The sequence below is a fragment of the Streptomyces sp. NPDC048269 genome (assembly GCF_040652395.1).
Classification (GTDB): domain Bacteria; phylum Actinomycetota; class Actinomycetes; order Streptomycetales; family Streptomycetaceae; genus Streptomyces.
Window position 1 is genome coordinate 1 of sequence record NZ_JBEZLW010000017.1, and the last position, 57671, is coordinate 57671.

At 72.7% G+C, this 57671-nt stretch carries 50 protein-coding genes, 1 rRNA gene and 2 pseudogenes (1 of these 53 running past the window's edge); 40 read left to right on the forward strand and 13 right to left on the reverse strand.

Annotation, left to right across the window (positions count from 1 at the left end; genetic code table 11):
• The 3 genes and pseudogenes from rrf to AB0D48_RS20035 form a co-directional block, all read left to right on the forward strand.
• Nucleotides 1-105 (forward strand): 5S ribosomal RNA (gene rrf / locus AB0D48_RS20025); the annotation flags it as partial.
• 223 nt (nt 106-328) lie between these two features.
• Nucleotides 329-1132 (forward strand): annotated as a pseudogene (locus AB0D48_RS20030) (hypothetical protein); the annotation flags it as partial.
• Between the two features lie 687 nt (nt 1133-1819).
• Nucleotides 1820-2683, forward strand: coding sequence for a tetratricopeptide repeat protein (locus tag AB0D48_RS20035; RefSeq protein WP_362398576.1), 864 nt, complete (start codon nt 1820-1822; stop codon nt 2681-2683).
• An 80-nt stretch (nt 2684-2763) separates the two neighbouring features.
• Here AB0D48_RS20035 and AB0D48_RS20040 read toward each other — a convergent pair whose 3' ends face one another.
• Nucleotides 2764-4035 carry a DUF1015 domain-containing protein gene (locus tag AB0D48_RS20040; protein WP_362398246.1) on the reverse strand — a complete coding sequence of 424 codons (1272 nt, stop codon included), beginning with the start codon at nt 4033-4035 and terminating at the stop codon, nt 2764-2766.
• A gap of 113 nt (nt 4036-4148) precedes the next feature.
• Between AB0D48_RS20040 and AB0D48_RS20045 the strand changes: the two genes are divergently transcribed.
• The 4 genes from AB0D48_RS20045 (at nt 4149) to AB0D48_RS20060 (ending at nt 8174) form a co-directional block, all read left to right on the forward strand.
• Nucleotides 4149-5186, forward strand: coding sequence for an HAD-IIA family hydrolase (locus AB0D48_RS20045; protein ID WP_362398249.1), 1038 nt, complete (start codon nt 4149-4151; stop codon nt 5184-5186).
• 71 nt (nt 5187-5257) lie between these two features.
• On the forward strand, nt 5258-6304 hold the full coding sequence (locus tag AB0D48_RS20050) for an iron chelate uptake ABC transporter family permease subunit (protein WP_362398252.1): 1047 nt from the start codon (nt 5258-5260) through the stop codon (nt 6302-6304).
• A complete protein-coding gene (locus AB0D48_RS20055) occupies nt 6301-7347 on the forward strand; it encodes an iron chelate uptake ABC transporter family permease subunit (protein ID WP_362398255.1) in 1047 nt (348 codons plus the stop codon). Before AB0D48_RS20050 ends, AB0D48_RS20055 begins: the two co-directional genes overlap by 4 nt.
• Entirely contained in the window at nt 7344-8174 is an 831-nt protein-coding gene (locus AB0D48_RS20060; RefSeq protein ID WP_362398258.1) for an ABC transporter ATP-binding protein, read from the forward strand. The genes AB0D48_RS20055 and AB0D48_RS20060 overlap by 4 nt, the downstream gene beginning before the upstream one ends.
• 274 nt (nt 8175-8448) lie before the next feature.
• Here the strand turns inward: AB0D48_RS20060 and AB0D48_RS20065 are convergent, their stop codons facing one another.
• Complete coding sequence (locus AB0D48_RS20065) at nt 8449-8796, reverse strand: alkyl sulfatase C-terminal domain-containing protein (protein ID WP_362398579.1); 348 nt, start codon at nt 8794-8796, stop codon at nt 8449-8451.
• A 64-nt stretch (nt 8797-8860) separates the two neighbouring features.
• Here AB0D48_RS20065 and AB0D48_RS20070 point away from each other — a divergent pair, with 64 nt between their 5' ends.
• The 5 genes from AB0D48_RS20070 to AB0D48_RS20090 all read left to right on the forward strand — a co-directional run bounded on the left by AB0D48_RS20070 (nt 8861) and on the right by AB0D48_RS20090 (nt 13996).
• Entirely contained in the window at nt 8861-9112 is a 252-nt protein-coding gene (locus AB0D48_RS20070) for a hypothetical protein (protein ID WP_362398261.1), read from the forward strand.
• Nucleotides 9113-9119: 7 nt separating this feature from the next.
• Nucleotides 9120-9935, forward strand: coding sequence for a TlyA family RNA methyltransferase (locus AB0D48_RS20075; protein ID WP_362398263.1), 816 nt, complete (start codon nt 9120-9122; stop codon nt 9933-9935).
• Between the two features lie 74 nt (nt 9936-10009).
• Nucleotides 10010-10903: an NAD kinase gene (locus AB0D48_RS20080; protein WP_362398268.1), complete on the forward strand. Its 894-nt coding sequence runs from the start codon at nt 10010-10012 to the stop codon at nt 10901-10903.
• Between the two features lie 107 nt (nt 10904-11010).
• Entirely contained in the window at nt 11011-12741 is a 1731-nt protein-coding gene (recN, locus tag AB0D48_RS20085) for a DNA repair protein RecN (protein ID WP_362398582.1), read from the forward strand.
• A 145-nt stretch (nt 12742-12886) separates the two neighbouring features.
• Complete coding sequence (locus AB0D48_RS20090) at nt 12887-13996, forward strand: glycosyltransferase family 4 protein (RefSeq protein WP_362398271.1); 1110 nt, start codon at nt 12887-12889, stop codon at nt 13994-13996.
• Between the two features lie 240 nt (nt 13997-14236).
• Here the strand turns inward: AB0D48_RS20090 and AB0D48_RS20095 are convergent, their stop codons facing one another.
• Entirely contained in the window at nt 14237-15859 is a 1623-nt protein-coding gene (locus AB0D48_RS20095; RefSeq protein ID WP_362398274.1) for a PucR family transcriptional regulator, read from the reverse strand.
• A gap of 181 nt (nt 15860-16040) precedes the next feature.
• On the opposite strand from AB0D48_RS20095, the gene AB0D48_RS20100 reads away from it, so the two are divergent.
• Nucleotides 16041-17579 carry an APC family permease gene (locus tag AB0D48_RS20100; RefSeq protein WP_362398277.1) on the forward strand — a complete coding sequence of 513 codons (1539 nt, stop codon included), beginning with the start codon at nt 16041-16043 and terminating at the stop codon, nt 17577-17579.
• Between the two features lie 11 nt (nt 17580-17590).
• Nucleotides 17591-19216 (forward strand): NAD(P)/FAD-dependent oxidoreductase, encoded by a 1626-nt coding sequence (locus AB0D48_RS20105; RefSeq protein WP_362398279.1) that lies wholly within the window; start codon nt 17591-17593, stop codon nt 19214-19216.
• A gap of 22 nt (nt 19217-19238) precedes the next feature.
• Here the strand turns inward: AB0D48_RS20105 and AB0D48_RS20110 are convergent, their stop codons facing one another.
• Together AB0D48_RS20110 and AB0D48_RS20115 are read right to left on the reverse strand one after the other, a co-directional pair.
• Complete coding sequence (locus AB0D48_RS20110; protein WP_362398282.1) at nt 19239-20621, reverse strand: FAD-binding oxidoreductase; 1383 nt, start codon at nt 20619-20621, stop codon at nt 19239-19241.
• A 95-nt stretch (nt 20622-20716) separates the two neighbouring features.
• Nucleotides 20717-22522: a glycoside hydrolase family 15 protein gene (locus AB0D48_RS20115; RefSeq protein WP_362398285.1), complete on the reverse strand. Its 1806-nt coding sequence runs from the start codon at nt 22520-22522 to the stop codon at nt 20717-20719.
• 476 nt (nt 22523-22998) lie between these two features.
• On the opposite strand from AB0D48_RS20115, the gene AB0D48_RS20120 reads away from it, so the two are divergent.
• The 14 genes from AB0D48_RS20120 (at nt 22999) to AB0D48_RS20185 (ending at nt 38837) form a co-directional block, all read left to right on the forward strand.
• Entirely contained in the window at nt 22999-24651 is a 1653-nt protein-coding gene (locus AB0D48_RS20120; protein ID WP_362398288.1) for a CTP synthase, read from the forward strand.
• Between the two features lie 82 nt (nt 24652-24733).
• On the forward strand, nt 24734-25366 hold the full coding sequence (locus AB0D48_RS20125; protein WP_362398585.1) for an NUDIX hydrolase: 633 nt from the start codon (nt 24734-24736) through the stop codon (nt 25364-25366).
• A 525-nt stretch (nt 25367-25891) separates the two neighbouring features.
• Complete coding sequence (locus AB0D48_RS20130) at nt 25892-27862, forward strand: tetratricopeptide repeat protein (RefSeq protein WP_362398291.1); 1971 nt, start codon at nt 25892-25894, stop codon at nt 27860-27862.
• A 153-nt stretch (nt 27863-28015) separates the two neighbouring features.
• Nucleotides 28016-29131 (forward strand): alanine dehydrogenase, encoded by a 1116-nt coding sequence (gene ald, locus AB0D48_RS20135; RefSeq protein ID WP_362398294.1) that lies wholly within the window; start codon nt 28016-28018, stop codon nt 29129-29131.
• A 449-nt stretch (nt 29132-29580) separates the two neighbouring features.
• Entirely contained in the window at nt 29581-30618 is a 1038-nt protein-coding gene (locus AB0D48_RS20140) for a ParA family protein (protein ID WP_362398297.1), read from the forward strand.
• Nucleotides 30603-31121, forward strand: coding sequence for a hypothetical protein (locus AB0D48_RS20145; protein ID WP_362398300.1), 519 nt, complete (start codon nt 30603-30605; stop codon nt 31119-31121). Before AB0D48_RS20140 ends, AB0D48_RS20145 begins: the two co-directional genes overlap by 16 nt.
• Nucleotides 31122-31296: 175 nt before the next feature.
• Nucleotides 31297-32532: a segregation/condensation protein A gene (locus AB0D48_RS20150; protein ID WP_362398303.1), complete on the forward strand. Its 1236-nt coding sequence runs from the start codon at nt 31297-31299 to the stop codon at nt 32530-32532.
• A complete protein-coding gene (gene scpB, locus AB0D48_RS20155) occupies nt 32529-33173 on the forward strand; it encodes an SMC-Scp complex subunit ScpB (protein ID WP_362398306.1) in 645 nt (214 codons plus the stop codon). The genes AB0D48_RS20150 and scpB overlap by 4 nt, the downstream gene beginning before the upstream one ends.
• Nucleotides 33173-34510: a pseudouridine synthase gene (locus tag AB0D48_RS20160; protein WP_362398309.1), complete on the forward strand. Its 1338-nt coding sequence runs from the start codon at nt 33173-33175 to the stop codon at nt 34508-34510. Before scpB ends, AB0D48_RS20160 begins: the two co-directional genes overlap by 1 nt.
• 136 nt (nt 34511-34646) lie before the next feature.
• Complete coding sequence (gene pnuC / locus AB0D48_RS20165; RefSeq protein WP_362398312.1) at nt 34647-35243, forward strand: nicotinamide riboside transporter PnuC; 597 nt, start codon at nt 34647-34649, stop codon at nt 35241-35243.
• Entirely contained in the window at nt 35240-36319 is a 1080-nt protein-coding gene (locus tag AB0D48_RS20170; RefSeq protein ID WP_362398314.1) for an AAA family ATPase, read from the forward strand. The genes pnuC and AB0D48_RS20170 overlap by 4 nt, the downstream gene beginning before the upstream one ends.
• Complete coding sequence (locus AB0D48_RS20175; RefSeq protein WP_362398317.1) at nt 36316-37059, forward strand: NUDIX domain-containing protein; 744 nt, start codon at nt 36316-36318, stop codon at nt 37057-37059. The genes AB0D48_RS20170 and AB0D48_RS20175 overlap by 4 nt, the downstream gene beginning before the upstream one ends.
• Entirely contained in the window at nt 37056-38075 is a 1020-nt protein-coding gene (locus AB0D48_RS20180; RefSeq protein WP_362398320.1) for an ADP-ribosylglycohydrolase family protein, read from the forward strand. Before AB0D48_RS20175 ends, AB0D48_RS20180 begins: the two co-directional genes overlap by 4 nt.
• A 3-nt stretch (nt 38076-38078) precedes the next feature.
• The gene (locus AB0D48_RS20185; RefSeq protein ID WP_362398323.1) at nt 38079-38837 is read left to right on the forward strand and encodes a nucleotidyltransferase domain-containing protein; all 759 of its coding nucleotides are present in this window, start codon (nt 38079-38081) and stop codon (nt 38835-38837) included.
• Here AB0D48_RS20185 and AB0D48_RS20190 read toward each other — a convergent pair.
• The 3 genes from AB0D48_RS20190 to AB0D48_RS20200 form a co-directional block, all read right to left on the reverse strand.
• Entirely contained in the window at nt 38826-39506 is a 681-nt protein-coding gene (locus tag AB0D48_RS20190; RefSeq protein WP_362398326.1) for a nucleotidyltransferase domain-containing protein, read from the reverse strand. The genes AB0D48_RS20185 and AB0D48_RS20190 overlap by 12 nt on opposite strands.
• 28 nt (nt 39507-39534) lie before the next feature.
• A complete protein-coding gene (locus AB0D48_RS20195; protein ID WP_362398329.1) occupies nt 39535-40023 on the reverse strand; it encodes a Rieske (2Fe-2S) protein in 489 nt (162 codons plus the stop codon).
• 85 nt (nt 40024-40108) lie between these two features.
• Complete coding sequence (locus AB0D48_RS20200) at nt 40109-40450, reverse strand: DUF952 domain-containing protein (RefSeq protein ID WP_362398332.1); 342 nt, start codon at nt 40448-40450, stop codon at nt 40109-40111.
• 138 nt (nt 40451-40588) lie between these two features.
• Between AB0D48_RS20200 and AB0D48_RS20205 the strand changes: the two genes are divergently transcribed.
• The 5 genes from AB0D48_RS20205 to der all read left to right on the forward strand — a co-directional run bounded on the left by AB0D48_RS20205 (nt 40589) and on the right by der (nt 45046).
• On the forward strand, nt 40589-40750 hold the full coding sequence (locus tag AB0D48_RS20205; protein ID WP_362398335.1) for a hypothetical protein: 162 nt from the start codon (nt 40589-40591) through the stop codon (nt 40748-40750).
• Between the two features lie 127 nt (nt 40751-40877).
• The gene (locus AB0D48_RS20210; RefSeq protein ID WP_362398338.1) at nt 40878-41966 is read left to right on the forward strand and encodes a prephenate dehydrogenase; all 1089 of its coding nucleotides are present in this window, start codon (nt 40878-40880) and stop codon (nt 41964-41966) included.
• Nucleotides 41967-42158: 192 nt separating this feature from the next.
• On the forward strand, nt 42159-42866 hold the full coding sequence (cmk, locus tag AB0D48_RS20215; RefSeq protein ID WP_362398341.1) for a (d)CMP kinase: 708 nt from the start codon (nt 42159-42161) through the stop codon (nt 42864-42866).
• Nucleotides 42863-43510, forward strand: a complete 648-nt coding sequence (locus AB0D48_RS20220; RefSeq protein WP_362398343.1) for a lysophospholipid acyltransferase family protein — start codon at nt 42863-42865, stop codon at nt 43508-43510. Before cmk ends, AB0D48_RS20220 begins: the two co-directional genes overlap by 4 nt.
• 75 nt (nt 43511-43585) lie before the next feature.
• On the forward strand, nt 43586-45046 hold the full coding sequence (der, locus tag AB0D48_RS20225) for a ribosome biogenesis GTPase Der (protein ID WP_362398346.1): 1461 nt from the start codon (nt 43586-43588) through the stop codon (nt 45044-45046).
• A 24-nt stretch (nt 45047-45070) separates the two neighbouring features.
• Here the strand turns inward: der and AB0D48_RS20230 are convergent, their stop codons facing one another.
• Together AB0D48_RS20230 and AB0D48_RS20235 are read right to left on the reverse strand one after the other, a co-directional pair.
• Complete coding sequence (locus tag AB0D48_RS20230; protein WP_362398349.1) at nt 45071-45493, reverse strand: hypothetical protein; 423 nt, start codon at nt 45491-45493, stop codon at nt 45071-45073.
• A 169-nt stretch (nt 45494-45662) separates the two neighbouring features.
• A complete protein-coding gene (locus tag AB0D48_RS20235; protein WP_362398353.1) occupies nt 45663-46475 on the reverse strand; it encodes a hypothetical protein in 813 nt (270 codons plus the stop codon).
• 297 nt (nt 46476-46772) lie between these two features.
• Here AB0D48_RS20235 and AB0D48_RS20240 point away from each other — a divergent pair, with 297 nt between their 5' ends.
• Nucleotides 46773-47534, forward strand: coding sequence for a transglycosylase family protein (locus AB0D48_RS20240; protein WP_362398356.1), 762 nt, complete (start codon nt 46773-46775; stop codon nt 47532-47534).
• 74 nt (nt 47535-47608) lie between these two features.
• Nucleotides 47609-48562 (forward strand): annotated as a pseudogene (locus AB0D48_RS20245) (YafY family protein); the annotation flags it as partial.
• A gap of 349 nt (nt 48563-48911) precedes the next feature.
• On the opposite strand, the gene AB0D48_RS20250 reads toward AB0D48_RS20245, so the two are convergent.
• Both AB0D48_RS20250 and AB0D48_RS20255 read right to left on the reverse strand, forming a co-directional pair.
• Nucleotides 48912-49979, reverse strand: a complete 1068-nt coding sequence (locus AB0D48_RS20250) for a phosphatase PAP2 family protein (protein WP_362398359.1) — start codon at nt 49977-49979, stop codon at nt 48912-48914.
• 226 nt (nt 49980-50205) lie between these two features.
• Nucleotides 50206-51315, reverse strand: a complete 1110-nt coding sequence (locus tag AB0D48_RS20255; protein WP_362398362.1) for a glycosyltransferase family 39 protein — start codon at nt 51313-51315, stop codon at nt 50206-50208.
• 284 nt (nt 51316-51599) lie between these two features.
• Here AB0D48_RS20255 and AB0D48_RS20260 point away from each other — a divergent pair, with 284 nt between their 5' ends.
• Together AB0D48_RS20260 and AB0D48_RS20265 are read left to right on the forward strand one after the other, a co-directional pair.
• The gene (locus AB0D48_RS20260) at nt 51600-53270 is read left to right on the forward strand and encodes an MFS transporter (RefSeq protein ID WP_362398365.1); all 1671 of its coding nucleotides are present in this window, start codon (nt 51600-51602) and stop codon (nt 53268-53270) included.
• Between the two features lie 183 nt (nt 53271-53453).
• Nucleotides 53454-54626, forward strand: coding sequence for an acyl-CoA dehydrogenase family protein (locus tag AB0D48_RS20265; protein ID WP_362398368.1), 1173 nt, complete (start codon nt 53454-53456; stop codon nt 54624-54626).
• A 9-nt stretch (nt 54627-54635) separates the two neighbouring features.
• Here AB0D48_RS20265 and sepF read toward each other — a convergent pair whose 3' ends face one another.
• On the reverse strand, nt 54636-55088 hold the full coding sequence (gene sepF, locus AB0D48_RS20270) for a cell division protein SepF (RefSeq protein WP_362398372.1): 453 nt from the start codon (nt 55086-55088) through the stop codon (nt 54636-54638).
• Nucleotides 55089-55371: 283 nt separating this feature from the next.
• On the opposite strand from sepF, the gene AB0D48_RS20275 reads away from it, so the two are divergent.
• The 3 genes from AB0D48_RS20275 to AB0D48_RS20285 form a co-directional block, all read left to right on the forward strand.
• Nucleotides 55372-56694 (forward strand): DUF5685 family protein, encoded by a 1323-nt coding sequence (locus AB0D48_RS20275; RefSeq protein ID WP_362398588.1) that lies wholly within the window; start codon nt 55372-55374, stop codon nt 56692-56694.
• Nucleotides 56695-56889: 195 nt separating this feature from the next.
• A complete protein-coding gene (locus tag AB0D48_RS20280) occupies nt 56890-57174 on the forward strand; it encodes a hypothetical protein (protein WP_362398375.1) in 285 nt (94 codons plus the stop codon).
• A gap of 243 nt (nt 57175-57417) precedes the next feature.
• Nucleotides 57418-57671: the 5' portion of a S1 family peptidase gene (locus AB0D48_RS20285; protein WP_362398378.1), read on the forward strand. 631 nt of this gene lie beyond the right edge of the window; the window shows 254 of its 885 coding nt (coding positions 1-254); it begins with the start codon at nt 57418-57420; its stop codon lies off the right edge, out of view.

Genomic DNA, 57671 nt, shown 5'->3' on the forward strand with positions numbered 1-57671 from the left:
AGCGTTAGGGAAACGCCCGGTTACATTCCGAACCCGGAAGCTAAGCCTTTCAGCGCCGATGGTACTGCAGGGGGGACCCTGTGGGAGAGTAGGACACCGCCGAACAATCTTTCAAAGGACCCTTGGTCCAGCGTTCAACGCTGGACCAAGGGTCCTTTTTGTTTTTGTACATCTTTACGCCGAAGCGCGGCCATGGGTTGGTTGCGCGAGAATGACTAGCGGTACCCCGAAGACAGGAGTCACACCCATGTCCAACTCTCCCGACGATCGTCCGGAGCGCGAGCCTCGGCGCAACGACGGTGGTGACAGGGGCGGCTACCGCGGGGGCCGTGACGACCGTGGCGGCGACCGTCCCCCGTTCCGTCGCGATGACCGTGGTGGCCGACCGGCCGGCGGTGGCGGTGGTGGTTTCCGTCGTGACGACCGTGGTGGCGACCGTCCGTCGTACCCGCGTCGTGACGACCGTGGTGACCGTCCCTCCGGTGGTGGCGGCGGTTTCCGTCGTGACGACCGTGGTGGCGACCGCCCGTCCTACCCCCGTCGTGATGACGACCGCGGTGGGTTCCGCGGTGGCCGCGATGACCGTGGCGGCGACCGTCCGTCCTTCCCGCGTCGTGACGACCGTGGTGGCGACCGTCCCCCGTTCCGCCGTGATGACCGTGGCGAGCGTCCCTCGGGTGGTGGCGGCGGTTTCCGTCGCGATGACCGTGGTGGCGACCGTCCGTCGTACCCGCGTCGTGACGACCGTGGCGAGCGCCCCTCGGGTGGTGGCGGCGGTTTCCGTCGTGATGACCGTGGTGGCGACCGTCCGTCCTTCCCGCGTCGTGATGACCGTGGTGGCGACCGTCCGTCGTACCCGCGTCGTGATGACCGTGGCGAGCGCCCCTCGGGTAGTGGCGGCGGTTTCCGTCGTGATGACCGTGGTGGGGACCGTCCGTCCTTCCCGCGTCGTGATGACCGTGGTGGCGACCGTCCGTCGTACCCGCGTCGCGATGACCGTGGCGAGCGCCCCTCGGGTGGTGGCGGCGGTTTCCGTCGCGATGACCGTGGTGGGGACCGTCCGTCCTTCCCGCGTCGTGATGACCGTGGTGGCGACCGTCCGTCGTACCCGCGTCGTGATGACGACCGTGGTGGGTTCCGCGGTGGCCGTGACGACCGTGGCGGCGACCGTCCGTCCTACCCCCGTCGTGATGACCGTGGTGGCGACCGTCCCCCGTTCCGCCGTGATGACCGTGGCGAGCGTCCCTCGGGTGGTGGCGGCGGTTTCCGTCGCGATGACCGCGGTGGGGACCGTCCGTCGTACCCGCGTCGTGATGACCGTGGTGGCGACCGTCCGTCGTACCCGCGTCGTGATGACGACCGTGGTGGGTTCCGCGGTGGCCGTGACGACCGTGGCGGCGACCGTCCGTCCTACCCCCGTCGTGATGACCGTGGTGGCGACCGTCCCCCGTTCCGCCGTGATGACCGTGGCGAGCGTCCCTCGGGTGGTGGCGGCGGTTTCCGTCGCGACGACCGCGGTGGGGACCGTCCGTCGTACCCGCGTCGTGATGACCGTGGTGACCGTCCCTCGGGTGGTGGCGGCGGTTTCCGTCGCGACGACCGTGGCGGGGACCGTCCGTCCTTCCCGCGTCGTGACGACCGCGGCGGCGACCGTGGCGGGTTCCGTGGTGGCCGTGACGATCGCGGTGGTGACCGTGGTGGCTACCGTGGCCGCGATGACCGTGGTGGCGACCGCGACTTCCGTGCGGACCGTGACCGCGACCCGGTCAAGCGGCTTCCGATCGACGAGGACGTCACCGGCCTCGAGATCGACGCCGATGTGCGCCAGGAGCTGCTGAGCCTGCCCAAGGGCCTGGCCGAGGAAGTCTCCAAGAACCTGGTCATGGTCGCGCGGCTGATCGACGAGGACCCCGAGCAGGCGTACGCGTACTCGCGCATCGCCCTGCGACTGGCCTCCCGCGTCGCCGCCGTCCGCGAGGCCGCCGGCTTCGCCGCGTACGCCACGCAGAAGTACAGCGAGGCGCTTGCGGAGTTCCGTGCCGCCAAGCGCATGACCGGCTCCGTCGAGCTGTGGCCCGTCATGGCCGACTGCGAGCGCGGCCTCGGCCGTCCGGAGCGGGCGCTGGCGATGGCCGGTGAGCCCGAGGTGCAGAAGCTGGACAAGGCCGGCCAGGTCGAGATGCGGCTGGTCGCCGCCGGTGCCCGGCGGGACCAGGGGCAGCTCGAAGCCGCCATCGTGACCCTGCAGAGCCCGGAGCTGGCCTCCAGCTCCGTCCAGCCCTGGACCGCGCGCCTGCGGTACGCCTACGCCGACGCCCTGCTGGCGGCCGGTCGTGAGGACGAGGCGCGCGAGTGGTTCGGCAAGACCCTCGAAGCGGACAAGGACGGGGCCACCGACGCCTCCGACCGCCTCGCCGAGCTCGACGGAGTCGAGTTCGTCGACGCCGCGATCGACACCGCCGACGACATCGTGGACGACGTGGACGACGAGGACGACGAGGACGCTGCCGAGGTCGCCGCGGCCGAGCGCGCCTCCGACGTCGCCGAGTACTACGACGAGGACGACGACGAGTACGAGCCGCTGGAGCAGTCCGAGGCCGACGTCGACGTCACCGACGAGATCGTCGTCGAGGACGACGAGGACGAGGACGACGAGCGGGACGCGGGCCGCGACAAGGCCTGACGCCTGGTGAAGTGAGGAAGGGCGGTACCCCGGTCGGGGTACCGCCCTTCCTCATGTCCGGGAACGGGACGGGGCGTGTGTCAGGCCAGGCCGCGCAGCACCAGGCCGGTGGCCGGTTTCGGACCGAACGAGGTGGACTTCCGGGGCATCGTGACGCCCTGGCGGGCCAGGTCCCGTACGACTTCCTCCCGTACGGGATGCAGCAGAACCGCGGTGCCCCCGTGGCGCTCGGCCATCTCCACGGTGGCGGCGGCGTCGTGGATGTACGTGATCTGGTCGGGTGCGTCCGGGACGTGCCACACGGCGTCGAGCAGGGTGGAGTGCAGGACCGTGGCGTCCAGCCGGCGCCAGGCCTCGGGGCGGTCGTGCCGGACCGTGCTCTCCAGGAGTGCCAGGTCGGGGTCGGTGACCAGGTGGAACGTGCCGTCGCCGGTCAGGAGGAAGGCGTTGCCCCGCTCCGCGGCGTCCGCGAGTGCCTCCAGAGCCAGCGGGAGCGGCCCCTCGACCCGGCGGACCCGGAAACGGCCCTCCAGGGCGGCGAGGGCGTCCGCAACCGGAAGCCGGCGCAGCATCCGGTGGATGGCGCGGACCTGGAGCGGGTAGCGGGCGGTGTCCACGAGGAGGACCAACCCGAAGTCCCAAGCGGTGGGGGAGCCGTGTTCCTCCTGGAGGCGCAGGTACGTCGCCCAGCGGTGGTGGCCGTCGGCGATGAGGGCCTGACGATGGCTGAGATCAGCCGTCACGGCCGCGAGCTCGGCCGGGTCGGTGATGGCCCAGAGGCGGTGCTGGAAGCCGTCCTCGGTGGTCGTCGACAGGAGGGGCGCGCGCTGGGCGGTCCGCTCGACGACGGCCGCCGCGCCCGCGCCGGGGTCGTCGCCCCGGTAGGTGAGGAGGAGGGGTTCGAGATTGGCGGAGGTGGCCCGCATCAGGCCGGCCCGGTCGGTGACCACGTCCGGCATGACGTCCTCGTGGGGCAGGACGATGCCGGCGTCGGCGGCGGACAGGGCGAGGGCGCCGATGATGCCGCGCTGGAGCATGCCGGCCCGGCGCTGCTCGTAGACGTAGAGGGAGGGCTCCGGGTCGGCACTGAGGATGCCCTCGGCGAGCCAGTCCTGCAGGGTGCGCGCGGCCTGTTCGTTGCGTGCGGCGGGGGTGCCGGCCTGGGGAAGGATCAGGCGGACGATGTTGTGCGGGTCCGCGGATTCGAGGTGGTCGACTCCGTCGGGGCGTACGACCACGTCGTACGGCGGCGAGGTGACGGCGGCGAGGCTGCCGACACGCTCGGGGACGTAGCGCAGGCCATGGAACGGGATCAGGCGCAGTCCATGGTCCGCGGTGCCAGATGTGGTCATTGGTGCATGGTAAGACCCGTCTCGCGATGCGGGATGATCGGGGGAGTACGGAATCGGACATGATCGATCTCCCCCAGCTACCGCTGGGAGGGGCCCCAGGAGGAGCGACCAGGATGACCCGGCAGACCAGGATCAGTCCCGCGGCCAGTGAGCAGAGTCTGCACCAGGCGTACGACACTGCCCTGCTGGACCTCGACGGTGTCGTCTACGCGGGCGGGCATGCCATCGCGCACGCCGTGGACGCCCTCGCCGCGGCCCGGGCCGACGGGATGCACCTCGCGTACGTCACGAACAACGCGCTCCGGACTCCGGACGCCGTCGCGGAGCACCTGGGCGAGCTGGGCATCCCGACCGAGGCGGCCGAGGTGATCACCTCGGCGCAGGCGGTGGCCCGGCTGATCGCGGAGCAGGTGGAGCCGGGATCGAAGGTGCTGGTGATCGGCGGGGAAGGGCTGAGGGTCGCGCTGCGCGAGCGTGGTCTGGTGCCGGTGGAGTCGGCCGACGAGGAGGGGCTCGCGGCGGTCGTGCAGGGCTACGGGGGTCCGGACCTGGCCTGGGGGCGGTTCGCGGAGGCTGCGTACGCGATCAACCGCGGGGTGCCGTGGTACGCCTCCAACACCGACCTGACGATCCCGGGGGCGCGCGGGATCGCGCCGGGCAACGGGGCCGCGGTGGAGGTCGTACGGATCGCGACGGGCGCGGAACCCCAGGTGGCGGGCAAGCCGTTGCCCCCGATGCACCGGGAGACGGTGCTGCGGACCGGGGCGGAGCGGCCGCTGGTGGTGGGGGACCGGCTGGACACCGACATCGAGGGCGCCTTCAACGGGGAGGTGGACTCGCTGCTGGTGCTGACCGGGGTGACGGACGCGAGGCAGCTGGTGCGGGCCGAGCCCCGGCACCGGCCGACGTACGTGGACCGGGACCTGCGGGGGCTGTTGAGGGGGCAGCCCGAGGTGGAGCCGGCCGAGGGGGGATTCCGCTGCGGCGGATGGACCGCGGCCGCGTTGAACGCCGGTGTGCTGGAGCTGAGCGGGGAGGACGGGGACCCGATCGACGGGCTGCGGGCGCTCTGCGCGGCGGCCTGGACGGCGGCCGGGGACGGGGTCTGCACGCTCGACGCGGAGAAGGCGCTGGCCAGGCTCGGCCTGTAGGGGGCTGTCGGGCGGCGGTCGGGGCCGTTCGGATGATCCACGAATGCGGAGGGTAGGCTAACCTAACTTCCGTGTTGGTCGAGAGTCCCCCCGAACAGAGCGCGGCGCCGGTCGCCGCCGTCCGCCCACGCCACGGCGCCCGCGCCGCCGGGCTGCTGGGCGCCCTGGCGGTGCTGGCGCTGATCGCCGTGCTGAGCATCGCCGTGGGCGCCAAGCAGATGTCCCTCGACGCGGTCTGGCACGGCCTGTTCGACTACACGGGGACGCCCTCCGACGTGGTGGTACGGGACCTGCGGGTGCCCCGCACGCTCCTCGGGCTGATGGTCGGACTCGGGCTCGGCCTCTCCGGGGCGGTCATGCAGGCACTGACCCGCAACCCGCTGGCCGAGCCCGGCATCCTCGGCGTCAACGCAGGGGCCGCGGCCGCCGTCGTCTCCGCGATCAGCTTCCTCGGCGCGAACTCCCTGAGCGAGTTCGTGTGGTGGGCCTTCCTCGGGGCCGCCGTCGTCTCGGTCGTCGTCTACGTGCTCGGCGGCAGCCGCAGCGCCACCCCGGTACGCCTCGCGCTCGCGGGTACGGCGGCCAGCGCGGCCCTGGTCGGCTACATCAACGCCGTACAGCTCATGGACAGCAAGGCGCTGGACAAGTTGCGGTTCTGGACGGTGGGTTCGCTGGCCTCGGCCAACATGGACACGGTCCGGCAGGTCGCGCCCTTCCTGCTGGCCGGTGCGGTGCTCGCGCTGTTGCTGGGCCGCCCGCTCAACGCGATGGCCATGGGTGACGACACCGCGCGGGCGCTCGGCGCCCACCTGACGCGGACCCGGATCGCCGCGATGCTCGCCATCACGCTGCTGTGCGGCGCCGGGACCGCCGCCTGCGGCCCCATCGTCTTCATCGGGCTGATGATCCCGCACCTCGTACGGGCCTTCACCGGGCCGGACATGCGCTGGGTGCTCGTGTACTCCGCCGTCCTGTCACCGGTGCTGCTGCTCGGCGCCGACGTCCTCGGGCGGGTCGTGACCCGGCCCGCCGAGCTCCAGGTCGGCATCGTCACCGCGCTCATCGGCGGCCCCGTCTTCATCTACCTGGTTCGCCGCAAGAGGATGGCCCAGCTGTGACCGTGACCGCCAAAGCCCGTCGGCTGAACCTTCCCGGCGGGATCTCGCTGCGGGTCGAGCGGCGTGCCCTGGCCGTGGGGGCCCTGCTCGCCGTCGTGGCGTTCGCCCTGGCCGTCCTGCTCATCGGCACCGGGGACTTCCGGATCGCGCCGTGGGACGTCGTACAGACCCTGCTGGGAAACGGCACCCCCGCCAACGACTTCATCGTCAACGACCTGCGTCTGCCGCGGGTGCTGGTCGCCCTGCTGGTCGGTGCGGCCCTCGGGATGTCCGGGGCCGTCTTCCAGTCCGTCTCCCGCAATCCGCTCGGCTCCCCGGACCTGCTCGGCTTCGCGTACGGCTCGGCGGTGGGCGCGCTCGTCGTCATCATCCTGTTCAAGGGCGGCGCCACCGAAGTGGCCGTCGGCGCGCTGCTCGGCGGCCTGCTGGCGGGGCTCGCCGTCTACCTGCTGGCGTACAAGCAGGGGATCCAGGGCTACCGGCTGGTGCTGGTCGGCATCGGCGCCTCCGCCATGCTCATCGCCCTGATCCAGTACCTGATCACGAAGGCGCGGATGGTCGAGGCCACCCGCGCGATGGTCTGGCTGACCGGCTCGCTGGCGGGCCGGGACTGGGCGCAGGTGTGGCCGCTGCTCGCGGTCTGCGCGGTGCTCTTCCCGCTGGTCCTCGGGCAGGGCCGGGCCGTGCGGATGATGGAGATGGGCGACGACGCCGCGTACGCCCTCGGAGTACGGGTGGAACGCACGCGGCTGCTGCTGATGCTCGCGGCCATCGTGCTCACCACCGCGGCGAGCGCCGCGGCCGGGCCGATCAGCTTCGTCGCGCTGGCCGCCCCCCAGCTGGCCCGGCGGCTGACCCGCTCGCCCGGGGGGAACCTGCTGACCGCCGCGCTCATGGGCTCGGTCCTGCTGCTGGGGTCCGACTGGGCCTCGCAGCGGGCCTTCGGCGCCGATCAGCTGCCGGTGGGTGTGGTGACCGGGCTCGTCGGCGGTGTCTATCTGCTCTGGCTGCTCGTCACCGAGCGCAAGGCAGGACGTATATGAACCTCAGGAGTGACCAAGTGCAGCGGCTCACCGCGGAGAACGTGACCCTCGGCTACGACCGGCGGGTCATCGCCGAGAACCTGTCGGTGGAGATCCCCGACAACTCCTTCACCGTGATCGTCGGACCCAACGCCTGCGGCAAGTCCACGCTGCTGCGCGCCCTGGCGCGGATGCTGAAGCCGTCCACCGGGCGCGTGCTGCTGGACGGGCAGGCCATCGGGTCGATGCCGGCGAAGAAGGTCGCCAAGACCCTGGGGCTGCTCCCGCAGTCCTCGATCGCGCCGGACGGCATCACGGTGGCCGACCTGGTCTCGCGCGGCCGGTACCCGCACCAGGGGCTGCTGCGGCAGTGGTCGGCGGAGGACGAGCGGATCGTCGGCGAGTCGATGGCCTCGACCGGTGTCGCGGAACTCGCGGACCGGGCGGTGGACGAGCTGTCGGGCGGGCAGCGCCAGCGGGTGTGGATCGCGATGGCGCTGGCGCAGCAGACCCCGCTGCTGCTGCTCGACGAGCCGACCACGTATCTGGACATCCAGCATCAGATCGACGTGCTGGACCTGTGCGCGGAGCTGCACGAGACGCAGGGGCGGACGCTGGTGGCCGTGCTGCACGATCTGAACCACGCGGCGCGTTACGCCACGCATCTGATCGCGATGCGGGGTGGGGAGGTCGTGGCGGAGGGGCCGCCGGGGGTGGTGGTCACGGCCGAGCTCGTGGAGAAGGTGTTCGGGCTGCGCTGCCAGGTGATCTCCGATCCGGAGACGGGGACGCCGTTGGTGGTTCCGGCCGCGCGGCGGTCCCGGGCCGGGGCGCGGGCCGCCGTCTAGGGGTTGCTGCGGCGCGCTCGGGCTCCGCGGCCCGGGTTCCGGCGGGGCGGGTGTCGGTGCGGCTCGGCGGGCGCGCGGCTCAAGGATTCGGGGCTCCGGGCCGGGCCCCGCGCCTCGGACGCCGGCGGGGCTGGATTTGCTGCGGCTCAAGGATTTGGAGCTCCGCCCCGGGTCCCGCGCCTCAAGTGCCGGGGGCTGGGAAGGCCTCAAACGCTGGGGGCTGAAGGGACGCCTCGCACTCCGGTGGGGCTGTGTGTGGGCGGGGACGGTGGGGTCAGAGCAGGCTCTTCAGGCGGAGGAGGTCGCGGAGGCCGGCTTCCAGTTTTACCCGGCCGGAGGCCCAGGCCTTGGCGAACTTGAGGTCGCCCGCCACCAGGGCGATCAGGTCGTCGGAGGTCATCGCGAGGCGGATCTGGGCCTTTCCGGCGGGCGGGCCGGGCGTGAGCGCGTCCACCTGGATGCGGCCGTCGGCCAGGCGGCCGGTGAAGGTCCGGTCCAGGTCCGTGATGTGGCAGCTCAGGGAGCGGTCGAGCGCGGCCGCGCCGCGCACGCCGCCTTCGGCCCGCGCCAGGTTGCCGGAGAGTTGGTCGAGTGCTTCGCGGCACTCCTCGATCGTAGCCATCGTGACCATGACCGTACCGCAGAGCCGTACGTGGTCGAAGGGCTCTTCGGGGTAGCGTCGGGGCATGAGCGACGAAGCTGCCGAGGCCGCGGGCGAAGCCGCCGCCGGGCCCGCCGGGCCCGCGGCGCTGGGCGTCGTACGCACGCCCACCGGTCACGCCGGCGTGGACGCGCACCTGGCGCGGCTGGCGGACGCCGACCACCTCACCGCGGACGGACACCTCGAGGTGTACGAGGATGTCCACAGGGGGCTGCGTGACGCGCTGACGGCGCTGGACGCACCGCCCGTTCCCGGTCCGTACGAAAACAGGAGCTGAACCGAACGTGGCAGGAGTGGCACGCCGCCGCCTGGACGCCGAACTGGTACGCCGCAGCATGGCCCGCTCGCGCGAGCACGCCGCGCAGCTGATCGCCGCGGGCCGGGTGACCGTGGGCGGCACCACCGCGACCAAGGCCGCCACCCAGGTCGAGACCAGCGCGGCCCTGGTGGTCCTCAAGGACGACAGCGATCCCGACTACGTCTCGCGGGGCGGCCACAAGCTGGCCGGGGCGCTGGCCGCGTTCCAGCCGCAGGGGTTGGTCGTCGAGGGCCGTCGGGCGCTGGACGCGGGAGCCTCGACCGGCGGGTTCACCGATGTGCTGCTGCGCGCGGGCGTCGCCCATGTGGTGGCGGTCGACGTCGGTTACGGGCAGCTCGCCTGGTCGCTGCAGAGCGACGACCGGGTCACCGTGAAGGACCGTACGAACGTCCGCGAGCTGACGGTCGAGCAGATCGACGGCATTCCGGCCGACCTCGTCGTCGGCGACCTGTCCTTCATCTCGATCGGCCTGGTGCTGCCCGCGCTGGTGCGGTGCACCGCGCCGGACGCGGACCTGGTGCTGATGGTCAAGCCGCAGTTCGAGGTCGGCAAGGACAGGCTGGGGAGCGGCGGTGTGGTGCGCAGCCCGGAGCTGCGGGCGGAGGCCGTGCGCGAGGTCGCGGCGCAGGCGGCGAAGCTGGGTTTGGGCGTTCTCGGTGTTACCGCGAGTCCGCTTCCGGGGCCGTCGGGAAATGTCGAGTACTTTCTGTGGCTGCGGGCGGGGGCACCGGCACTCGACCCGGCGGATGTTGACCGTGCAGTGGCGGAGGGGCCGCAGTGACAGATTCATCAGCTACATCGGGTTCAGAGGGTTCACAGGGTTCCGCGGGTTCGGCCGGCCCAGGGGGGCCGGCCGTGGGGCGTACGGTCTTCCTGCTCGCGCACACCGGCCGGCCCGCGGCCATCCGCAGTGCCGAGCTGGTCGTGAAGGGCCTGCTGCGGTGCGGGCTGGGCGTACGGGTCTTCGCGCACGAGGCCGCCGACCTGCCGCTGCCGCCCGAGGTGGAGCTGGTCACCGAGTCCACCCACGGGGTGCTCGACGGCTGCGAGCTGCTGATCGTGCTGGGCGGCGACGGGACCCTGCTGCGGGGCGCCGAGTTCGCGCGTGCCTCGGGGGTGCCGATGCTGGGCGTCAACCTGGGCCGGGTGGGGTTCCTCGCCGAGGCCGAGCGCGACGACCTGGACAAGGTCGTGGACCGGGTGGTGACGCGCGAGTACGAGGTCGAGGAGCGGATGACCCTCGATGTGATCGTGCGCACGAACGGCGACGTGGTGCACCAGGACTGGGCGCTGAACGAGGCCGCGGTCCAGAAGGTGTCCCCGGAGCGGATGCTGGAGGTGGTCCTGGAGATCGACGGGCGCCCGGTGTCCGGCTTCGGCTGTGACGGGATCGTCTGCGCGACTCCGACGGGCTCGACGGCGTACGCCTTCTCCGCGGGCGGGCCGGTGGTCTGGCCGGAGGTGGAGGCGCTGCTGATGGTGCCGATCAGCGCGCACGCGCTGTTCGCGAAGCCGCTGGTGACCTCGCCGGACTCGGTGCTGGCGGTGGAGGTGCAGACGGGGACCCCGCACGGGGTGCTGTGGTGCGACGGCCGGCGCATGCTGGAGCTGCCGTCCGGGGCCCGGGTGGAGGTCCGGCGCGGGGCGGTGCCCGTACGGCTCGCCCGGCTGCACCACGCGTCCTTCACGGACCGGCTCGTCGCCAAGTTCGCGCTGCCGGTGTCCGGATGGCGCGGGGCGCCGCACTGAGAGATGTCCCCTTGTGCGTAAATAGCACATTCGTTCGGAGGGGTCCGGGCGGGTGACGTCACATGGCACCCGTGAAACCTCGGTATCGTCGTCCCGTGCTTGAGGAGATGCGGATACGGTCGCTCGGGGTCATCGACGACGCGGTGGTCGAGCTGTCGCCCGGTTTCACCGCGGTGACCGGTGAGACCGGCGCGGGCAAGACGATGGTCGTCACCAGCCTCGGGCTGCTGCTCGGCGGGCGCGCCGACCCGGCCCTGGTACGGATCGGGGCCAAGGCCGCGGTCGTCGAGGGCCGCATCGTCATGCGTCCCGACGCCCCCGCCGCCGTACGCGCCGAGGAGGCGGGAGCCGAGCTCGACGACGGCGCCCTGCTGATCAGCCGGACCGTGTCCGCCGAGGGGCGCTCGCGCGCCCACGTCGGCGGCCGCTCCGTGCCCGTCGGCCTGCTCGGCGAACTCGCGGACGACCTGGTCGCCGTACACGGGCAGACCGACCAGCAGGGGCTGCTGCGGCCCGCCCGGCAGCGGCAGGCCCTCGACCGGTACGCCGGGGACGCCGTCGCCGTCCCGCTGGAGAAGTACGGGTCGGCCTATCGCAGGCTCCGTGCGGTCGCCGTCGAGCTGGAGGAGATCACCACCCGGGCCCGGGAACGGGCCCAGGAGGCCGACCTGCTGCGCTTCGGGCTGGACGAGATCGCGGCCGTGGAACCGGTGGCGGGCGAGGACATCGAACTGGCGGCCGAGGCCGAGCGGCTCGGGCACGCCGAGTCGCTGGCCTCGGCGGCGCAGGTGGCACACGCCGCGCTCGCCGGCAATCCCGAGGACCCGGAGGGCATCGACGCCAACACCCTGGTCGCGGGCGCCCACCGGGCCCTGGAGTCCGTACGCTCGCACGACCCGGTGCTCGGCGCGCTCGCCGAGCGCATCGGCGAGCTGGGCATCCTGCTGGGTGACGTGGCCGGGGAGCTGGCGGGCTACGCCGACGACCTCGACGCGGACCCGCTGCGGCTGGCCGCGGTGGAGGAACGCCGTGCGGCCCTCACCCAGCTGACGCGCAAGTACGGCAACGAAGGCACCGTGGACTCGGTGCTGGAGTGGGCCGAGCGGGGCGCGGAGCGGCTGCTGGAGCTGGACGGCGATGACGAGCGGATCACCGAGCTGACCGCCGAGCGGGACGGACTGCGCTCCGAACTGTCGGCGCTGGCACAGGCGCTGACGGACGCGCGGGTGGAGGCGGCGACCCGGTTCGCCTCGGCAGTGACGGAGGAGCTGGCCTCGCTGGCGATGCCGCACGCACGGGTGACCATCGACATCCGGCAGGCCGAGGACCCCGACGGGGTGGACGTGGACGGGCGCGCGGTCGCCTACGGCCCTTCGGGTGCGGACGAGGTCGAACTGCTGCTCGCCCCGCACCCAGGGGCCCAGCCGCGGCCGATCGCCAAGGGCGCCTCGGGCGGTGAGCTGTCCCGGGTGATGCTGGCCGTGGAGGTCGTCTTCGCGGGCTCCGACCCGGTGCCCACGTACCTCTTCGACGAGGTCGACGCGGGCGTCGGCGGCAAGGCCGCCGTCGAGGTGGGCCGGCGGCTCGCGAAGCTCGCCAAGTCGGCGCAGGTGGTCGTCGTCACCCACCTGCCGCAGGTGGCCGCCTTCGCGGACCGGCAGCTGCTCGTCGAGAAGACCAACGACGGCTCCGTCACGCGCAGTGGGGTCACCGTCCTGGAGGGCGAGGACCGGATCCGCGAGCTGTCGCGCATGCTGGCGGGTCACGAGGACTCGGCGTCGGCACGGGCGCACGCCGAAGAACTCCTCGCCGCGGCGCGCGCGGACGCGTCAAGGTGATGCCCCGGTAGCCCGTGTGGGTGAGGCTGGGGGGCGTCCTGCGGTATCTCTCACGGGATCCGCACCCGTATGGTCCCGGAACGCGCGTGCGGACTGGCATCCTGGGCGACGTCTCTGACTCTCCCTCACCCTGGAGCTTCGGCCCGTGAGCAGCTCCCCGGTCTCCGCGTCCGTCCCGGCACAGCCCTACGGGCGGCCGCCCCTGCGTACCGTCCAAGTGCTCGGCGGCAGTGCGGGGGCGGGCAGCAGCGCGCACGTACGGTCCCTCACGACGGGCCTCGCCGCGCGCGGGGTACGGGTCACGGTGTGCGCGTCCGCCGAGGCGGAGGGGGAGTACGACTTCACCGGCGCGGGCGCACAGTTCGCGCCCGACGCGGTGAGCGCGCTGCGGGCCGCCTGCGCCGGGGCCGACGTCGTGCACGCGCACGGGGTACGGGCGGGCATGCGGGCCGCGCTCGCCCTGCGGGGACACCGGGCCCCGCTGGTGGTGAGCTGGCACGGTGACGGCCCGGCGGCCGCCGGTGCGCTCGGGCGGCTGAGCCGGATCCTGGAACGGCACGTGGCGCGGGCCGCGGCGGTGGTGCTCGGGGCCTCCTCGGACCAGGTGGACCTGGCGCGGTTGCGGGGTGCGCGGGACGCGCGGCTGGCTCCTGTCGCCGTGCCGGCGGCCAGACCGGGTGCCGATGCCGGCAAGGTGCGGGCGGAACTCGGGGCGGTGGCAAGGCCGTTGCTCATCGCGGTCGGGAGCCTGGTGCCGCACCGCGGGTACTCCGTCCTGCTCGACGCGGCGCGGGAGTGGCGGACGCTGGAGCCGCTGCCGCTGCTGGTGATCGCGGGGGAGGGGCCGCTGCGGGCCGAGCTGTCCCGGCGGATCGAGGCCGAGGACCTCCCGGTACGGCTGCTGGGGCGGCGCCGGGACGCGGCGCAGCTGCTGGCGGCGGCGGACGTGGCGGTGTTGCCGAGCCGGTGGGAAGAACGGGCCCTGCTGGCGCAGGAGGCGCTGCGGGTGGGGGTTCCCCTGGTGGCCACGGCGGTCGGGAGCGTACCGGAGCTGGTGGGACAGGCGGCGGCGCTCGTCCCTGACGGGGACGCGGAGGCCCTTGCCGCTGCGGTGGCCGGCCTGCTGGCTGATCCTGACCGGCGGGTCGCGCTGGCCGCGGCGGGGCGGGCCCAGGCCGCGACGTGGCCGTCCGAGGACGACACGGTCGCGCAGGTCCTGTCGGTCTACGACGAGCTGATGGAGCGCCGCCGCTAGTGGGGCACGGCCCCTGCGCCTCACACGCCGGCGGGGCTGGATTCGGTGCGGCTCGGCGGGCCGGTGCGGCTGCAAGATCGGGGCTCCGCCTCGGACCCCGCGCCCTCAAGCGCCGGCGGGGCTGGATTCGGTGCGGTTTGCCTGGTGCGGGGCGACCGCCGGCCTCGACGGCGTTTGAGGCGCGGGCGCGGAGCGCCGTCGGGGTGACGGGGTCTGGGGCAGGGCCCCAGGGAACGGTGGTCACGACGCAACGTGGCGCCGCGCGCGGAGGGCCAGGCTCAGGGAGAGGACCGTCTCCGGGTCGTCCAGGTCCGTGCCCAGGAGTTCAGAGATGCGGGCCAGGCGGTTGTACAGGGTCTGGCGGTTCAGGTGGAGTTCGCGGGCCGTCTCCGCCTTGCGGCCCGCATGGGCCAGGTACGTCTCCAGGGTGGGGAGGAGAGGGGGCCGCGACGAGGTGTCGTGGCTGCGGAGCGCGCCGATCGCGCGGTCCACGAACGCGGCCAGGTCGGGGTGTTCGCGCAGCCGCCAGAGGAGGAGATCGATGTCCAGCCTCCTCGCGTCGTACCAGGGCCGGGCCGGCAGTCCGTGGGCCGCCGTGGCCGTCTCCGCCGCGTGCCGCAGGCCCGCGGAGGCGGCCGCCCAGCCGCCCGCCACGCCGACGACCACGGCCGGCGGGGCCGAGGCGCGGTCCAGCCCGGCCCGTTCCACGCCCGCCCGAAGCGCGGCCGCGACCCGGTCCGCCACCGCCGTACGCTCCGACTCGGCGCGCAGGGACACGAGGAGGGGGACGCGGCCTTCCACCGGGCGGACGCCCAGCAGGACGGGGACCCCGACGGACGACAGTTCCTCCAGCACCGCCCGGGCCAGGACGGCCCAGTTGCCGGACGGGCCGAGGTCCGAGGAGAGCCGCATGACCACCGGCAGCAGTGGACCCCCGCCGCCCGGCTTGAAGCCCAGTACGCGGGCCTGCGCCGGGGCGTCCTCCGCCGAGATGCGGCCCTCGGCGAGGTCCGTCAGGAAGTCGCCGCGGCCGCGCGCCGCCAGTTCCTCCTCCTGCCGCGCCTGCATCAGGACGACGGCCAGCACGCCCGCGGTGCGTTCGGCCGCCATCCGGTGCACGGGGAGCAGCGGGGCCGAGACCCCGAGCAGCACCACCCGGGCCCGGACCGAGCCCGTGCCGTGGCCCCCGCCCGGTACGTCGACCACCACGGTGTTCGCCGACGGCTCGGCTTCGCGCTGGCCCCGCAGGCCCTCCCACACCTGGAGCGGGTCGGCGCCCGCGTCGCCGCCCGAGCTGCCGGCCGCGTACAGCAACTGCCCGTCGGGGGTTTCCAGGAAGACCGGGTTGCCCGTGAAGTCGGCGAGGATCCGCAGCACCTGCGGGATGCCGCCGCCACCCAACAGGGCCTCCGTACACCGCCGGTGGACCTCCTCGGCCCGCTGGAGCAGCGCGTAGTGGTGGTTGACGATCTCGGTGTGGACCTCCTCCGTGACGGTGACGAAGGGGACTTCCCGGTGGAGCTGGACCAGTGGCAGCCCCGCCGTGCGCGCGGTCTCCACGATCGTCGACGGCAGCCGGGTGAAGCGCGGGCCCAGCTCGACCACCAGCGCGGCGATCCCCCGGTCCGCGAGGCGGCGTACGAAGGCACGCTGCTCGGCGGGCCGGGTGCCGAGGCCGAGACCCGTGGTCAGCAGCAGTTCGCCGCCCTTGAGCAGCGAGGCGATGTTGGGGACCTCGCCCGCGTGCACCCAGCGGACGGTCCGGCCCAGGCGGTCGGCACAGGCCACCACCTCCGGCAGCCCGCTGCGCAGCCCCGGCAGCTCCAGTGCCCGCTGAACCGTGATTCCGCCCTGGTTGTCCATATCGCGGGACGCTACCGGCAGGCCTGTTCCGAGCACATCACCTCCCGGTCACGGACGGTCGTTTGCGCCCATCCGGCCCGACAACTCGTCGCCCCGGAAAGGAGATTATCGGACCACGTGCCGATTGTGGTGTGCGTCACGCGGGGAGAGAGTGGGCGCCCTCCACACGGAAGAGGACGCGATGAGCAGAGACATCACGGGCGGGTCGCCGCAGACGCCCGCAGCCCCGCAGGTCCAGCGGCTGAAGGCCAACTCGGTGGGGCTGGTCGGGGTCGTGTTCATGGCCGTCGCCACCGCCGCACCGATCACGGCCATGACCGGCAACCTCCCCATCGCGGTCGGGTTCGGAAACGGCGTCGGAGCCCCGGCCGGCTATCTCTTCGCGACGGTCGTGCTCACGGTCTTCGCGGTCGGCTACGTGGCGATGGCCAAGCGGATCACCGCCGCGGGCGCCTTCTACGGGTACATCTCGCACGGCCTCGGCCGCATCGCCGGGATGGCGTCGGGGATGCTCGCCGTCCTCGCGTACATCGTCTTCGAGGCCTCGATCGTCGGCGTCTTCTCGTACTTCGCCAAGACCACCGTCGACGACCAGCTCGGCGTCGACCTGCCGTGGGTGCTGTACGCGGCCGGGATGCTCGCCGTCACCGCGGCACTCGCCCACTTCGACATCAACCTGACCGCCAAGGCCCTCGGCGTCATGCTGGTCGCCGAGATCGCCGTGCTGTTCGCCGTCGCCACCGCGGTGCTGGTCGCCGGCGGCGGTCCGGACGGGATCCCGGTCGAGCCCGTCAACCCGAAGAACGCCTTCACCGGCACCTCCGCCGGACTCGGGCTCTTCTTCGCCTTCTGGTCCTGGGTCGGCTTCGAGTCCACCGCCATGTACGGGGAGGAGTCCCGCGATCCCAAGCGCGTCATCCCCAAGGCCACCCTCATCTCGGTGGTCGGCGTCGGCCTCTTCTACATCTACGTCTCCTGGATGACCATCGCCGGCAACGGCCTGGCCGGGTCCGTGGAGCTGTCGGCCTCCGCCAGCCCCCTCGACCTGTTCTTCGCCCCCACCCGGACCTTCATCGGCGCCTGGGCGGTCGACGCCTTCCAATGGCTGCTGCTCACCGGCTCGTTCGCCTGCGGCATGGCCTTCCACCAGTGCGCCGCCCGCTACCTCTACGCCATCGGCCGCGAGGGCTTCCTCTCCCCGAAGCTCGGCCGCACCCACCCCGGGCACGGCTCGCCCTACGTCGCCTCCCTCGTGCAGACGGCCATCGCCACCGCCCTCGTCGCCGGCTTCTGGCTCACCGGGCAGGACCCGTACCTCCACCTGTACACGCTGCTCGCGATCCTCGGCACCATGGCGATCCTGATCGTCCAGACGCTCTGCTCCTTCGCCGTCATCGGGTACTTCCGCAAGAACCACCCGGAGGACCGGCACTGGTTCAGGACGATGACCGCGCCGCTGCTCGGCGGGATCGGCATGACCGCCGTCGTGGTGCTGCTGGTGCTCAACATGGAGACCGCCGCGGGCGCCGCGGCCGGCTCGCTGTTCTTCAAGCTCATCCCGTGGATCGTCGGCGCCGTCTTCCTCGGCGGCCTCGGCCTCGGCCTCTGGCTCAGGGCGAAGGCCCCCGCCCGCTACGAGATCATCGGCCGGATCGTCCTGGAGGACGCCGCCGAACGCCCCGACGCCCCGTCCCCGTCCACCGCCGCCGCGAACGTCTGAGGAGTCCCGCCATGGCCCGTACGCCCGTGATGCACGCCCTGCGGCGGCTCGCCGCCGAGCACGCCGCCGCCCGGCGCCTCGACCTGCCCGCCGCCGAGGTCCGCGGCTCCACCCGTCGCGAACTCCTCGGCCGGGCCGCGGCCCTCGGCCTCGGTACCGCCCTCGCCTCCTCCGCGACCGCGTACGCCGCCGGGTCCGCCCCCGCCAAGAAGCCCGTCGGCCCCGCCCGCGTCGCCGTGGTCGGCGCGGGCATCTCCGGCCTGACCGCCGCCCTCACCCTCAAGGACGCGGGGGTCCCCTGCACGTTGTACGAGGCCAACCCCGGCCGGGTCGGCGGCCGCATGTGGACCCAGCGCGACCACTGGGCGTACGGGCAGACCTCCGAGATCGGCGGAGAGCTGATCGACACCAGCCACAAGAAGATCCTGGAACTGTGCCGCCGCTTCGGCCTGCCCACCGAGGACTTCCTCGGCGGCGGCCCCAACGGGGCGGAGGAAGTCCTCTGGTTCAACGGCGAGTACTACTCCCGCACCCAGGCCGACGAGGACTTCAAGGCCGTCTACCAGGCGCTGCGCCGCGACCTCCAGGAGGCCGGCGAGGTCTCCTGGAACACCACCACCCCCGCCGGCACGGCCCTCGACAACATGACCCTGTACGAGTGGATCGAGACCCGCGTCCCCGGCGGCCACGGCTCGCAGCTCGGCCGCTTCATCGACGTGGCCTACAACGTCGAGTACGGCGCCGACACCGCTCAGCAGTCCGCCCTCGCCCTGGTCCTCCTGATGGGTTATCAGCCCAACCCCGGCAACTTCAACGTCTGGGGCCTGTCCAACGAGCGCTACCACATCACCGGCGGCAACGACCGGCTGCCGAACGCCATCGCCGCCGCACTGCCCGCCGGCACCCTGGTGACGGGCCGCGAGCTGGTCGCCGTACGCGCCAACGCCGACGGCACCCAGACCCTCACCTTCAACGACTCCGGCGCGACCCGGACCGTCGTCGCCGACCACACCGTCCTGTGTCTGCCGCTGCCGATCCTCCAGCGCATCGACACCTCCGGGGCGGCCTTCGACCCGCTCATGCGGAACCTGCTCAGGGACGCCAGGATGGGCTACTGCACCAAGCTCAACATGCAGTTCACCGCCCGTCCCTGGCGCGGCACGGGACCGTGGCCCGGCGTCTCCGCGGGCGACTGCTTCACGGACTCCGCCGTCCAGCAGACCTGGGACACCACCAAGGTGCAGCCCGGCAACGGCGGGATCCTGCTCCAGTACGGCGGCGGCACCCTGGCCGGGGCGCTCACCCCCGCGACCCCCTTCGCCACCGAGACCGATCCGTACGTACGAGAACTCGCCGGCCGTGTGCTGACCGGCGTCGACTCCTTCTTCCCGGGCACCAAGGCGGTCTGGAACGGGCGGGCCCAGCTCTCCGCGTGGCACCGCAACCCGTACTCCCTGGGGGCCTACTCGTACTGGCCCACCGGCTACCTCCACCGCTACGCCAAGTACGAGGGCACCGCGCAGGGCAACATCCACATCGGCGGCGAGCACTGCAGCTACGACTTCCAGGGCTTCATGGAGGGCGGCGCCACCGAGGGGGAGCGCGCGGCGCGCGAGGTGATCGCCGCCCTGGTCTGACCCCGGTGACCGGGTGCCCCGGTCAGGTCGGCTTGATGTTGTGGTTGAAGCGGAAGACGTTGTCCGGGTCGTACCGCCGCTTCAGCTCGCCCAGCCGCCGCATGTTCTCGGCGCCGAGGCCCGCGACCACCCGGTCGTGGCCCTCGTCCCCGGTGAAGTTCAGGTAGACCGCGCCGGTGCTCCACGGCTGGACATCGGCGCGGACGTCCTTGACCCACTGGCGCACCCGTTCGTCGTCGGCCGGGTCCTCCCAGATCCCGAAGGGGTGCACCGCCCAGGCCGCGTCGCGGTACGGCACGGGATAGTCGCCCGGCGCCGAGGCGATCGCGCCGCCCTGCGGCCAGATCAGGTGCTGGGTGCCGGTCGGGACCGGCATCGAGTCGGCGCGGGCGCAGAACGCGTCCACGAGCGCGTCCGGCACACCGGTGAGGTACTCCGCCGACCAGTAGTTCCGCATCCCGGGCGGGTCGTCGATCATGCACTGGAGGTCGGCGTACGGGATGGCGGTGACGATCTCGGACTCGTGGGGGATCGCCAGCAGCGGTGCGGCGAGCTTGCGCATCTCCTCCTCGGGGCCCGCGTACGTCAGCAGTACGCCGGCCAGCAGCAGCCCGACCAGATGCGACGGGACGAACTCCTCCGGCGGGCCGGTCAGGTAGAGGGCGGCGCCGCTCGCCTCGGGCGGTCCCGCCTCGATGACGTCCCGGTACGCACGGACCACCTCGGGCCCGCGCTCCGGCAGGTACAGCACGAACGCTATCGACATGGCGGGCAGTTCGTGCAGCCGCAGGGTCAGCGAGGTGGCGATGCCGAAGTTCCCGCCACCGCCGTGCAGCCCCCAGAACAGGTCGGGGTGGTCCTCCGCGGTCACCTGCAGCAGCTCGCCGTCCGCGGTCACCAGGTCCACGCCCAGCAGATTGTCCACCGCCAGGCCGAACTTCCGGTCCAGCCAGCCGGAACCGCCGCCCAGGACGAAGCCGCCGACACCCGTCGTGGAGGCCCGGCCGCCGGTGGTCGCCAGCGCGTACGGCTCGCAGGCCCGGTCCAGGTGGCTCATCGTGGCCCCGCCCCCGATGTGGGCCGCCCTGGCCGCCGGATGGACCGTCACGTCGTGCATCCGCCGCAGGTCCACGACCAGGCCGGCGTCGTTGAGGGACATCCCGGCGACGCTGTGCCCGCCGCCGCGCACCGAGACCTTCAGGTCCAGGTCCCGGGCGAACCGTACGGCGGTGACCACGTCCTCCGTGTTCTCGCACTGGGTGATGACGGCGGGCCTGCGGTCGATCATCGCGTTGAAGACCGTCCGGGCCTCGTCGTATCCCGGATCGTCCGGGGTGAAGACGTCACCGGCCAGGTCCTCGCGGAGCGCGGCGAGCGCCGTGGCCGCCTTCGAGAGGGGCGACATGGCCTCCCCCTTCCGAAAAGGGCATGGGACCCTTCCAGCGTAGGCGGAGGAGATCACCGGAGCGCGGCGAGTACATCCGCGCCCCGGGACCGTCCCTACCCCCCGTACGCCCCGCTCGCGGTGAGCCGCAGCGCGGTGTCGATCAGCGGAACGTGGCTGAAGGCCTGCGGGAAGTTCCCGACCTGGCGCTGGAGCCGCGGGTCCCACTCCTCGGCCAGCAGCCCGAGGTCGTTGCGGAGCGACAGCAGCTTCTCGAAGAGCCGCCGCGCCTCGTCCACCCGTCCGATCATCGCCAGGTCGTCGGCCATCCAGAACGAGCAGGCGAGGAAGGCGCCCTCGTCCCCCTCCAAGCCGTCCACGCCCGCCTCCGCGCCCGCCGTCGGGTAGCGCAGGATGAAACCGTCGGGCGTGGACAGCTCGCGCTGGATCGCCTCGATGGTGCCGATGACCCGCTTGTCGTCCGGCGGCAGGAAGCCCATCTGCGGGATCAGCAGCAGGGAGGCGTCCAGCTCCTGCGACCCGTACGACTGGGTGAAGGTGTTGCGCTCCTTGTCGTAGCCCTTCTCGCACACGTCCTGGTGGATCTCGTCGCGCAGTTCGCGCCACCGCTCCAGCGGGCCGTCCGCGTCCCCGCTCTCGATCAGCTTGATCGTGCGGTCCACGGCCACCCAGGCCATCACCTTCGAGTGCACGAAGTGGCGGCGCGGCCCGCGCACCTCCCAGATCCCCTCGTCGGGCTGGTCCCAGTGGGTCTCCAGGTAGCGGATCAGCTTGAGCTGGAGCAGCGACGCGTAGTCGCTGCGGGCCAGGCCGGTCATGTGACCCAGGTGCAGGGCCTCGGTGACCTCGCCGTACACGTCGAGCTGGAGCTGCCCGGCGGCGCCGTTGCCGACACGGACCGGGCGGGAGTTCTCGTAGCCGGGCAGCCAGTCCAGCTCGGTCTCGCCGAGCTCCCGCTCGCCCGCGATGCCGTACATGATCTGCAGGTTCTCCGGGTCGCCCGCCACCGCGCGCAGCAGCCACTCGCGCCAGGCGCGGGCCTCCTCGCGGTAGCCGGTGCGCAGCAGCGAGGACAGGGTGATGGCTGCGTCGCGCAGCCACGTGTAGCGGTAGTCCCAGTTGCGGACCCCGCCGATCTCCTCCGGCAGGGAGGTGGTCGGCGCGGCGACGATCCCGCCGGTGGGGCCGTACGTGAGGGCCTTGAGCGTGATCAGGGAGCGGACCACGGCCTCCCGGTAGGGCCCGTGGTACGTGCACTGCTCGACCCACTCGCGCCAGAACTCGGTGGTCGAGTCGAGCGCCGCCTCGGCGTCGGGGGCCTCCGGCGCGCCCCGGTGCGAGCGCTCCCAGCTGATGCTGAACGCCATCCGGTCGCCCGGCCCGACGGTGAAGTCGGAGTACGTGGTCAGGTCCTTGCCGTACGTCTGCGCATCGGTGTCCAGCCACACGGAGTCGGGGCCGGCCACGGCGACCGTGCGCCCGTCGACCTTGTGCACCCAGGGCACCACCCGCCCGTAGCTGAACCGCATGCGCAGGGCGGAGTGCATCTTCACACGCCCGCTGACGCCCTCGACGATACGGATGAGCTGCGGCGCGTGGTCCTCGCGGGGCGGCATGAAATCGATCACGCGCACCGTTCCGCGCGGGGTGTCCCACTCCGATTCCAGCACCAGCGAGTCGCCGCGGTAGCGGCGGCGGGCGGCGCGCGGGGCCTCGGAGCCGGCCGCGAACGCCGGGCCGATCCGCCAGAACCCGTGATCCTCGGTGCCGAGAATGCTCGCGAACACGGCATGGGAGTCGAAACGGGGCAGACACAGCCAGTCCACCGCCCCGTCCCGGCAGACCAACGCGGCGGTCTGCATGTCCCCGATCAGTGCGTAATCCTCGATGCGCCCGGACACGTTGCATCTCCAGTCGAACGGTCACGTCCACCCCGAAGGGCGCTTGCATTGCGCTGGTTGCGCGGTCTCCTGTGTGTAGGGATCTCCGCGTTGAGCCCATGATTCCGTATGTCGGCCCGGTGAGAGCCATGCGACGGACTGCTCGGCGGCGATGTGTGCAATATCCGAGCAGGATATGACGGGCACCCTAGTGATCCCCTTAAGCCCCGGAAGAACGCGGCTCCCCCAAACGGGTGAGCAGCGCAGATGCGGCCCCGGCGCCCTCGCCGCGCCCCCGCACGGAACCCGCGCACAGCGTGGCCGGAGGCGGACGGGCCCGGGCGCTGATAGGCTGGTACCCCGTGGACCGGTGGTCTGCCTGTGCGAATCAGGAGCCCCGAAACCGCAGCTTCGGCGCCCCCTGAGACCCTTCCGGATCGACGGTGGCCGGCGCCGGACGCACCTCACCTCGCGACCACGGGAGCCCCCTCTTGGCGATGCCGCCCAAATCCATGACGACCAAGCACATCTTCGTCACCGGGGGTGTCGCTTCGTCCCTCGGCAAGGGCCTGACGGCCTCCAGCCTGGGTGCGCTGCTGAAGGCGCGCGGCCTGCGGGTCACGATGCAGAAGCTCGACCCGTACCTGAACGTCGACCCGGGCACGATGAACCCGTTCCAGCACGGCGAGGTGTTCGTCACCAACGACGGCGCCGAGACCGACCTGGACATCGGCCACTACGAGCGCTTCCTCGACGTGGACCTCGACGGCTCGGCCAACGTCACCACCGGCCAGGTCTACAACACGGTCATCGCCAAGGAGCGGCGCGGCGAGTACCTCGGCGACACCGTGCAGGTCATCCCGCACATCACCAACGAGATCAAGCACCGCATCCGCCGCATGGCGACCGAGGACGTCGACGTCGTCATCACCGAGGTCGGCGGCACCGTCGGCGACATCGAATCGCTGCCGTTCCTGGAGACCGTCCGCCAGGTCCGCCACGAGGTCGGCCGCGACAACGTCTTCGTCGTGCACATCTCGCTGCTGCCCTACATCGGCCCCTCCGGCGAGCTGAAGACCAAGCCGACCCAGCACTCGGTCGCCGCGCTGCGCAACATCGGCATCCAGCCCGACGCGATCGTGCTGCGCGCCGACCGCGACGTCCCGACCTCGATCAAGCGCAAGATCTCGCTGATGTGCGACGTCGACGAGGCGGCCGTGGTCGCGGCGATCGACGCCAAGTCGATCTACGACATCCCGAAGGTGCTGCACACCGAGGGCCTGGACGCCTACGTCGTGCGCAAGCTCGACCTGCCGTTCCGCGACGTGGACTGGACGGTGTGGGAGGACCTGCTCGACCGGGTCCACAACCCCGACCACGAGGTCAAGGTCGCGCTCGTCGGCAAGTACATCGACCTGCCCGACGCCTACCTGTCGGTGACCGAGGCGCTGCGCGCCGGCGGTTTCGCCAACAAGGCCCGGGTCCAGATCAAGTGGGTCACCTCCGACGACTGCAAGACCCCGGCGGGCGCCGAGGCGCAGCTGTCCGACGTGGACGCGATCTGCGTGCCCGGCGGCTTCGGCGACCGCGGCGTCAACGGCAAGGTCGGCGCGATCACCTACGCCCGCGAGAACAAGATCCCGCTGCTCGGCCTGTGCCTGGGCCTGCAGTGCGTGGTCATCGAGGCGGCGCGCAACCTCGCGGGCATCGAGGACGCCAACTCCACCGAGTTCGACGCCTCCACCCCCCACCCGGTCATCTCGACGATGGAGGAGCAGCTGGCCTTCGTCGAGGGCGCGGGCGACCTGGGCGGCACCATGCGCCTGGGCATGTACCCGGCGAAGCTCGCCGAGGGCTCCATCGTGCGCGAGGTCTACGGCGACCAGGCGTACGTGGACGAGCGCCACCGCCACCGCTACGAGGTCAACAACGCGTACCGCGGCGAGCTGGAGAAGAAGGCGGGCCTCGTCTTCTCCGGCACCTCCCCGGACAACAAGCTGGTCGAGTACGTCGAGTACCCGCGCGAGGTGCACCCCTACCTGGTGGCCACCCAGGCCCACCCGGAGCTGCGCTCGCGCCCGACGCGCCCGCACCCGCTCTTCGCGGGCCTGGTCAAGGCGGCCGTGGAGCGGCAGCAGTCCGCGAAGTGAGCGCCTGACCGCATAACGTAGACAGCCGGGGCACGGATCGTGCCCCGGCTGTCGCGTTCTCGGGAAGGTACTGGCCATGGCCATGGGCAACGACATCGTGGACACACCGGAGTCGTGGGAGGTCATCGCCTCGCGGACCCCGTTCCAGGGCGCGAAGACCGCAGTCAGGTCGGACCAGGTGCGGATGCCGGACCGGTCGGTGGTGCGCCGCGACTACCAGGCGCACCCCGGGTCGGTGTGCGTGCTCGCCCTCGACGAGGAGCAGCGGGTACTGGTGATCAAGCAGTTCCGCCACCCTGTGCGGCACCGGCTGTGGGAGCTGCCGGCGGGACTGCTGGACGTGCCGGGGGAGAACCCGCTGCACGCCGCGGAGCGGGAGCTGTACGAAGAGGCACACGTCAAGGCCGAGGACTGGCGGGTCCTCGTCGACTTCTTCGCCTCGCCCGGCGGGTCCGACGAGGCGATCCGGGTCTTCCTCGCCCGGGGCCTCTCGGAGGCCGAGGGCGAGCGGTACGAGGTCTCCGAGGAGGAAGCGGACATGGAGCTCGCGCGGGTCCCCCTCGCGGACCTGGTCGCCGGGGTCCTGGCGGGCCGGCTGGGCAATCCCGGCCTGGTGTCGGGCGTCCTGGCGCTGTCCGCCGCCCTCGCCTCCGGCGGGGTGGAGTCGCTGCGCCCCGCCCTGGCCCCGTGGCCGGCCAGGCCGTACGAGGCGTAGCCCTGGGACCCGCCGCCACTACCGCGGCCCGTCCCCGCGCCTCAAACGCCGGCGTGGCTGGGGTGGGCCCGGCGGGGCTGGGATTGCCCGTGGGCAATCAGCCGTGCCGGGCGCACGGCAGCAGCCAATTCCAGCCCCGCCGGCGTTTGAGGCGCGGGCGCGGAGCGCCGTGGGGGTGTGGGGGTCCGGGGCGGAGTCCCGGGGAACGGTGGAAGGGCGGGTAGGGGACAGCTCCGCGCAGCGGCGGGCCCGCAGGCAGCGACCCGACCCTGGCACGACCCTGGGCACAGCCATGCGCCCGCCCGCCAGGATGACGGACGCAGCCGCCCCCGGCTCCCGCCGGGAGGCGCCCCCGGCCCACCCGCGCAGCCGGACGGCCACGCCAGGCCCCATCCGCGCGAGCGGCGCGTGAAAAAGAGGACCATCGGCTGATCCGATTGGGGGATTTGTCCGCCGCGCTCCACCCTGGTCGTCGCTCTGCGTGAACTACGCTCGCAATCCGAAGGCAGGGAGAGGAGCGGATCCGTGACGGATTTCGTCGGGCGGCGGCGTGAGCTCAAGGAGCTGCGCGAGGACATCGCACGGACCGGGCTCGACACCCTCTCGGGCCGCAAGGCCAAAGCGCCCCGCGCCCGCGTGCTGCTGGTCGCCGGGCGACCGGGGTCCGGGCGGACCGCCCTCGCCGAGGCGTTCGTGAGCGAGGTCGCCGATCAGTACCCCGACGGGGTGCTCCGGACCCGCCTCACCGCACCCGGCGGGGAGACGGTGGCCACCGACCGGGCCCTCAGGGGCCTGCTGGAAGGGCTGGGCCGGCCCACGCCCCCCGGGGCCGGTGAGGACGAGCTCAGCTCAGCCCTGCGCGCCGCGCTGCACGGGCGCCGGGCGGTCATCCTCGTCGACGACGCCGCCGACCCGCACCAGGTCGACGCCCTGCTGCCGGACACCCCCGAGTGCCTCGTCGTCGTCACCGCCGAAGGGCCGCTCACCGGGATCCCCGACGTCCGGCCGTGCACCCTCGGCGGACTGGACACCCCGTCCGCCGTGGAGATGCTCGCGCAGCGCATCGGCGACACCCGCGTCACCGCCGATCCCCGCGCCGCCGAGGCCCTCGCCGAGGAATGCGGCGGCCAGCCCGCCGCGCTCGCCCTCGTCGGCGGCTGGCTCGCCGCCCACCCCAAGGCCTCCGTCGCCGACGTGGCCAAGCAGCTGCACGACATGCCCGTCGGTACCGGCGGGCCGCTCGTCCGGGGCTTCCGCCTCGTCTACGAATCCCTGCCGCAGCCCGCCCAGCGGACCCTGCGGCTGCTGCCGCTGGCCCCCGCCGGCATCGTCGACTCGCACGCCGCCTCCGCCCTCGCCGGCTGCTCCGTGGCCGCGGCCCAGTCCACGCTCGACGACTTCGCCGGGCTGGGCCTGCTGCGCCAGGCCCCCGAGGGCCTGTTTCTGCTGCCCGGCTGCCTCACGCCCCAGCTACAGGCCCTGCTCGAGACCAAGGAGCGCCCCGCGGAGGTCCAGCTCGCACGTGCCCGGATGCTGGAGCGCACCGTACGGCTGCTGCACTCCTGCAGGGCCATGGCCGAGGGCGAGGAGGACGGTGTGGACGTGCGGGAGAAGCTGGAGGGACTGCCGCGTGCCCTGCGCTTCCCCGACCGGCGGGCCGCCGCCACCTGGCTGGACACCCGGCTGCCCGCACTCTCGGCCGCGGCCTCCCTCGCCGTGGCCGACGGCGAGCTCGACACCCTGGCCCGCCGGCTGATCGCCGCCCTCGTACGGGCCCTCGCGGAGCACCGCGGCACCGCCGAGGCCGCCCCCGAGCTGTACGGGCTGCACCGGCTGGTCCTGGACGTGGCCGAGCGCCGGGGCCTGCACCGGGAGCAGGCCGCCGCGCTGCTGAACCTGGCCGACCTGGACGCCGAGACCGGCCGGACCCAGGAGGCCCTCGACCGCTACCGGGCCGCGCTGCAGGCCGGACGGGCCGCGAACGACCCGTACGCGACGGGCCGCGCGATGGAATCCGTAGGAGGCGCGTACCAGGAGCTGGCGGACTGGCACCGGGCCGCCGACTGGTTCGGCCGGGCGCTGGCCCAGGCCCTCGCGCGGGGTGAGCGCCCGGACGAGGCCCGGCTGTACGGGCGGCTCGGCAACGTGCACACGTACGCGGGCCGGTACGGGGACGCGCTGCGCAGTTGGCGGGCCGCCGCAGCCGGCTACCGGCGACTGGCCGATGTCCCGGGTCAGGCAAAGGCGTTGAGCGAGATGGCACGGGTCCAGGAGTACGCCGGCCGCCCCGAGGAATCGCTGCACACCTGCCGGGAGGCGGTGGAGCTGGCGCGCCGGGCCGGGGACCAGCGACTGCAGGCCGCGCTGCAGGTCCGGCTGGCCGACACGCTCGACCGGCTGGGGGACCCCGCGGCCGCCCGGCTGCACCGCTCCGCAGCCGACAGGTTGCTGGGAGACGACCCCGCAGCCTGCGAAATCCGTAGTGATTCCGACTAAGATTATTTGTTTGCAAGGCTAGACACGAGTTCATCCTTCATTAAACTGGCTTCACCACGTCATCTCGTGGTGCATCCCGTTGCGCGTACTTGTGGGCGGGTATGTATGGAAGTGCCCCGTTATTTCCCCCCGAGTCAAGGACCGTGATCGACGATGAAGGTCGGCATCCCCCGCGAGGTCAAGAACAACGAGTTCCGGGTCGCCATCACGCCCGCCGGCGTGCATGAGCTGGTCCGCAACGGCCACCAGGTCTTCATCGAGCAGAACGCCGGTGTCGGCTCCTCGATCACGGACGCCGAGTACGTCGCCGCCGGAGCCGAGATCCTCGGTACCGCCGATGAGGTCTGGGCGACCGCCGACCTGCTGCTGAAGGTCAAGGAGCCCATCGCGGAGGAGTACCACCGCCTCCGCAAGGACCAGACCCTCTTCACCTACCTGCACCTGGCGGCCTCCCGCGAGTGCACGGACGCCCTGCTGGAGTCCGGCACCACCGCCATCGCGTACGAGACGGTCGAGCTCGCCAACCGCGCGCTGCCGCTGCTCGCCCCGATGTCCGAGGTCGCGGGCCGCCTGGCCCCGCAGGTCGGCGCCTACCACCTGATGCGCTCGGCCGGCGGCCGCGGCGTGCTCCCGGGCGGCGTCCCCGGCACCCACGCCGGTGAGTGCGTGGTCATCGGCGGCGGCGTCTCCGGCTGGAACGCCGCGCAGATCGCCATCGGCATGGGCTTCCACGTGACCCTGCTGGACCGTGACATCAACAAGCTCCGCGAGGCCGACAAGATCTTCGGTACGAAGATCAAGACGATCGTCTCCAACGCCTACGAGCTGGAGAAGGCCGTCATCGAGGCCGACCTCGTCATCGGTGCGGTGCTGATCCCGGGTGCGAAGGCCCCGAAGCTGGTCACCAACGAGCTCGTCGCCAAGATGAAGCCCGGAAGTGTCCTTGTCGACATTGCGATCGACCAGGGCGGCTGCTTCGAGGACTCCCGTCCGACCACCCACGCCGAGCCGACCTTCACGGTCCACAACTCGGTCTTCTACTGCGTCGCCAACATGCCGGGCGCGGTGCCGAACACCTCCACCTATGCGCTGACCAACGCCACGCTGCCCTACATCGTGCAGCTCGCGAACCTCGGCTGGGTCGAGGCGCTGCGTCGTGACCCCGCGCTCGCCCTGGGCCTCAACACCCATGACGGCCAGGTCGTTTACGGTCCGGTCGCCGAGGCCCACGGCCTGCAGACCCTTGAGCTGAGCGCGCTGCTCGGCTGAAACGTCAACGACTGACGTCAATCTCACGTCTCCGGCCGGACCTTGCCCGCAAGGTTCGGCCGGACGCGTTTGCGGGGGTCGTCGCGGAGCCGCTCAACTCGCCTCGAACGTAACCCTTTAACCCTTTCGCGCACCCGCGAAACTTCGCGGCGACAGCTCGTGCGCCCTTGACAGAGTGGTGTTCGGTTGCCGACACATCGTGCCGGGTCCGGCGGATTGTGTTGCCGCTGAGTGGTGACACGCCATAGAGTCGCCAACCGTCGGCATGGTGCCACGCTGACCTATCGATAAGTGTCCTGGTCACGTCCGAGGAGGTAAGACGACTTGTGAATGAGTCGACATTTGCTCCTGGGGGTGGTCGAGCAGGGACGCCGGAGCGGGGCCAGAACCCCGCCGGGCTCGAGGCTGTCGGCTCCGTCGCAGTCCGCACCTTCGCAAACCACCAGCACATGACGACGCCCCAAAAGAGCATGGACGGCCTAGACGTGAACTCCAGGGCCGGCGACCTGAGCGGCGAAAAGCCCACTGGTTTCGCCGACTACGACAATGTGCCCGAAGGGCACTTCTACGACCCCGACGCGGAGTACGAACCGGACCCCGAGTACGCGGCCACCCTCGCCCCCGACGCTGCCCGCCAGCGCCGTGAGCGGATCGGCCCGACCGGACGCCCGCTCCCGTACTTCCCCATCCCGGGTCCGCTGACCGACCACGGTCCCGCGAAGATCATCGCGATGTGCAACCAGAAGGGCGGCGTGGGCAAGACCACGTCGACCATCAACCTGGGTGCCGCTCTCGCCGAGTACGGGCGCCGCGTGCTGCTCGTCGACTTCGACCCGCAGGGCGCGCTGTCCGTGGGCCTCGGCGTGAACCCGATGGAACTCGACCTGACGGTCTACAACCTGCTCATGGAGCGGGGCATGTCGGCCGACGAGGTGCTGCTCAAGACGGCGGTCCCCAACATGGACCTGCTGCCGAGCAACATCGACCTGTCCGCTGCCGAAGTGCAGTTGGTCAGCGAGGTCGCGCGCGAGTCCACCCTGCAGCGGGCCCTGAAGCCCCTGATGGCCGACTACGACTACATCGTGATCGACTGTCAGCCCTCGCTCGGTCTGCTGACCGTGAACGCCCTGACGGCGGCTCACAAGGTCATCGTCCCGCTGGAGTGCGAGTTCTTCGCGCTGCGCGGCGTGGCGCTGCTGACCGAGACCATCGAGAAGGTGCAGGAGCGGCTCAACCCCGAGCTGGAGCTCGACGGCATCCTCGCCACGATGTACGACTCCCGTACGGTGCACAGCCGTGAGGTGCTGGCGCGCGTCGTCGAGGCCTTCGACGACCACGTCTACCACACGGTCATCGGCCGCACGGTGCGCTTCCCGGAGACCACGGTCGCCGGTGAGCCGATCACGACGTACGCCTCCAACTCCGTCGGCGCCGCCGCCTATCGCCAGCTGGCCAGGGAGGTGCTCGCCCGGTGTCACGCCGAGTGAGTCTGCCCGGAGCCGACGAACTGTTCCGTACGACCGGTGGGATGGCCCTGCAGTCCTCCTCGCCCAGGCGGGGCGCCGACGAGGCTCCTGCCGCCGAGCACTCGGCCGGCTCGGCCGAGGGCGCGGCGGGGGAGAGCCGCAGCCGGGAGGCCCAGGCCGGCCCGGAGCCCGTGGTGGGCGCACCGCGGCGGCCGCAGGAAGGTTCTGTCAGCTCCGGCGGCGCTGTCAACGGAGCCGCCCAGCCGGAGCGGCGGGGCAAGGGGCAGGGCCGGGGCGCCAACCGGCGGCCCAGCGGGCGCGAGCGGCACGACGAGAAGATCACGGTCTACGTCTCCGCCGAGGAGCTCATGGACCTGGAGCACGCGCGGCTGGTGCTGCGCGGGGAGCACGGCCTGGCGGTCGACCGCGGCCGCATCGTCCGCGAGGCGGTGGCGGTCGTCCTCGCCGACCTGGAGTCCCGGGGGGACGCGAGCATCCTGGTCCGCCGCCTCCGCGGCCGCTGACCGGCGGCGCCCGTCTTCCGGCTCACGCCGGGCCCCCGCGGCCCGGCCCCGCACATCGCTGCGGCACCGGGCCGCGCGGGCCCATCCGGCCCGATCGGCGGGACACCCCCTAGGCTGCTCGTGGCCGCGGGTCATCCCGCCGCCCCGCCACCCGCTGCGCACCACCTGGACCGCGATGCCCCTCCCCGCCGAACCCGGCCGACCGACCCGGCGACTCCTGGGCCGCGGACCCGGTGCGCCGGAGGACGCCCCTGAGCCGCCCGCTGCGCGGCCCGGGCACCCCGACGGCGGTCCGGAGCCCGGGGAGGGCCACGGACCCGCTGACGGGCCCCTGGAGGGCCGTGACGGGCTCCCCGCCGAAGCCAGTGCCGCCGCCGCGGCCCGCGCAGAGGTGCGTACCCGCGAGACCGCCGCGGGGGCCCTGCCGGGCGGAGCCCCGGCTCCCCCTGAGGTCCGCACGGACCCCGACGACGGGGCACCCGCACCCGCACCCGCGCCGGCGGAGGCCGGCGACCCGGCCGGGGCCCCGCGCACCCCGAGCCCCGCGGGAGCCGGCCCGGCGGAGGGCGGCCCGGTCGGGACCGGGGATCCGCACACGGCGGGCCCCGCCGGCGGTGACGGGCGGTTCACGCTGCGGCTCGCCAACTTCGAGGGTCCCTTCGATCTGCTCCTCCAGCTGATCTCGAGGCACAAGCTCGACGTCACCGAGGTGGCGCTGTCGAAGGTCACCGACGAGTTCATGGCGCACATCCGGGCCATGGGACCCGACTGGGACCTCGACCAGACCACCGAGTTCCTCGTCGTCGCAGCCACCCTGCTCGACCTGAAGGCCGCCCGGCTGTTGCCGGCCGCCGAGGTCGAGGACGAGGCCGACCTCGCCCTGCTGGAGGCCCGCGACCTGCTCTTCGCCCGCCTGCTCCAGTACCGGGCGTACAAGCAGATCGCCGACATCTTCGAGCGCCGGGCGGAGGCCGAGGGCAGGCGCTACCCGCGCACCGTGGGGCTGGAGCCGCACCACGCCGACCTGCTGCCCGAGGTCGTCATCAGCATCGGCCCGGAGGGTTTCGCCCGCCTCGCGGTCAAGGCCATGCAGCCCAAGGCCAAGCCCCAGGTCTACGTGGACCACATCCACGCGCCGCTCGTCAGCGTGCGCGAGCAGGCCGGCCTCGTCGTACGGATGCTGAAGGCCCGCGGCGAGGCCACCTTCCAGGAGCTCACCGAGGACGCAGGGGACACCCTCACCGTCGTCGCGCGCTTCCTGGCGCTCCTGGAGCTCTACCGCGAGAAGGCGGTGGTCCTGGACCAGGAGGAGGCCCTGCAGCTCCTGACCGTGCGCTGGAGCGGCGGCGACGGCGACGGCATGCCGACCGTGACCGACGAGTTCGACCAGATCGTGGAGGCGAAGGATTGAGCAGCGACACGAGCCCGGCGAGCGCGGTCGCCGCGCTGGCTCTGAAGCCCGCCCTGGAGGCCGTCCTCATGGTCGTGGACGAGCCCGCGACCGAGGCGCACCTCGCCAAGGTGCTGGAACGCACCCCGCGCGAGGTCGCGGACGCGCTGCGCGAGCTCGCCGACGAGTACACCCGCCAGGGCCGCGGCTTCGAGCTGCGCCCCGTCGCCGGCGGCTGGCGTTTCTACACCCGGGCGGAGTACGCCCCGGCCGTCGAGGGCTTCGTACTGGACGGCCAGCAGGCCCGCCTCACCCAGGCGGCCCTGGAGACCCTGGCGGTCGTCGCGTACCGCCAGCCGGTGAGCCGGTCACGGGTCTCGGCGGTCCGCGGAGTCAACTGCGACGGGGTCATGCGGACCCTCCTCCAGCGGGGTCTGGTGGAGGAGGCGGGGACGGAACCCGAAACAGGTGCGATCCTGTACAGGACGACGAACCACTTTTTGGAGCGGATGGGCCTACGAGGCCTGGACGAGCTCCCGGAGCTCGCGCCCTTCCTCCCCGAGGCGGACGCGATCGAAGCCGAGACGCAAGAAGGTGTGCCGTCGTTCGATCCGGACTCACCGGATACCGATGAAGACGACGACAAGACGACGGAACTTTGATGCGAAGCAGCGGCAACGGCAACGGTGGCGGCAACAGGAACAGCAGCGGCGGCGGTGGTGGCGGACGCGGTGGCTCCCGCGGCGGCTCCTCCTCCGGCGGCGGTGGTTACCGCGGCAGCTCGACCGGCGGTGGTGGCTCCCGCGGCGGCAGCTCCGGCGGCGGTGGCTACCGTGGCGGCAGCTCCTCCGGTGGGGGCGGCTCCCGCGGCGGCTCCGGCGGCGGTGGCTACCGCGGTGGCTCTTCCTCCGGCGGCGGCTACCAGGGCGGCGGCTCCGACTCGCGCGACCGCGACCAGCCGGCCCCCCGCATCCGCAACCCCCGTCCCGAGGAGCGCCGCTACGACGTGGGCCCCGAGGGCGAGCGCAGCGGCCGCAGCGGCCCCAAGGCCGGTGGCGGCGGCGCCCGCGGCGCGGCCGCGCGCGGTGGCGCCAAGGGCGGACCCAAGACCTCCAAGACCCCCGGCATCGGCGGGGCCGGCGGCCCGCGCCGCGGCCCGGGCAGCCGCAGCGGCCAGTCCCGCCCGCGTGAGCTGGACGCGCGGATCGAGGAGCGCGTGCGCGACCGGTACGCGGACAAGCCCGTGATCAAGACCCCCAAGACCTTCCCGGGCGCCGAGGAGGAGGGTGAGCGCCTGCAGAAGGTGCTCGCCCGCGCCGGCATGGGCTCGCGCCGCGCCTGCGAGGAGCTCATCGAGCAGGCCCGCGTCGAGGTCAACGGCGAGATCGTGCTGGAGCAGGGCAAGCGCGTCCAGCCGAAGGACGAGATCAAGGTGGACGGCCTGACCGTCGCCACCCAGTCGTACCTCTTCTTCGCGCTGAACAAGCCCGCCGGTGTCGTCTCCACCATGGAGGACCCCGACGGCCGTCAGTGCCTGGGCGACTACGTCACCAACCGTGAGACGCGTCTCTTCCACGTCGGCCGGCTCGACACCGAGACCGAGGGCATCATCCTGCTCACCAACCACGGTGAGCTGGCCCACCGCCTCACGCACCCGAAGTACGGCGTGAAGAAGACCTACGTCGCCGCCATCACCGGCCCGCTGCCGCGCGAGATCGGCAAGCGCCTCAAGGACGGCATCGAGCTGGAGGACGGGTACGCCCGCGCCGACCACTTCCGCGTCGTCGACCAGGTCGGCAAGAACTACCTGGTGGAGGTGACCCTCCACGAGGGCCGCAAGCACATCGTCCGCCGCATGATGGCGGAGGCCGGCTTCCCGGTCGAGAAGCTCGTCCGGACCTCCTTCGGCCCGATCGAGCTGGGCGACCAGAAGTCCGGCTGGCTGCGCCGCCTGACCAACACCGAGGTCGGCATGCTGATGCGCGAGGTCGGTCTGTAGCCCGCAGGACCAGGGCCCGTACCAGGGCCGGGACCAAGGAAAGCCCGCAGTGCCTCACGGCGCCGCGGGCTTTTCCCTTGTCCGGCACCCCCATTCCTGTTTATAGTCAACATGACTATTAAAGGGAGGGGTCGTCGTGAGCTGGACCGAGGTACTCGGATTCGCCACTGGTGCCCTGTGCGTCTGGCTCGTGGCCCGGCAGCACGTCGCCAACTGGCCGATCGGCATCGCCAACAACATCTTCTTCATCGTGCTCTTCGCCCAGGCCGGCCTCTACGCCGACGCCGGCCTGCAGATCGTCTTCATCGCCCTCGCCGCGTACGGCTGGTGGTCCTGGACCCACGGGGGTGGACCAGGAACCACCGAGGCACTGCCGGTGCGCCGCACCACGCGCACCGAATGGGCCTGGCTGGCCGCGGCGGGGGCGGTGGGGGTGCTCGGCCTGACCCTGCTGCTGGGAGCAGTCACCGACTCCACCGTCCCGTTCTGGGACGCCCTGACGACCGGGCTCTCGCTCGCGGCCACCTACGGCCAGTGCCGCAAGCTCGTCGAGTCCTGGTGGCTGTGGATCGCCGCAGACCTCGTCTACATCCCGCTCTACGCCTACAAGGAGCTCTACCTCACCTCCGTCCTCTACGTCGGCTTCCTCGCGCTGTGCGTGGTCGGCCTGCTGGGCTGGCGGCGGACGCTCCCGGCCCGGGGCGCCCGTACGGTCCTGGAGGCGAGGGCGTGAGGCGCTACCGGCACGGCCTGGTCCTCGGCAAGTTCTATCCGCCGCACGCCGGCCACCACCACCTGGTGCGCACCGCCCAGGACCAGTGCGAACAGCTGACGGTGCTGGTCTGCGCGGCCTCCGTGGAATCGGTCCCGCTCGCCGACCGGGTCGCCTGGATGCGCGAGGCGCACCCGGGCGCGGAGGTCGTCGGCGCGGTCGACGACGTCCCGGTCGACCTGCACGACCCGGCCGTCTGGGAGGCGCACATGGCGATCTTCCGGTCCGCCGTGGCCGGGCCGGTGGACGGCGTCTTCACCTCGGAGGAGTACGGGACCGAGCTCGCCCGGCGGTTCGGCGCCGAGGAGGTCTGCGTGGACCCGGCGCGAACCCTGTTCCCGGTCTCCGGGACGGCGGTACGGGCGGACCCCGTCGGCTGCTGGGACTTCCTGGGGCCGGCCGTACGCGCCTCCCTGACCCGGCGGGTCGTCGTACTCGGCGCCGAGTCGACCGGGACGACGACGCTGTCACGGGCGCTGGCCGCGCACTACCGGCGGCGCGGCGGGGCGTGGGCCGCCACGGGCTGGGTCGCCGAGTACGGGCGCCGGTACAGCGAGGAGAAGCTGGCGGCGGCCCGCGCGGCCGATCCCGCGGCCACCTGGGCGGACGTCTCCTTCACCTCGGAGGAGTTCCCGGTCATCGCCCGGCGCCAGGACGCGGACGAGGAGCGGGCGGCCCGGCTGGGCTCCCCGGTGCTGTTCTGCGACACCGATTCCTTCGCCACCGGCATCTGGCACGAGAGGTACACGGGAGGCCGCAGCGAGGAGGTCGAGAAGGCCGCCTCCCTCACCCGGCGGGACCTCTACCTGCTGACGGACCACGCCGACGTGCCCTTCGAGGACGACGGGCTGCGGGACGGACCGCACCTGCGGCCCTGGATGACCGGGCGGTTCCGGGAGGAACTGGAGCGCACCGGCAGGCGTTTCCTCCTCGTACGGGGCGACCGCGAGGAGCGGCTGGCGGCGGCCGTGGCGGCGGTCGACGAACTGCTCGCCGAGGGCTGGTACTTCGCCGATCCGCTGCCGGAGACCCGATGAGCGGGGCGCTGCCCGCGGGCTACGACCCGCACGCCTTCGAACCGTTCGCGGTCACCGTCGACCTCGCGGTGTTCACCGTACGGGGCGGTGGGCTGCACGTGCTGCTGATCCGGCGCGGGCAGGAGCCGTACGCGGGGGCCTGGGCGCTCCCCGGCGGCTTCGTCCTGCCCCGCGAATCGGCGGAGGCGGCCGCCCGCCGCGAACTGGCCGAGGAGACCGGTCTGTCGGCGGCCCTGGTGGCCGGCCTGCACCTGGAGCAGCTGCGCACGTACAGCGAGCCGGACCGCGATCCCCGGATGCGGGTGGTCTCGGTGGCCTTCACGGCGCTGGTGCCGGACATGCCGGAGCCGGTGGCGCAGGGCGGCGGCGACGCGGCCCACGCCCGCTGGGTGCCGGTCGGGGAGGTCGCCGGCCTGGCCTTCGACCACGCGGTGATCCTGGCGGACGCGCGGGAGCGGGTCGGCTCGAAGCTGGAGTACACCTGCCTGGCCACCGCCTTCTGCCCGCCCGAATTCACCCTCGGGGAACTCCAGGCCGTCTACGAGACAGTCTGGGACACCGCCCTGGACCGCCCCAACTTCCGCCGCAAGGTCCTGGCCACCCCCGGCTTCGTCGAGGCCGTACCGGGAGCCGCCCGGCTGACCGGCGGCCGCGGCAAACCGGCCGCGCTGTACCGGCCCGGACCGGCCACCTCCCTGCACCCGCCCCTGCTCCGCCCCTCGGAAGGACACCACCGATGACGACGACCACCAAGCGCGCGGCGACGGGCGCCCTGATCGGCCTGGCCTTGGGCGACGCCCTCGGCTTCCCGACGGAGTTCCACGACGTCCCGTCGATCCTCGCCAAGACGGGGCCGTGGCGCGAGATGGGGCTGCCCCGCCCGGCGATCGTCACGGACGACACCCAGATGACCCTCGCCCTCGCGCGCGGCATCCGGACGGCGATGGAGCGCGGCCGCATCGGCCCCCTGCGCCTGACCCGGCCCGTCCGGGAGGAGTACGTCGACTGGTACCACTCCCCGGAGAACAACCGGGCGCCGGGCAACACCTGTCTGACCGCCTGCCGGCTGCTGGACCACCCCGAGCGGGACTGGCGCGACGCCAGCCAGACCGGTTCCAAGGGCTGCGGCGCGAACATGCGGGTGGTCCCGGTGGGGCTGGTCCCCGGCTGGACCGAGGAGGAACGGGCCGGCGCCGCCCAGCTCCAGTCGGCCCTCACCCACGGCCACCCGACGGCCCTGGCCGCCTCCGACCTGACGGCGCGCGCCGTGTACCTGCTGGCGGCGGGCACCGAAGTGACGGGCCTGGTCGGGCGGCTGCGCTCGTACGCCCTGGAGAACCGCACCCGCTACCACGAGCGCTGGCTCGGCGACCTCTGGATGCGGACGGCCTCCGACGCCACCGCGGAGTCCTTCATCGCGCGGGGCTGGGACGACTGCCTGGCGGTGCTGGACCGGCTGGCGGCCGCCCTGCGGGCCCCCTCCCCGGAGACGGACCCCTGCCTGACCACCGGCGACGGCTGGATCGCGGAGGAGGCCCTCGCCACGGCCCTGCAGTGCTTCCTGCTCTTCCCGGAGGAACCCCTCCTGGCCCTGCGCCGCGCGGCCTGCACGAAGGGCGACTCCGACTCGATCGCCTGCCTCGCGGGCGCCTTCGCGGGCGCCCACCTCGGCGCGGACGTCTGGCCCCGCGAGTGGGAGGGCCGCATCGAATACCGGGACGAACTCCTGGCCTTCGGCTCCCTCTGGGATGCTTGATCCATGCTGGACGCACTGAGTCTCGACCTGACCCCCGTAGTGGCGGAGCAGCCCGATCCGCTGCTCTTCGCCACGGTTTCGGGCGCCCACCTGTACGGATTCCCGTCCCGGGACTCCGACATCGACCTGCGGGGGGCGCACCTGCTCCCGGCGCAGGCCCTCCTCGGCCTCCGGGAGCCGGAGGAGACCCGCACCCGCATGTGGGACCGGGACGACGTGGAGATGGACCTCGTCACCCACGACCTGCGCAAGTTCGTCCGCCTGATGCTGAACCGCAACGGCTACGTGCTGGAGCAGCTCCTCTCCCCGCTCGTCGTCCACACGACGCCGGCCCACGAGGAACTGGTCGCGCTGGCCCCGGGCGTCCTGACCTCCCACCACGCCCACCACTACCGCGGCTTCGCCAACACGCAATGGCGGCTCTTCGAGAAGACCGCGGAACTCAAGCCGCTGCTCTACGCGTTCCGGGCGCTGCTCACCGGTATCCACCTCATGCGGTCGGCCCAGGTGCAGGCGCACCTGCCGACCCTGCTGGCCGAGGTGCCGGAGGCGCCCCCGTACCTCGCCGCCCTGATCGAAGCCAAGGTGGCCGCCGAGCACGGGGGCTACCAGGGCCCGGACCTCGGCCGGGTCCGCGAGGACTTCGCGGCGCTGCACGGCGTGCTGGACGCGGCGCAGTCCGGCTCAGGACTGCCCGAGCACGGGTCGGCGTTCGACGCGCTCGACGATTTCGTCGTCGCGCGACGGGCGTCAGCCTGCTGACGCCCGCCGCGCGCGGACCAGGAAGTCCTCCACGCGGGCATGGTCCGGTTCCGGAGGGAGCGGCGTGCCGGCGAGAGCCGCCCCGGTCTCCTCCTGGAGACGGGCCATCCAGGCGTCGGCCTCGTCCCAGGTGAGCTCGCCGCGCCGGACCGCGAGGAGGCGGTCGCGGTACGGGCCCGCGTCGATGGTCAGGCGGCCCGTGCGCAGGAGGTCGCGGCAGGACAGGAGCAGGCGCAGCAGGTGCATGGCGTGCTTCCAGCGCGGGGCGCCGTGGTTACGGACGTCCGCGAGGAGTTTGCCGCGCTGGGAGGCCGCGTACCGGCTGAAGCTGGTGTGGGCCCGGCGGGAGAGGAAGGCTCCGCGCAGGGAGAGCAGCTCCTCGCCGACCGGGGTCAGCCGTTCCACCAGGGGGGAGTGCAGGCACTCCAGGATGTTCGGGTTGGCGCGCAGGGCGAGTTCGCAGAAGCGTTCCAGCTCCCAGGAGAACTCCTCGTCCCGCGGGCCCTCCACATGCGTGGGAGGCTTCCCGAACCGCCAGAACAGCGGCGTCGGGGCGAGGTAGACACCGCGCCGGTCGGTGTCGCTCGCCTCCGTTGCCAGCCCGAACGCCCGGGAGCCCATCACGCACTGGTAGACCGTGTGGTCCCGTACCAGTGTCAGTTCGTCCATCCGTGGAGCCTAGGCTCCTGGCCTGCCGCTATGCGAGCGAGATACTGCCGTCCGCCGCGACCGTGATCTTCTTCTCCGCCAGCGGGCGGGTGGCCGGACCCTTGGCCACGGCGCCGTCCGTGGCCTCGAACTTGCTGCCGTGGCAGGGGCAGTCGATGGTGCCGTTCTCCACCTTGTTGACCAGGCAGCCCTGGTGGGTGCAGACCGCGGTGAAGCAGCGGAAGGACCCGGCTTTGGGCTGGGTGACGACCAGCTTCTCCTCCTTCAGCACCGTGCCGCCGCCGACCGGCACGTCCGCCGTCTTGGCGATGGCCTTCCCGGCCCCCGCGGGCTGGGACGCGGTCGCCTGGGACGTGTCCGGCTGGGACGGCGGCGCGGCCGCGGTGGGCGCGGCCGCCGACTCGCTCGCGGGCTTCTTCTCGCCGTCACCGCCGCAGGCGGTGAGCGCGCCCCCTGCCAGGGCGGCCGCCCCGGCCGTGAGTACCGTGCGCCGGGCCGTGTTCGTGGGGTCGCTCATGCGTGTTTCTCCTCAGCTGGGTGGCCGGGTGGGCGATCAGCATCCTGGCCTGCGGCGGGCCTCGGGAGAAGCCTGCCGCGCCGTTTCAGTGGCCCGGCTGCCATGGGGCCAGTGAGGCTGGACTGCCGGGTGTGCGTACGACCTTCCACACGCGGATCACGGCGTCCCGGTTCAACGGGCCGTGGACATGCGGGTACGCGCCGCCCGATTCACCCTCGCGGCGGACATCGGCGGTCAGTGCGTCCTCGTCGAGTTCCACCGCGAGCAGGGTCCCCGCAACCCCCCTGTAGTGCGTGTCGGCGATCGCGAGCGCCGTGGGCCGGTCCGCCGAACAGTGCACGAATCCCTCCGAGGCGAGCGAGGGCGGGGCGTACGGCAGCTCGGGCGCGGCGGTCCAGTCGGCGAGCGGCACGAGGTGGAAGATCATGCCGATCGTTCTACCGCAGCGGCCGGGGGCGGCGCGTGCGCCAAGTGGCGGCACTGTCCACCTTGGGCGACATTGTCCGTGTCTCGAAGCCGGGAACGCCGCTCCGCGCGACCCGGCCCCCCTTCGAAAGGCATGACCATGGCGGGTAACGACCTCGGTTCCCTTCTCGGCGGTCTCCTCGGCGGCGGCCGGGGCGGCTCGGCCGGCGGCGGCCAGATGATGTCCTCCAGGGAGCCGGCCGGCACCTCTCCGTGGGGGGTCAGCTTGTCGACGGCCTGCGGCAGCAAGCAGAAGCTCTGAGCCCCGAGCGCCCCGCAGGCCCGGCGGACCGTCCCACCGGACGGGCCGCCGGGCCTTCGCGCTGTCGCGGCTGGCTACTCTGGCCGGGCAGTCCCGTCACCGTGCCGTACGCAACCCTGGAGTCCCCGTGAGAACCGCCGTCGTCATCGGAACCGGACTGATCGGCACTTCCGCGGCGCTCGCCCTGACCGCCCGCGGTATCACCGTGCACCTCGTCGACCACGAGCCGGCCCAGGCCCGTACGGCGGCCGCCCTCGGCGCCGGCACCGACGAGCCCCAGGAGGGCATGGTCGACCTCGCGATCGTCGCCGTACCCCCGGCCCACGTGGCTGCGACGCTGGCCGACGCGATCGGCCGCGGGGTGGCGCGGGCGTACGTGGACGTGGCCAGCGTCAAGGGCGGACCGCGGCGGGAGCTGGTGGCGCTCGGCGCGGACGTCACGGCGTACATCGGCACGCACCCCATGGCGGGCAAGGAGCGGTCCGGCCCCCTCGCCGCCACCGCGGACCTCTTCGAGGGCCGCCCGTGGGTGCTGACGCCCACCCGGGACACGGACCACGAGGTGCTGAACCTCGCGCTGGAGCTGGTGTCGCTGTGCCGGGCCGTGCCCGTGGTGATGGACGCGGACGCGCACGACCGGGCCGTGGCACTCGTCTCGCACACTCCCCAGCTGGTGTCGAGCATGGTCGCCGCGCGGCTGGAGGACGCCGACGAGACGGCGGTCCGGCTGTGCGGGCAGGGCATCCGCGACGTCACCCGCATCGCCGCCTCCGACCCTCGGATGTGGGTCGAGATCCTCTCGGCGAACCCGGGCCCGGTGGCCGACGTCCTGGCCGGGATCGCGGCCGACCTGGAGGAGACCGTGGACGCGCTGCGCGGGCTCCAGTCGGCCGACGTGGAGAAACGGCGCGGGGGTGCGGCGGGCATCGAGGACGTCCTGCGGCGCGGGAACGCGGGCCGGGTCCGGGTGCCGGGCAAGCACGGTGCGGCGCCGACCGTGTACGAGACGGTGGCGGTGCTCATCAGTGACCAGCCGGGCGAGCTGGCGCGGATCTTCGCCGATGCGGGGCGGGCCGGGGTCAACATCGAGGACGTGCGGATCGAGCACGCGACGGGGCAGCAGGCCGGTCTGGTCCAGCTGATGGTGGAGCCGCGGGCGGTGGCCGGCCTGACGGCCGAGCTGCGCGAACGGGGCTGGGCGCTGCGGCAGCAGTAGCCGTGTCCGGGTGCGGCGCCGTTGCCGGGGCCCCGCCCCGGCAACGGCGCACGTCGGCGGGGCTGGATCGGCCGGGCGGCGACGGCGTGAAAATGCGGGTCGGGACCGGGGGGTTCCCGGGGCCGGTAACCTTGGGGAGGGGCGCTTTGGCGCGCCCGGACACGTACGCGCAACCAGGAAGGTGCCCGCACCGTGGAAACCGCAGCTCCGGCAGCCGTGATCGTCGCCATCGACGGTCCCTCCGGCACGGGCAAGTCCAGCACCTCCAAGGCCGTGGCCGCCAAGCTCGGGCTGCGCTACCTGGACACCGGTGCGCAGTACCGGGCCATCACCTGGTGGATGATCACCAACGGCGTCGACACCGACGACCCGCAGGCCATCGCCGTCGCCGCCGGGAAGCCCGCCATCGTGTCGGGTACGGATCCGGCCGCGCCCACGATCACCGTCGACGGGCTGGACGCCGCCGGCCCGATCCGGACCCAGGAGGTCACCTCCAAGGTCAGCGCCGTCAGCGCCGTCCCCGAGGTGCGCACCCTGATCACCGAACTCCAGCGCTCCATCGCCGCCCAGGCGGCCGAGGAGGCCGAGGGCATCGTCGTCGAGGGCCGGGACATCGGCACCACCGTCCTGCCCTACGCCGACCTCAAGATCTTCCTGACCGCCTCCCCCGAGGCGCGCGCCGCCCGGCGCAGCGGTGAGCTCCGCGGCAAGGAGGCCGCCGACCTCGCGGCCACCAAGGCGGCGCTCATCAAGCGCGACGCGGCCGACTCCGGCCGCAAGACCTCCCCGCTGGCCAAGGCCGACGACGCCGTCGAGGTGGACACCACCGAGCTCACGCTCGACCAGGTCATCGAGTGCGTCGTGACCCTGGTGGAAGAGAAGCGGGCGGGCCGCAAGTGAGCGAAGCGCCCTCCCTCAAGGGTGCGGCGGTCGGCAGGCGCATCGGCATCGGGCTCATGTACGGGCTGTGGAAGCCCCGCGTGCTCGGCGCCTGGAAGGTGCCCACCTCCGGCCCTGTCATCCTTGCCGTGAACCACTCGCACAACATCGACGGCCCGATGGTGATGGGCACGGCCCCGCGGCCCCTGCACTTCCTGATCAAGAAGGAAGCGTACGTCGGCCCGCTCGGCCCCTTCCTCGAAGGGATCGGGCAGGTCAAGGTCGACCGCGGCGGAGCCGACCGGACGGCGATAGGCCGCGCCCTCGGCGTGCTCGACAATGGAGGGGCCCTCGGGATCTTTCCCGAGGGAACCCGGGGCGAGGGCGACTTCGCCTCGCTGCGCGCGGGCCTCGCGTACTTCGCGGTCCGCAGCGGCGCGCCCATCGTGCCGGTGGCCGTGCTGGGCAGCGGCGACACCCCGGGGCGGCTCGTCAAGGGGCTGCCCGCCCTGAAGAGCCGGGTCGACGTCGTGTTCGGGTCGGCCTTCGACGCCGGGGACGGCAGTGGCCGCCGTACCCGTACCGCGCTGGACCAGGCCACCGTACGCATCCAGGACCGGCTGACCGCCCACCTGGCCGATGCCAAGCGCCTCACCGGGCGCTGAGCGAGACTTGACCTAGTAGTGGAACCGCGCTGCGCGGGCACCACCGACCACCACGATCGACGAGGAACGGACTTCATGAACGACCAGCACGACCACGGAGCACTTGGCGACGCCGAGTACGCGGAGTTCATGGAGCTCGCCGCGGAAGAGGGCTTCGACATCGAGGACGTCGAAGGCGCGATCGAGGCGGCCGCTGCCGGCCCCCTCCCCGTCCTCGCCGTCGTGGGCCGGCCCAATGTCGGCAAGTCGACCCTGGTGAACCGCATCATCGGCCGCCGCGAGGCGGTCGTCGAGGACAAGCCGGGCGTCACCCGCGACCGCGTCACGTACGAGGCCGAGTGGGCCGGCCGCCGCTTCAAGGTCGTCGACACCGGCGGCTGGGAGCAGGACGTCCTCGGCATCGACGCCTCCGTCGCCGCCCAGGCCGAGTACGCCATCGAGGCCGCCGACGCGGTCGTCTTCGTCGTCGACGCCAAGGTCGGCGCCACCGACACCGACGAGGCCGTCGTCCGGCTGCTGCGCAGGGCCAAGAAGCCCGTCGTGCTGTGCGCCAACAAGGTCGACGGGCAGAGCGGCGAGTCCGACGCGGCCTCCCTGTGGTCCCTGGGCCTCGGCATGCCGCACCCGGTCTCCTCGCTGCACGGCCGCGGCACCGGCGACATGCTGGACGCGGTGCTCGAAGCCCTGCCGGAAGCCCCCGAGCAGACCTTCGGCGGCGCCGCTCCCGGCGGCCCGCGCCGCATCGCGCTGATCGGCCGCCCGAACGTCGGCAAGTCCTCGCTGCTCAACAAGGTCGCGAAGGAGGACCGTGTCGTCGTCAACGAGCTGGCCGGCACCACCCGCGACCCGGTCGACGAGCTGATCGAACTCGGTGGCATCACCTGGAAGTTCGTCGACACCGCCGGCATCCGCAAGAAGGTCCACCTCCAGCAGGGCGCCGACTACTACGCCTCCCTGCGCACGGCCGCCGCCGTCGAGAAGGCGGAGGTCGCGGTCATCCTGATCGACACCACCGAGACCATCAGCGTCCAGGACCAGCGCATCATCACCATGGCCGTCGAGGCGGGCCGCGCGATCGTGATCGCGTACAACAAGTGGGACGAGCTCGACGAGGAGCGCCGCTACTACCTCGAGCGCGAGATCGAGACCGAGATGCAGCAGGTCTCCTGGGCTCCCCGGGTGAACGTCTCGGCGCTCACCGGCCGTCACATGGAGAAGCTGGTCCCGGCGATCGAGACCGCGCTCGCGGGCTGGGAGACGCGCGTTCCCACGGGCCGCCTGAACGCCTTCCTCGGCGAGGTCGTCGCCGCCCACCCGCACCCGATCCGCGGCGGCAAGCAGCCCCGCATCCTGTTCGGTACCCAGGCCGGCAGCAAGCCGCCGCGCTTCGTCCTCTTCGCCTCGGGCTTCCTGGAGCACGGCTACCGACGCTTCATCGAGCGCCGGCTGCGCGAGGAGTTCGGCTTCGAGGGCACCCCGATCCACATCTCGGTGCGGGTGCGCGAGAAGCGCGGCGCCCAGTACAAGAAGAAGTAGCAGGACGCGTACGCGGCTGCTGGGTCAGTAGCCCCGGCGCGGAGCGGGCGGCAGGGCCGCCGGGACGTGTGTCATCCCGGTCTGGCGCTGCCGCCCTTCGGCGTATCCGGAGCCGCCCGCGTACGAGTACACGGGCTGGGGCTGCGGCTGCGGGACGTAGGCGGGCCGGCCGTCGGTCTGCTGCCACGACGGACCGTTCCAGCCGCCGCCGTACGAGCCGGTGCCGTACGAGCTGGTGCCGTACGAGCCGGTGCCGTACGAGCTGCCCGTGCCGGTGTGTCCGCCCCCGAAGGAGAAGGCCGTGAACCCGAGGTCCTCCTCGCCCGTACGGTCGCCCGGCAGCGCCCGGAAGGCGCGCAGGTACTCCGAGTACAGCGTGTCGTAGATCGGGGTGTGCGAGACGGTGCTCGTACGGGACGGGGCGGGGGAGGAGTCGTATGAGTGCACGTACCAGCCAACGAAACCAGGGCTCTGCGGATGCGGGGTGAAGGGCCGGAAAACGCAGATCGCCGGGGGTGCGTGGGACGGGACCGCGCACCCCCGGCGCACACCGCCCGGGCCCCCCTCGGCGGGGGGCCCGGGCGGCCGTTCCGGTACCGGCAGTGGGGACGGTGGATCAGGCGCCGGGCGTACCCGCCAGGGGCATCGAGGCGGCCACGAGCTTGCCCGCGGCGGCCGCCTTGTCCAGCGCGTCGCGCAGCAGGTCCTCACGGGGCTGCTGGCCGATGGAGCCGACCGGGGCGGCGTAGATGAGCACGCGCTGGGTCTTGTTGACGGCGGCCCGCCAGCCGTCGGTGACCGACAGCGCCTGGTGCGCCTGCCACCACGCGACCGGGCGTCCGCCCTCGGTGCCCGGCTGGAGGACGGCGTGCAGCTGGCCGGCGGCGAGCAGGACCGACCAGCCGTTCAGGGCGGTGGGGAGCTCGGCCGTGTCCGTGACCGGGATGAAGCCCTGCTCGATGAGGAGCGGAAGGAAATCGTCGCCGGGGCCGTCGCTGCCGGGGCGGGCGATCGGTGCGGTCGGCTCCACGACGAGGGCGGGGTGGAGTTCGCCGCCGATGAGGATCAGCCCGCTGGTGATGCCCAGGACGGCCTGGCCGCCGGGCACGCTCTGCGGGCCGCCGGCGGCTGCGGGCGCGCCGGGGGCCGGGCTGTCGCCGGTGATGCTGGCGACGGCGCCCTGGAGCTGCTCCTCGGACACGGAGACGACCTGCGAGGGGATACAGGTGGCGTGGGCGAAGGCGAGGACGGCGGTCTCCTCGCCGACGAACAGCACCGTGCTGGTGCGGTCGTTCTCGGGGTCGCCGGGGGTGCGGCATGAGGTGCAGTCGTAACTGCGCGGCGCGTCCTCGCCGACGAGCAGCCTGTCGGCTTCTTCGTCACCGATCTCGGCACGTACCTCATCACTGACGTCGAGCATGCGCGGCACGGGGTGGCTCCTCGGCATAGGTGCGGGGGCCGGGCGGTTCCCGGCTCGCCGGGATCAACGGGGGAGCGGCGGCCGGGGTCACGCCATTGGAGGGAACGGAATCGAACCAGGCCCCCGGAAGGGTGAACCGTCCGACCGGACCTTCGTTTTCGTGCCAACTCTTCTCTGCTTGTGCGCAGTTGGTGGCCGGGGATGCCCGTTCTGGGGGAACGGGGACGGTCGGCCGACCGGGTGGGACGCGGGGCGCGCCCGGTGCGCCGGGCCGGGAGGGCGGCGCGGGCTGCGTAGCGTGACGCGATGCCCCTCCGGATCCGGCGGGTCGCCGGTGCCGCTGCCGTCGTCGCCGTACTGGTTCTCGTACTCCCCTCCAGTGCGGCGGCGGCCGGAGCGGCACCGCCGCCGCCCGCTCCCGGGCCCGCGGGGGCGGCGCACCCCGGCTCACCGGGCATGATCGGCAGCGGGCCGGGGGACTGCGGGCCGGGCGGGCGGTGGCCCTGGGACTGCGTCGCCGACTGCGAGAGCAGCGGGCGCTGGGCCGTCAACACCGGCAACGGCTTCTACGGCGGGCTGCAGTTCTGTCAGCAGACGTGGGTGGAGTACGGCGGACTGGCTCACGCGCCGCGGGCGGACCTGGCGAGCCGCGCCCAGCAGATCCGGGTCGCGCAGGACGTGATCGACCGACAGGGCTGGGACGCGTGGCCGGCGTGCTCGAAGCGGTACGGGCTGGCGGGGCGGATGCACGTGGTGCGGGGCGGGGACACGCTGGTGTCGATCGCGCGGAAACACCGGGTGCCGGGCGGATGGCGGGCGTTGTACGAGGCGAACCGGGAGGTGATCGGGGCGCGGCCCGAGGCGCTGGCGGTGGGCATGCTGCTGGTCATCCCGGAGCCGGCGCCGGCCGAACCGGTGGTCCCGGACCGACCCGTGCTCCCGGCCCATCCGCTGGCCCCGGCGGTTCCGGTGGGGCCGGTGGTCCCCGCGGTTCCGGCGGTTCCGGCGGTCCCGGCCGGGGCGACGACGGCTGCCCCCGGCTCCCCCTCCGAAGCCCCGGGGACATGACCGGCAATGGTTTCGACGTGCCCCTGCTGCCGTACCGGCCCTGAGGGCCCGCGAGCCGCTGGCAGACTTCGGCCATGCTCGATACCTCCGCGCGACTGCTGCGCCTGTTGTCCTTGTTGCAGGCTCACCGCGAATGGACCGGGGCCGATCTCGCCGAGCGGCTCGGGGTGACCGCGCGGACCGTCCGGCGGGACGTGGAACGGCTGCGGGAGCTGGGGTATCCGGTGAACGCCACTCCCGGGACCGGCGGGGGGTACCAGCTGGGGGCGGGGGCCGAGCTGCCGCCGCTGCTGCTGGACGACGACGAGGCCGTGGCCGTCGCCGTCGGGCTGCGGACCGCCGCCGGGAACGGGGTCGAGGGGATCGGGGAGGCCTCCGTACGCGCCCTCGCCAAGCTGGAGCAGGTACTGCCGTCGCGGCTGCGGCGCCGGGTGTCCGCGCTCAACGAGTTCACCGTGCCGATGCTGCGCGGGCCGCAGCGGTCCACCGTGGACCCCTCGGTGCTGACCGAACTGGCCGCCGTGTGCCGGGACGGCGAGCGGCTGCGCTTCGGTTACCGGGACCACGAGGGCAACGTGACCCGCCGCGCCGTCGAGCCGCACCGGCTGGTGTGCACCGAGCGGCGCTGGTACCTGGTCGCCTGGGACCTGGACCGGGAGGACTGGCGCACCTTCCGGGCCGACCGGATCGAACCCAGACCGCCCCACGGTCCGCGGTTCACCCCGCGTCGGCCGCCCGCCGAGGACCTTGCCGCGTACGTCTCCCAGGGGGTGGCGCAGCTCGCGTACGCGGCCCGCGCGGTGGTGCGGCTGAAGGTTTCGGTGCAGGAGGCGGCACTGACCATCGGGCCGAGCGACGGCGCCCTCGAACCCGTCGACGGGCAGAGCTGCCTGCTGCGCACCGGCGCGGTGAGCCTGGACGTCCTGGTGATTCACCTCATGCTGCTCGGCTGTGAGTTCGAAGTGGTCGAGCCGCCTGAGCTGGTGGACCGGATCAGGGCCGCCAGGGATCTGCTGGGGCGGGCCGTGGAGCCGACGGTGGTGAAGGAAATGTAGCGGAACTGAGGGGGATTCAGCTGGTCCGGTCCAATGGGCGGCCCCGGCTCAAAGGGCTCCGGGCAATCTCCGGGAAGAATTCCCCCGGTTGTGGTCAAAGGCTTCGGTGTAAATCCCAAAGACGCTGTGCGGCGGGCGTGTCGTGAGCCGGAAAACAATTGGAGACTGTCGATATTCTGTGACACAAGCGTGACCCGGTACGGACGAACGTCCTGGCGTGGCGCTGACGGAGGGCGAACGACGAAGGCGGGCCGGGTCAGTGACCCGGCCCGCCTTCGTGCCGTGCGGTGAGGTGGTGCGTACCGTCCCGCGACGGGTTGCTTCAGCCGCCGGCGACCGGGCGGGGTGCGGCCCCCCGGGCGGCGGCCCGTTCGGTGTGCGCCGGGCGACGGCTCCCGACCGGGGTGATCGGGGTCCGCTCGGACCGGATGACGTGCGGCCGGCCGGAGAGCACGGCCGCGGGCCGCGGACCCGGGGTGTGTCCGACGGGTACGGCGGCCTGCGCGGCCGCGGCGGGCGCCGGGGCCGGCTCGCCGGCCTGGTCGGCGACGCGGACCAGCTGCCACTTCCCGCCCGCGGAGAGCAGCGGGGTGAGCGCGGAAGCGACCGGCGCGGGCATCCGGCCGGTCTCCGCGCGGCGCCGCAGCAGCTCGCGCAGCTCGAAGACGTAGGCCTCGGCCCGGGCGATGAGCGGCTCGAACCAGGGCAGCGCCAGCAGGATCAGCAGACCCGCGGACCAGCCGAGCAGGACGTCGCTGACCCAGTGGGTGCCGAGGTAGACGGTGGTGGCGCCGACGCTCAGGGAGACGACCGCGGAGAGCACGGACAGCACCCGCCGGGTGACCACGGTGGAGGCCAGGTACGCGAGGATGCCCCAGGTCACGACGGCGTTGGCGGTGTGGCCGGAAGGGAATATATCGCCGCCGGCGAAGAGTTCGGCCGAGCCGATCTCGGTGGCGTAGTGCGGGCCGAGCCGGCCGAGGCCGAGCTTGACGGACCCGACCGTGATGTTGAGCAGCAGCAGCGCCACGCCGAGGGTGATCAGCGGCCGGAGGGTGTGCTGCCGCCAGCTGCGCCAGCCGAGCCAAGCGGCGACCATGACCGCGGTGGGACCGCGCTGGCCGAGCACGACGAGGTAGTCGAGGAAGGCGTGCAGCTGCGGCCACTGCTCGTAGGGCCGGAAGAACATGATCTGCCAGTCCAGGCGGACGAGCCAGGACGTGGTCAGTACGGCCACCACGATCCCGAGATAGAAGGCGAGGGTCGATCCCAGGAGAACGACGCGATGCCGGCTCATCTGCGGGGTTTGCAGATGAGCCGGTCGCTCTGGTTCCCGGTCCAGCCGGGCGAACACCCGCTCCAGACGGGTCAGGATTTGATCGGTACGCACTCAATCGACGTTACCGCGCGCCGATGGGCACCCCGGGCGAATCGCGGGCTTTGTGATGACCATGTGATGTGGAGTTGGTCTCACGCGGGACTTAATTCCCTTTATTTCGGCAATGGTTGGAGCGATGCTGATCCACTGCCCTGGCAATTATTTCGCACACTTACCAGGGCTTTATCGTCGCAGCGCCTTTCCTTTGCCGAATGATGGATCGGAATGATCCATTCCGTTACGGAGGGCCCGAGCCGTTCAGCCAGAACGCCCCGTAGACCGCCGAGGCCAGGGCCGCCGCGCCCAGCACCGGCGCCGCCCGGCGGCTCCGCCACCGGGCCAGTGCCACCGCCACCGGCAGCACCAGCGGGAAAGCCGGCAGGAGCAGCCGGGGCTTGGAGCCGAAGTAGCCCGACGCGCAGAGCGCCAGCGCCACGACGATCCCCCCGTACACGAGGAGCGGCGCCGGCTGCCGCTGCCGCACGCACCGCCCGTACAGCCAGAGCACCAGCACGACCCCCGCGATCAGCCCGAGCCCGGCCGCGAAGGCGGAAGAGGCCAACTTCGCCCCCACGAACCGGGCGAAGGCCCAGCCGCCGTCGAAGCCGTTGCCCCAGCCGCCCTGCACGTCCAGGTACCCGAACAGACCGCCCCCGGTGTGGGAGCCGACCCACAGCACGTACGCCGCCGCACCCAGCGGAGCCAGCAGCGCACCGGCCGCCATCCGCCACGACCGCTCCCCGCGCCGCCAGGCCAGTACGGCGGCCACCCACACCGCCGCTACCACCGCGGCGCCGACCGGGCGGGTCAGCCCCGCGCCGGCCGCGAGCAGGCCGGCCGTCAGCCACCGGCCGCGCAGGGCCCCGTACAGCGCCCAGGCGGCCAGAGCGGTGAAGAGCGACTCGCTGTAGGCCATCGACTGCACGATCCCGACGGGCAGCGCCGCCCAGACGGCGACGGCGAGCACCCCGGCCCGGCGGCCGTGCAGCAGGTCCGCCACCGCGAAGATCCCCCAGGCCGCGGCGAGCCCCGCCACCGCCGAGACCACCAGGCCCGCCGAGCCGTACGAGAGCCCGGTCACCGCCGACACCAGGCGCTCCAGCCAGGGCAGCAGCGGGAAGAAGGCGAGGTTCGAGTGGACGTCCCCGTTCGGGAGGTGGACCTCGTACCCGTACCCCTCCGCGGCGATGCGCGCGTACCAGAGGGAGTCCCAGCGCGCCGACAGCAACGTGTGCGGGCTGCTGCCGGCCGCCGCGCCCCACACCGCGAGCACGGCCAGCCCGAGCAGGCGCACCGCGGCGAAGACGGCGAGAGCGGGAGCGGCCCGGCGGAATCCAAGATCTTTCACGGAAACGATTATCGGTGGCGCAGGTCGGCGGCCCCGAGAACCACGGGCCGTGAGCACGCGTGTACGCGGGGGAGGGGCGGGGTGCGGGGAGTGTCGTACACCACAGGGAGGCCGCCGCCGGGATGAGAGCTTGACCACGTGTCGGGCAGGCGAACTCGCGTACGCTGACCGTTCACTCGCGTGTCGATGCCGGACCCCGTTGGACGCCGCACAGCGCACCACCCCCCGTGGCTCCGCAAGACGCTGGTTCGCCGAGCGCGAGGGATCACCTGGGAGGTACATGCATGTCGGGGACGAACGCGGCCGGGGCCAGGAACCCTTCCCCCTGGCAGCGGCTCCGCGCGGCCTCCGGCGGGGCCAACCGCTGGGTGGTCCTGGCGGTGCTGTGCGTCAGCCTGGTCCTCGTCGCGCTCGACGCGACGATCCTGCACGTCGCCGTCCCCTCCGTCACCGAGGACCTGCGCCCCGGCTCGATCGAACTCCTCTGGATAGTCGACGCCTACCCGCTGGTCTGCGCCGCGCTGCTGATCCTCTTCGGCACCCTCGGAGACCGGGTCGGCCGCCGCCGCGTCCTCCTCCTCGGCTACGGACTCTTCGGCGTCGCCTCCGCCGTCGCCGCGCTCGCCGACAACGCGCAGGTCCTCATCGCCGCGCGCGCCCTGCTCGGCATCGGCGGCGCGATGATCATGCCCGCCACCCTGTCGATCCTGCGCCAGGTCTTCCCCGACCGGCGCGAGCGGGCCCTCGCCATCGGCATCTGGACCGCCGTCGCCGCGATCGGCGCCGCGAGCGGGCCCGTACTCGGCGGCTTCCTCGTCCAGCACTACTGGTGGGGCTCCGTCTTCCTCATCAACATCCCGCTGATGGCACTGATCCTGCCGCTGGGGCGCTGGCTGCTGCCCGAGTCGAAGGGTTCTTGCGACGGGCCGTGGGACGTGACCGGAGCGCTGATGGCCGCCGCCGGTGTGCTCGGCGCGGTGCTCGGGATCAAGCGGCTCGGCGCCGAGCGGGAGCTCCTCGACGCGCAGGCGCTGGTGCCGCTGCTGCTCGGGCTGGCGCTGCTCGTCCTCTTCGTACGGCGGCAGAAACGGCGTGCGCACCCGCTGATCGACATGCGGATGTTCTCCCGCGCCGCCTTCTCGACCTCCGTCGGCTGCATCGTGCTCGCCATGCTGGCCCTGGTCGGCCTGGAGCTGATCGCCGTCCAGTACCTCCAGCTGGTGCTGCACCTCAGCCCGCTGGAGACGGGCCTGCGGCTGCTGCCGCTCACCTTCGCCGCCATGGCCGCGGGCGCCACCGGGTCGTACACGCTGGCCCGGATCGGGCCGCGGACGATGGTCTCGCTGGGCTTCCTGCTCACCGCCTTCGCCGTGCTGCTGCTGACCTTCATGGGGCAGCACGACCGGCCCGTGCTGCTCACCGTCGGGTTCGTCCTGCTCGGCTTCGGGCTCCAGACCACGCTGTTCGCCGCGTACGAGTCCATGCTGAGCGAGGCCCCGGCGGACACCGCGGGCGGCGCGGCCTCGATCGGCGAGACCTCGTACCAGCTGGGCGCGGGCATGGGCATCGCGCTGCTGGGCAGCGTCATGAACGCCACGTACGCGCCCGGGCTCGTGGGGGTGCCGGGGGTCTCGGCGGCCGAGTCGGCGGGCGCCGCGCACTCTCTGGGTGAGGCCTACCAGATCGCCGCGCACCTGGGCGGGCCGGCGGGGGCGGCGCTGTACGCCGCCGCCCGGCACTCGTTCGTGCACGGGCTGCACGTGACGCTGGTGGTGAGCGCGGGACTGCTGCTGGCGGGGGCGGCGATGGCGCTCCGGCTGCCGCGGGTGATGGAGTGCGGGGCAGCGGCCGGCTGCGAGGCCGAGGTGGAACCGGCCGTCGTACGGCTGCCCGCGCAGGCGAGCGGCGAGTCGCGTCCGGCTCCGGTGGCGGCTCCGGTGGAGCAGGCGGGCTGACCTGACCGTACGGGCGGTGCGCGGGTGCGGCGCCGTCGCGGGGCTCCGCCCCGGACCCCCGCGCCGGCCGGCTGGGCGTCGGGGCTGGATGCCGGGGCTGGATTTGCCCGGCCCGGGCGAATAGCGTCGGCTGAGCGTAAAACTTGCGCTGCAGGTTCTGTACTCCGGCCTTCGGGAGGCCCCGTGTCCGCGTTCCTGCCCCTTGACCCGCTCGGGCTCGACGAGCTCCTCGGGCCCGAGGACCTCGCGATCCGCGACACCGTCCGCGGCTGGGCCGCCGACCGCGTGCTGCCGCACATCGCCGAGTGGTACGAGAGCGGTGAGCTGCCCGGGATCCGGGAGCTGGCCCGCGAGCTCGGGGCGATCGGGGCGCTCGGGATGTCCCTCACCGGGTACGGGTGCGCCGGCGCCAGCGCCGTGCAGTACGGGCTCGCCTGCCTCGAGCTGGAGGCCGCCGACTCCGGTATCCGCTCACTGGTCTCCGTACAGGGCTCGCTCGCCATGTACGCGATCTGGAAGTACGGCTCCGAGGAGCAGAAGCAGCGCTGGCTGCCCGGCATGGCGGCCGGTGAGCTGATCGGCTGCTTCGGGCTGACCGAGCCCGATGTCGGATCGGACCCCGCCGCGATGCGGACCTACGCCAAGCGCGACGGCGGCGACTGGGTGCTGAACGGGCGCAAGATGTGGATCACCAACGGGTCGGTGGCCTCCGTCGCCGTGGTGTGGGCGCAGACCGACGAGGGGATCCGCGGCTTCGCCGTCCCGACGGACAGCGCCGGATTCTCCGCGCCGGAGATCAAGCACAAGTGGTCCCTGCGGGCCAGCGTCACCAGCGAGCTCGTCATGGACGACGTGCGACTGCCGGCCGACGCAGTACTGCCGGAGGTCACCGGGCTCAAGGGGCCGCTCGGCTGCCTCAGCCACGCGCGGTACGGGATCATCTGGGGGTCCATGGGCGCGGCACGCGCCAGTTTCGAGTCCGCGCTCGGCTACGCGAAGACGCGGGAGCAGTTCGGAAGGCCGATCGGCGGCTTCCAGCTCACCCAGGCCAAACTCGCGGACATGGCCCTCGAACTCCACAAGGGCATCCTGCTCGCCCACCACCTGGGCCGGCGGATGGACGCGGGCACCCTGCGGCCGGAGCAGATCAGCTTCGGCAAACTCAACAACGTCCGCGAGGCCATCGAGATCTGTCGCACCGCGCGGACCATCCTCGGTGCCAACGGGATCTCCCTCGAGTACCCCGTCATGCGGCACGCCACCAACCTCGAATCGGTCCTCACCTACGAGGGCACCGTCGAGATGCACCAACTGGTGCTGGGCAAGGCGCTCACCGGGCTCGACGCCTTCCGGTGAGGGCCCTGCCTAGCTCTGGTTGAAGAACTCGCGCGAGCGGCCGCCGGGCTCGCCGCTCACGATCTGGGTGTCGGCCGGGGTCAGCAGGAAGACCCTGGTCGCCACCCGCTCAATGGAACCGCGCAGCCCGAAGGTCAGTCCGGCCGCGAAGTCGACGACGCGCTTCGCGTCGCCCGGGTCCATCGACGACAGGTTGACGATCACCGGGACGCCCTCGCGGAACAGCTCGCCGATCCCGCGTGCGTCGCGGAAGCCGTCCGGGGTGACCGTCGCGATCCGACGGCCCTGCTCGACGGCCGACTCCGACGCCACCCGGACCCGGGGGTCGGTGACCCACTGGTCGCCGGGCCCGGACACCGAGCCACCCTGGGGGGCCTCCGCGTAGTCGTCGTCGTAGTAACGCTCGTCGTCGCTGTCCTCCACGAGACCCAGCCAGGCACTCGCCTTGCGCACCGAACCCATGGACGCCTCCTTTCACCGCGGTCAGTCTGTCTTCTCTCCGCTGCCCCTATGGTCGTCCATGATGCTGACAACGCGCCAAGTGGATAGTCGCCGCGCACGGGTTTCGTGACGGTACTGGTGCAGAACATGCGTTGCACGGTCAAGGATCCAGACAGCTACCACTGCTGACTGAGTGAAAATACGACTGCCCCCTCCGTACGGGTGAGCGACGGGGACGTACGGGTGAAGAAGCCGGCTCGATACGATGCCGGGCAAGCACGCGCACGACACACGGGGGAAGCAGTTGTTCGGCATCGTCAGACCTTGCACGCACCGGCTGGGGGAGCGGTTCAAAACGGAGTGGATGGCTCATCTGTGCGGACTCTGCCTGGCACTTCGGGGTGACCACGGCCAGTTCGCCCGGATCGTCACCAATTACGACGGGCTGCTCGTCTCCGTTCTGACGGAGGCTCAGTCCGGTCCGGCGCCCGGCGCCCGGCGCACCGCCGGTCCGTGTCCCCTGCGCGGGATGCGTACCGCCCCGGTCGCCAACGGCGAGGGCGCGCGGCTCGCCGCCGCCGTCTCGCTCGTCCTGGCCTCGGCGAAGGTACGGGACCACGTGGCCGACCGCGACGGGCTGTTGGCCCGCGCCCCCATCGCCGCGGCCGCCCGCAAGGTGGCCCGCGGCTGGGACCGGGCCGGAGCCCGCACCGGGGCCTCGCTCGGCTTCGACACGGCGGTCCTCGTCGACGCCGTGGACCGGCAGGCGGGCATCGAGACGCTGGCCGGGCTGGGCACGCCCGTACTCGTGGTGACCGAGCCGACGGAGACCGCGACTGCCGCCGCCTTCGCCCATACCGCGCAGCTGGCCGGACGGCCTGGCAACGCGCCGGCGCTCGCCGAGGCGGGCCGGTACTTCGGCCGGCTCGCGCACCTGCTGGACGCGGTGGAGGACCAGAGCGCGGACGCCGCGGCCGGCGCCTGGAACCCGCTCACCGCCACCGGGACCTCGCTCACCGAGGCCCGGCGGCTCTGCGACGACGCCCTGCACGGCATCAGGCTCGCATTGCGCGAGGTCGAGTTCGCCGACGCGGGACTCGCCCACCGGCTGCTCGTGCACGAGCTGCGCACCTCGGTGGACCGGGCCTTCGGGGTCAGCAGCTGCGGGCACGTCGTGACGAACGCCGCCGGGCAGGGGCAGGGCGGCTTCGGGCCGCCGCCGCAGGGCTACGCGCCGCAGGGCTACGGCCCGGGCACGGCCGACCCGTACGGCAGCGGTCCGTACGGGGGCGGGAACCCCTACGCGCCGGGTGCTCCCGCCCCGGCTCCCGGCGGGCCGGGAATGCCGCCGCCCATGGGGCCCGGCGGCGGTGGCGGCGGTGGCGGCCGTGGTGGTGGCGGCGGGCTGCCCCCGCAGAAGCCGCGCCGCGGGCTGCTCGCGGGCTGCGCGGTGGCACTCGGGCTGTTCTGCACCTGCCAGCTCTGCTGCACGGAGCACGAGGGGCCGTGGTCCCGGAAGAAGCGCGACCCCTGGTGCGACGCCTGCGAATGCGGCAACTGCAATTGCGACGGCTGCAACTGCTGCGGCGACGGCTGTTGCTGCGACGGCTGCGGCTGCGACTGCTGAGTCCCCTTCAGATTCCGCAGGTCCGGACGGAGTACGCCGCGGTTCCCGTCCGGACCGGTGTGGAAGGGCTGAGCGGGATGAGCGATGACGCAGACGATCCGTCCACCGGCCGGCGGAATCGGCCCGAGTGCCGGGTGGCCGGCGTGTCCGCTGCCTACGCCCCCCTCGCGCCGCCCGCCACCCACTGGCCGGCCGATGACCCCGGAAGGGCGAATTCCGGCCGTTCCGGGGCGCCGGCGTGCGAACGGCGCCGGGCTGGTGCTGACCGCCGCCGCGGAGGACGCCGTTCGTCTCGACGGCGAGCCGTTGAGCGGTGACGCCGCACTCTCCGCCGACGGGGTCCCGTCCTTGCGGTCCCGGCTCTCCGCGGGGGAGAGCCGACGCGTCGTGTTCCGGCGGGAAGGGAAGCGGGCGGTACGCGCCTGCGATCCCGCAGCCGGGGTCCGCCGGGCCTGCGCCGGCATCGAGGCCGTTCCGTAGGATCAGGCCCTCGTGCTGCCGGGGTGCTCGCGGCCCTACGGCCAGGACGGACCGTCCAGGTGCCCGGCGGGCGAGCGGCGGCTGAAAGGCGCCCTTGCGACCGGTAACTGACACCCCCACACTCCCGACAGTGCTTGTCAGGGACACGGCGCAAAAACGTGCACTTCCCGTGCCCCGACTGCGCCTCACGGGCTCCGGCACCCCCACGACCGCCGGGCCCCCGACCCTCTCGGAGGACGAGAAGTGAGGATCAAGAGCATCACCCGTACCAGGCTGCTCGCGGTGGCCACCGGCCTGGCCGCCGTCGCAGCGCTCGCCGCCCCCACCGTGGCGAACGCGGACGCACAGGACGGCCGGTACAGCCCGGCCCGGCTGGCCTCGGCCGGTGCGTCCGTCCTGCGCGCCGACGTCGCCGGCACCGCCTGGCACACCGACCCCGCCACCGGGACCCTCGTGGTCACCGCCGACTCCACCGTCTCCGCCGCCGACCTCGCGAG

Excerpts from the sequence above, each read along its gene's own strand:
- AB0D48_RS20040 (WP_362398246.1), bottom strand. The coding sequence starts at position 4,035 with ATGACCACATCTGGCACCGCGGACCATGGACTGCGCCTGATCCCGTTC.
- AB0D48_RS20045 (WP_362398249.1), top strand. The coding sequence starts at position 4,149 with ATGACCCGGCAGACCAGGATCAGTCCCGCGGCCAGTGAGCAGAGTCTG.
- AB0D48_RS20060 (WP_362398258.1), top strand. The coding sequence starts at position 7,344 with ATGAACCTCAGGAGTGACCAAGTGCAGCGGCTCACCGCGGAGAACGTG.
- AB0D48_RS20065 (WP_362398579.1), bottom strand. The coding sequence starts at position 8,796 with ATGGCTACGATCGAGGAGTGCCGCGAAGCACTCGACCAACTCTCCGGC.
- AB0D48_RS20070 (WP_362398261.1), top strand. The coding sequence starts at position 8,861 with ATGAGCGACGAAGCTGCCGAGGCCGCGGGCGAAGCCGCCGCCGGGCCC.
- recN (WP_362398582.1), top strand. The coding sequence starts at position 11,011 with ATGCGGATACGGTCGCTCGGGGTCATCGACGACGCGGTGGTCGAGCTG.
- AB0D48_RS20095 (WP_362398274.1), bottom strand. The coding sequence starts at position 15,859 with ATGGACAACCAGGGCGGAATCACGGTTCAGCGGGCACTGGAGCTGCCG.
- AB0D48_RS20100 (WP_362398277.1), top strand. The coding sequence starts at position 16,041 with ATGAGCAGAGACATCACGGGCGGGTCGCCGCAGACGCCCGCAGCCCCG.
- AB0D48_RS20105 (WP_362398279.1), top strand. The coding sequence starts at position 17,591 with ATGGCCCGTACGCCCGTGATGCACGCCCTGCGGCGGCTCGCCGCCGAG.
- AB0D48_RS20110 (WP_362398282.1), bottom strand. The coding sequence starts at position 20,621 with ATGTCGCCCCTCTCGAAGGCGGCCACGGCGCTCGCCGCGCTCCGCGAG.
- AB0D48_RS20120 (WP_362398288.1), top strand. The coding sequence starts at position 22,999 with ATGCCGCCCAAATCCATGACGACCAAGCACATCTTCGTCACCGGGGGT.
- AB0D48_RS20125 (WP_362398585.1), top strand. The coding sequence starts at position 24,734 with ATGGGCAACGACATCGTGGACACACCGGAGTCGTGGGAGGTCATCGCC.
- ald (WP_362398294.1), top strand. The coding sequence starts at position 28,016 with ATGAAGGTCGGCATCCCCCGCGAGGTCAAGAACAACGAGTTCCGGGTC.
- AB0D48_RS20140 (WP_362398297.1), top strand. The coding sequence starts at position 29,581 with ATGACGACGCCCCAAAAGAGCATGGACGGCCTAGACGTGAACTCCAGG.
- AB0D48_RS20150 (WP_362398303.1), top strand. The coding sequence starts at position 31,297 with ATGCCCCTCCCCGCCGAACCCGGCCGACCGACCCGGCGACTCCTGGGC.
- AB0D48_RS20160 (WP_362398309.1), top strand. The coding sequence starts at position 33,173 with ATGCGAAGCAGCGGCAACGGCAACGGTGGCGGCAACAGGAACAGCAGC.
- AB0D48_RS20175 (WP_362398317.1), top strand. The coding sequence starts at position 36,316 with ATGAGCGGGGCGCTGCCCGCGGGCTACGACCCGCACGCCTTCGAACCG.
- AB0D48_RS20180 (WP_362398320.1), top strand. The coding sequence starts at position 37,056 with ATGACGACGACCACCAAGCGCGCGGCGACGGGCGCCCTGATCGGCCTG.
- AB0D48_RS20185 (WP_362398323.1), top strand. The coding sequence starts at position 38,079 with ATGCTGGACGCACTGAGTCTCGACCTGACCCCCGTAGTGGCGGAGCAG.
- AB0D48_RS20190 (WP_362398326.1), bottom strand. The coding sequence starts at position 39,506 with ATGGACGAACTGACACTGGTACGGGACCACACGGTCTACCAGTGCGTG.
- AB0D48_RS20195 (WP_362398329.1), bottom strand. The coding sequence starts at position 40,023 with ATGAGCGACCCCACGAACACGGCCCGGCGCACGGTACTCACGGCCGGG.
- AB0D48_RS20200 (WP_362398332.1), bottom strand. The coding sequence starts at position 40,450 with ATGATCTTCCACCTCGTGCCGCTCGCCGACTGGACCGCCGCGCCCGAG.
- AB0D48_RS20205 (WP_362398335.1), top strand. The coding sequence starts at position 40,589 with ATGGCGGGTAACGACCTCGGTTCCCTTCTCGGCGGTCTCCTCGGCGGC.
- der (WP_362398346.1), top strand. The coding sequence starts at position 43,586 with ATGAACGACCAGCACGACCACGGAGCACTTGGCGACGCCGAGTACGCG.
- AB0D48_RS20240 (WP_362398356.1), top strand. The coding sequence starts at position 46,773 with ATGCCCCTCCGGATCCGGCGGGTCGCCGGTGCCGCTGCCGTCGTCGCC.
- AB0D48_RS20260 (WP_362398365.1), top strand. The coding sequence starts at position 51,600 with ATGTCGGGGACGAACGCGGCCGGGGCCAGGAACCCTTCCCCCTGGCAG.
- sepF (WP_362398372.1), bottom strand. The coding sequence starts at position 55,088 with ATGGGTTCGGTGCGCAAGGCGAGTGCCTGGCTGGGTCTCGTGGAGGAC.
- AB0D48_RS20280 (WP_362398375.1), top strand. The coding sequence starts at position 56,890 with ATGACCCCGGAAGGGCGAATTCCGGCCGTTCCGGGGCGCCGGCGTGCG.